General features: G+C 67.5%; 46 protein-coding genes and 1 tRNA gene (1 of these 47 running past the window's edge). 27 read left to right on the top strand and 20 right to left on the bottom strand.

Annotation, left to right across the window (positions count from 1 at the left end):
* On the top strand, positions 1-496 hold the 3' portion of the coding sequence (locus C5B99_RS13425) for a hypothetical protein (protein WP_104242909.1). It extends 158 nt beyond the left edge of the window; the window shows 496 of its 654 coding nt (coding positions 159-654); its start codon lies off the left edge, out of view; the stop codon is at positions 494-496.
* Positions 497-620: 124 nt separating this feature from the next.
* Entirely contained in the window at positions 621-2,927 is a 2,307-nt protein-coding gene (locus C5B99_RS13420) for a 5'-nucleotidase C-terminal domain-containing protein (RefSeq protein ID WP_104242907.1), read from the top strand.
* 130 nt (positions 2,928-3,057) lie between these two features.
* Here C5B99_RS13420 and radA read toward each other — a convergent pair whose 3' ends face one another.
* Positions 3,058-4,386 carry a DNA repair protein RadA gene (gene radA, locus C5B99_RS13415; protein ID WP_104242905.1) on the bottom strand — a complete coding sequence of 443 codons (1,329 nt, stop codon included), beginning with the start codon at positions 4,384-4,386 and terminating at the stop codon, positions 3,058-3,060.
* A 121-nt stretch (positions 4,387-4,507) separates the two neighbouring features.
* Here radA and C5B99_RS13410 point away from each other — a divergent pair, with 121 nt between their 5' ends.
* The 4 genes from C5B99_RS13410 to C5B99_RS13395 all read left to right on the top strand — a co-directional run bounded on the left by C5B99_RS13410 (position 4,508) and on the right by C5B99_RS13395 (position 7,166).
* Entirely contained in the window at positions 4,508-5,464 is a 957-nt protein-coding gene (locus C5B99_RS13410) for a diacylglycerol kinase family protein (protein WP_181065022.1), read from the top strand.
* Positions 5,465-5,616: 152 nt separating this feature from the next.
* On the top strand, positions 5,617-6,075 hold the full coding sequence (locus C5B99_RS13405; protein WP_104342802.1) for a hypothetical protein: 459 nt from the start codon (positions 5,617-5,619) through the stop codon (positions 6,073-6,075).
* 85 nt (positions 6,076-6,160) lie between these two features.
* Positions 6,161-6,250, top strand: a tRNA-Ser gene (locus C5B99_RS13400).
* A 364-nt stretch (positions 6,251-6,614) separates the two neighbouring features.
* Entirely contained in the window at positions 6,615-7,166 is a 552-nt protein-coding gene (locus C5B99_RS13395; RefSeq protein ID WP_308471593.1) for a type IIL restriction-modification enzyme MmeI, read from the top strand.
* Between the two features lie 166 nt (positions 7,167-7,332).
* Here the strand turns inward: C5B99_RS13395 and C5B99_RS13390 are convergent, their stop codons facing one another.
* Entirely contained in the window at positions 7,333-8,448 is a 1,116-nt protein-coding gene (locus C5B99_RS13390) for a hypothetical protein (protein ID WP_146081186.1), read from the bottom strand.
* A 397-nt stretch (positions 8,449-8,845) separates the two neighbouring features.
* Here C5B99_RS13390 and C5B99_RS13385 point away from each other — a divergent pair, with 397 nt between their 5' ends.
* Complete coding sequence (locus tag C5B99_RS13385; protein WP_104242894.1) at positions 8,846-9,871, top strand: helix-turn-helix domain-containing protein; 1,026 nt, start codon at positions 8,846-8,848, stop codon at positions 9,869-9,871.
* 348 nt (positions 9,872-10,219) lie between these two features.
* Positions 10,220-10,849 carry a hypothetical protein gene (locus tag C5B99_RS13380; RefSeq protein WP_104242892.1) on the top strand — a complete coding sequence of 210 codons (630 nt, stop codon included), beginning with the start codon at positions 10,220-10,222 and terminating at the stop codon, positions 10,847-10,849.
* A gap of 119 nt (positions 10,850-10,968) precedes the next feature.
* Here C5B99_RS13380 and C5B99_RS13375 read toward each other — a convergent pair whose 3' ends face one another.
* Positions 10,969-11,625, bottom strand: a complete 657-nt coding sequence (locus C5B99_RS13375; RefSeq protein ID WP_104242890.1) for a hypothetical protein — start codon at positions 11,623-11,625, stop codon at positions 10,969-10,971.
* Between the two features lie 602 nt (positions 11,626-12,227).
* Between C5B99_RS13375 and C5B99_RS13370 the strand changes: the two genes are divergently transcribed.
* Positions 12,228-13,157 (top strand): helix-turn-helix domain-containing protein, encoded by a 930-nt coding sequence (locus C5B99_RS13370; RefSeq protein WP_104242888.1) that lies wholly within the window; start codon positions 12,228-12,230, stop codon positions 13,155-13,157.
* 159 nt (positions 13,158-13,316) lie between these two features.
* On the opposite strand, the gene C5B99_RS13365 is transcribed toward C5B99_RS13370, so the two are convergent.
* A complete protein-coding gene (locus C5B99_RS13365) occupies positions 13,317-14,162 on the bottom strand; it encodes a hypothetical protein (RefSeq protein WP_104342800.1) in 846 nt (281 codons plus the stop codon).
* Positions 14,163-14,656: 494 nt separating this feature from the next.
* On the opposite strand from C5B99_RS13365, the gene C5B99_RS13360 reads away from it, so the two are divergent.
* The gene (locus C5B99_RS13360; protein ID WP_104242884.1) at positions 14,657-15,592 is read left to right on the top strand and encodes a helix-turn-helix domain-containing protein; all 936 of its coding nucleotides are present in this window, start codon (positions 14,657-14,659) and stop codon (positions 15,590-15,592) included.
* 1,760 nt (positions 15,593-17,352) lie between these two features.
* On the opposite strand, the gene C5B99_RS13340 is transcribed toward C5B99_RS13360, so the two are convergent.
* Complete coding sequence (locus C5B99_RS13340; RefSeq protein ID WP_104242878.1) at positions 17,353-18,093, bottom strand: FadR/GntR family transcriptional regulator; 741 nt, start codon at positions 18,091-18,093, stop codon at positions 17,353-17,355.
* 245 nt (positions 18,094-18,338) lie between these two features.
* On the opposite strand from C5B99_RS13340, the gene C5B99_RS13335 reads away from it, so the two are divergent.
* Entirely contained in the window at positions 18,339-19,640 is a 1,302-nt protein-coding gene (locus C5B99_RS13335; RefSeq protein ID WP_104242876.1) for a dicarboxylate/amino acid:cation symporter, read from the top strand.
* Here C5B99_RS13335 and C5B99_RS13330 read toward each other — a convergent pair.
* From C5B99_RS13330 to C5B99_RS13320, 3 genes are all read right to left on the bottom strand, one after another.
* Complete coding sequence (locus tag C5B99_RS13330; RefSeq protein WP_104242874.1) at positions 19,637-21,139, bottom strand: FAD-dependent oxidoreductase; 1,503 nt, start codon at positions 21,137-21,139, stop codon at positions 19,637-19,639. The two genes, C5B99_RS13335 and C5B99_RS13330, sit on opposite strands and share 4 nt — an antisense overlap.
* A 91-nt stretch (positions 21,140-21,230) precedes the next feature.
* Entirely contained in the window at positions 21,231-22,079 is an 849-nt protein-coding gene (locus C5B99_RS13325) for a CPBP family intramembrane glutamic endopeptidase (protein WP_104242872.1), read from the bottom strand.
* 140 nt (positions 22,080-22,219) lie between these two features.
* On the bottom strand, positions 22,220-22,582 hold the full coding sequence (locus C5B99_RS13320) for a hypothetical protein (RefSeq protein WP_258063343.1): 363 nt from the start codon (positions 22,580-22,582) through the stop codon (positions 22,220-22,222).
* 113 nt (positions 22,583-22,695) lie between these two features.
* On the opposite strand from C5B99_RS13320, the gene C5B99_RS13315 reads away from it, so the two are divergent.
* Positions 22,696-23,295: a helix-turn-helix domain-containing protein gene (locus C5B99_RS13315; protein ID WP_104242870.1), complete on the top strand. Its 600-nt coding sequence runs from the start codon at positions 22,696-22,698 to the stop codon at positions 23,293-23,295.
* On the opposite strand, the gene C5B99_RS13310 is transcribed toward C5B99_RS13315, so the two are convergent.
* On the bottom strand, positions 23,292-24,035 hold the full coding sequence (locus C5B99_RS13310; protein WP_104242868.1) for a DUF1028 domain-containing protein: 744 nt from the start codon (positions 24,033-24,035) through the stop codon (positions 23,292-23,294). The two genes, C5B99_RS13315 and C5B99_RS13310, sit on opposite strands and share 4 nt — an antisense overlap.
* 157 nt (positions 24,036-24,192) lie before the next feature.
* Here C5B99_RS13310 and C5B99_RS13305 point away from each other — a divergent pair, with 157 nt between their 5' ends.
* From C5B99_RS13305 to C5B99_RS13285, 5 genes are all read left to right on the top strand, one after another.
* Entirely contained in the window at positions 24,193-25,722 is a 1,530-nt protein-coding gene (locus tag C5B99_RS13305) for an ABC transporter substrate-binding protein (protein ID WP_104242935.1), read from the top strand.
* An 82-nt stretch (positions 25,723-25,804) separates the two neighbouring features.
* Complete coding sequence (locus C5B99_RS13300) at positions 25,805-26,770, top strand: ABC transporter permease (protein WP_104242866.1); 966 nt, start codon at positions 25,805-25,807, stop codon at positions 26,768-26,770.
* On the top strand, positions 26,767-27,690 hold the full coding sequence (locus C5B99_RS13295) for an ABC transporter permease (protein WP_104242864.1): 924 nt from the start codon (positions 26,767-26,769) through the stop codon (positions 27,688-27,690). Before C5B99_RS13300 ends, C5B99_RS13295 begins: the two co-directional genes overlap by 4 nt.
* Positions 27,687-29,303, top strand: coding sequence for an ABC transporter ATP-binding protein (locus tag C5B99_RS13290; protein WP_104242862.1), 1,617 nt, complete (start codon positions 27,687-27,689; stop codon positions 29,301-29,303). The genes C5B99_RS13295 and C5B99_RS13290 overlap by 4 nt, the downstream gene beginning before the upstream one ends.
* Before the next feature lie 77 nt (positions 29,304-29,380).
* A complete protein-coding gene (locus tag C5B99_RS13285; RefSeq protein WP_104242861.1) occupies positions 29,381-30,298 on the top strand; it encodes a DUF808 domain-containing protein in 918 nt (305 codons plus the stop codon).
* A gap of 28 nt (positions 30,299-30,326) precedes the next feature.
* On the opposite strand, the gene C5B99_RS13280 is transcribed toward C5B99_RS13285, so the two are convergent.
* Positions 30,327-31,247 carry a LysR substrate-binding domain-containing protein gene (locus C5B99_RS13280; RefSeq protein ID WP_104242859.1) on the bottom strand — a complete coding sequence of 307 codons (921 nt, stop codon included), beginning with the start codon at positions 31,245-31,247 and terminating at the stop codon, positions 30,327-30,329.
* A 136-nt stretch (positions 31,248-31,383) separates the two neighbouring features.
* On the opposite strand from C5B99_RS13280, the gene putP reads away from it, so the two are divergent.
* Positions 31,384-32,901: a sodium/proline symporter PutP gene (putP, locus tag C5B99_RS13275; RefSeq protein WP_104242857.1), complete on the top strand. Its 1,518-nt coding sequence runs from the start codon at positions 31,384-31,386 to the stop codon at positions 32,899-32,901.
* A 118-nt stretch (positions 32,902-33,019) separates the two neighbouring features.
* On the opposite strand, the gene C5B99_RS13270 is transcribed toward putP, so the two are convergent.
* Together C5B99_RS13270 and C5B99_RS13265 are read right to left on the bottom strand one after the other, a co-directional pair.
* Positions 33,020-34,735: an amidase gene (locus C5B99_RS13270; protein WP_104242855.1), complete on the bottom strand. Its 1,716-nt coding sequence runs from the start codon at positions 34,733-34,735 to the stop codon at positions 33,020-33,022.
* Complete coding sequence (locus C5B99_RS13265) at positions 34,732-35,772, bottom strand: agmatine/peptidylarginine deiminase (RefSeq protein ID WP_104242853.1); 1,041 nt, start codon at positions 35,770-35,772, stop codon at positions 34,732-34,734. The genes C5B99_RS13270 and C5B99_RS13265 overlap by 4 nt, the downstream gene beginning before the upstream one ends.
* Positions 35,773-35,854: 82 nt before the next feature.
* On the opposite strand from C5B99_RS13265, the gene C5B99_RS13260 reads away from it, so the two are divergent.
* Complete coding sequence (locus tag C5B99_RS13260; RefSeq protein WP_104242851.1) at positions 35,855-36,490, top strand: TetR/AcrR family transcriptional regulator; 636 nt, start codon at positions 35,855-35,857, stop codon at positions 36,488-36,490.
* A complete protein-coding gene (locus tag C5B99_RS13255; RefSeq protein ID WP_104242849.1) occupies positions 36,480-38,300 on the top strand; it encodes a DEAD/DEAH box helicase in 1,821 nt (606 codons plus the stop codon). The genes C5B99_RS13260 and C5B99_RS13255 overlap by 11 nt, the downstream gene beginning before the upstream one ends.
* A 183-nt stretch (positions 38,301-38,483) precedes the next feature.
* Here the strand turns inward: C5B99_RS13255 and C5B99_RS13250 are convergent, their stop codons facing one another.
* On the bottom strand, positions 38,484-40,568 hold the full coding sequence (locus tag C5B99_RS13250) for a Cna B-type domain-containing protein (protein ID WP_181065021.1): 2,085 nt from the start codon (positions 40,566-40,568) through the stop codon (positions 38,484-38,486).
* A gap of 268 nt (positions 40,569-40,836) precedes the next feature.
* Here C5B99_RS13250 and C5B99_RS13245 point away from each other — a divergent pair, with 268 nt between their 5' ends.
* Together C5B99_RS13245 and C5B99_RS13240 are read left to right on the top strand one after the other, a co-directional pair.
* Complete coding sequence (locus C5B99_RS13245; protein WP_104242846.1) at positions 40,837-42,273, top strand: GH1 family beta-glucosidase; 1,437 nt, start codon at positions 40,837-40,839, stop codon at positions 42,271-42,273.
* Positions 42,270-42,941, top strand: a complete 672-nt coding sequence (locus tag C5B99_RS13240) for an HAD family phosphatase (protein WP_104242844.1) — start codon at positions 42,270-42,272, stop codon at positions 42,939-42,941. The genes C5B99_RS13245 and C5B99_RS13240 overlap by 4 nt, the downstream gene beginning before the upstream one ends.
* Positions 42,942-43,061: 120 nt before the next feature.
* Here the strand turns inward: C5B99_RS13240 and C5B99_RS13235 are convergent, their stop codons facing one another.
* Genes C5B99_RS13235 through C5B99_RS13225 form a run of 3 tightly spaced genes read right to left on the bottom strand, consistent with a single transcriptional unit; the run spans position 43,062 to position 46,244 of the window.
* Entirely contained in the window at positions 43,062-43,958 is an 897-nt protein-coding gene (locus C5B99_RS13235) for a glycine betaine ABC transporter substrate-binding protein (protein WP_104242842.1), read from the bottom strand.
* Positions 43,959-44,001: 43 nt separating this feature from the next.
* Entirely contained in the window at positions 44,002-44,979 is a 978-nt protein-coding gene (locus C5B99_RS13230) for a proline/glycine betaine ABC transporter permease (protein WP_104242840.1), read from the bottom strand.
* On the bottom strand, positions 44,976-46,244 hold the full coding sequence (locus C5B99_RS13225; protein WP_104242839.1) for a glycine betaine/L-proline ABC transporter ATP-binding protein: 1,269 nt from the start codon (positions 46,242-46,244) through the stop codon (positions 44,976-44,978). The genes C5B99_RS13230 and C5B99_RS13225 overlap by 4 nt, the downstream gene beginning before the upstream one ends.
* Before the next feature lie 461 nt (positions 46,245-46,705).
* On the opposite strand from C5B99_RS13225, the gene C5B99_RS13220 reads away from it, so the two are divergent.
* Both C5B99_RS13220 and C5B99_RS13215 read left to right on the top strand, forming a co-directional pair.
* Positions 46,706-47,548: a CPBP family intramembrane glutamic endopeptidase gene (locus C5B99_RS13220; protein WP_104242837.1), complete on the top strand. Its 843-nt coding sequence runs from the start codon at positions 46,706-46,708 to the stop codon at positions 47,546-47,548.
* 663 nt (positions 47,549-48,211) lie between these two features.
* Positions 48,212-48,613 carry an endonuclease domain-containing protein gene (locus C5B99_RS13215; RefSeq protein WP_181065020.1) on the top strand — a complete coding sequence of 134 codons (402 nt, stop codon included), beginning with the start codon at positions 48,212-48,214 and terminating at the stop codon, positions 48,611-48,613.
* Between the two features lie 152 nt (positions 48,614-48,765).
* On the opposite strand, the gene C5B99_RS13210 is transcribed toward C5B99_RS13215, so the two are convergent.
* The 3 genes from C5B99_RS13210 to C5B99_RS13200 all read right to left on the bottom strand — a co-directional run bounded on the left by C5B99_RS13210 (position 48,766) and on the right by C5B99_RS13200 (position 52,848).
* Entirely contained in the window at positions 48,766-51,267 is a 2,502-nt protein-coding gene (locus C5B99_RS13210; protein ID WP_104242834.1) for a glycoside hydrolase family 65 protein, read from the bottom strand.
* Complete coding sequence (locus C5B99_RS13205) at positions 51,264-52,040, bottom strand: HAD family phosphatase (RefSeq protein ID WP_104242832.1); 777 nt, start codon at positions 52,038-52,040, stop codon at positions 51,264-51,266. The genes C5B99_RS13210 and C5B99_RS13205 overlap by 4 nt, the downstream gene beginning before the upstream one ends.
* A gap of 166 nt (positions 52,041-52,206) precedes the next feature.
* Entirely contained in the window at positions 52,207-52,848 is a 642-nt protein-coding gene (locus tag C5B99_RS13200; RefSeq protein WP_104242830.1) for a helix-turn-helix domain-containing protein, read from the bottom strand.
* 58 nt (positions 52,849-52,906) lie between these two features.
* On the opposite strand from C5B99_RS13200, the gene C5B99_RS13195 reads away from it, so the two are divergent.
* Entirely contained in the window at positions 52,907-53,845 is a 939-nt protein-coding gene (locus tag C5B99_RS13195; RefSeq protein ID WP_104242828.1) for an NAD(P)/FAD-dependent oxidoreductase, read from the top strand.
* Here the strand turns inward: C5B99_RS13195 and C5B99_RS13190 are convergent.
* Positions 53,842-54,507: a GntR family transcriptional regulator gene (locus C5B99_RS13190; protein WP_181059744.1), complete on the bottom strand. Its 666-nt coding sequence runs from the start codon at positions 54,505-54,507 to the stop codon at positions 53,842-53,844. The two genes, C5B99_RS13195 and C5B99_RS13190, sit on opposite strands and share 4 nt — an antisense overlap.
* Positions 54,508-54,848: 341 nt before the next feature.
* On the opposite strand from C5B99_RS13190, the gene C5B99_RS13185 reads away from it, so the two are divergent.
* The gene (locus C5B99_RS13185; protein ID WP_104242824.1) at positions 54,849-55,883 is read left to right on the top strand and encodes an LLM class flavin-dependent oxidoreductase; all 1,035 of its coding nucleotides are present in this window, start codon (positions 54,849-54,851) and stop codon (positions 55,881-55,883) included.
* 153 nt (positions 55,884-56,036) lie between these two features.
* Complete coding sequence (locus C5B99_RS13180; RefSeq protein ID WP_104242822.1) at positions 56,037-57,506, top strand: NAD-dependent succinate-semialdehyde dehydrogenase; 1,470 nt, start codon at positions 56,037-56,039, stop codon at positions 57,504-57,506.
* The last annotated feature ends 165 nt before the right edge of the window (positions 57,507-57,671 follow it).

Raw genomic sequence — 57,671 nt, 5'->3', positions numbered from 1 at the left:
GCCGACGGCGTCATCCGCCGCGACGGCGTCAAGCGACGGTGGTGGGGCGGCCGAGGCGACACCGACGCCCACTCCGACTCCGACTCCGACGGGGCCCGCCGAGTGCGCAGCCCCTGAGCTTGTCGTCTCGGCGATGCTCGACGCGACGAGCTACGCGCCCGACGCGCAGCCTCAGCTGTCGCTCTCGATCGCCAACACGGGCGGCGAAGCGTGTGTCATGAACGTCGGCACGGCCGTGCAGGTCTACACGATCTCGAGCGGCGCCGACGTGATCTGGGTGTCGTCGCACTGCCAGACCGACCCAGCTGACGAGATCGTCACGATCGGTGCCGGGCAGTCGGTGACAGCCCCTCCCATCACCTGGGTGCGCGAGCGTTCCTCGCTCGACACGTGCGGGACCGACCGGGCGGATGCGGTGGCCGGGGGTGCCTACTACCAGCTCGTCGTGAGCGTCAACGGCATCGCGTCGCAGCCGGCGACGTTCGTTCTCGACTGACTCGCGCGGGGTGCCCGGGGGCTTTCGCGAAAATCTCCTGAACGTTAACCTTGAAGACAGTGTGAGCTGAGAGCATCCTCACGTTCCGCACGATTCCGTCCGTTCGTCGATCGCCAGGAGACTCATGACGACGCCCACTCGCAAGCGCGCCACCGCTGCCGCTGCCGTTCTCGGCACGGCAGCTCTTGTGTCTGCCTTCGCGGCACCAGCTCAAGCAGCCGTCCTCTCGCCGAGCTTCATCACGCCCACCGACGGCGCGAAGCAGATCAACCTCATCGGCTTCAACGACTTCCACGGTCGGATCCTCAACGGCGAGAAGTTCGCCGCCTCCGTCTTCGAGGCGCAGAAGGAGTTCGGCGAGGACAGCAGCCTCGTCATCTCCAACGGCGATGCTGTCGGCGCGAGCCTCTTCGAGTCCTCGATCCAGCAGGACCAGCCGACGATCGACCTGCTCAACGCGATCGGCGTGGACGCGTGGACGCAGGGCAACCACGAGTTCGACAAGGGCATCGACGACGCCACCGGGCGGCTCGCCTCGGCGACCAACGGCCCCGATCTCGCCGCGAACGTCACGCTCGCGGACGGCAGCCACCCCTTCGACACGCACGCTATCTTCGACGTCGACGGCGTCAGGGTCGCCGTCATCGGGGCCGTGACGGAGGAGACCTCGGCACTCGTATCGCCCGACGGCATCACGGGCGTCACCTTCGGCGACCCCGTCGAGGCGGTCAACGAGGTGGCTGCCGAGATCACGGCGGCGAAGTCGGCCGACGTCATCATCGCCTCCTACCACGAGGGCGCGCCGAAGTCCGACGCTCCTCTCGATGAGAACCAGGAGAGCAGCACCTTCCGTTCCATCGCCGAGGACACGGCCCCCGAGGTCGACGCCATCTTCAATGCGCACACGCACCAGACCTACGCCTACGACGCCCCGAACGGTGCATCGACCCGTCCCATCGTGCAGGCCGGGCAGTACGCGGAGAACCTCGCGCAGGTCGTGCTCACGGTCGACGCCGCGGGCAACGTGACCGCCTCGGACAGCTCCATCGTGCCCGTCTACGACTCGATTGACCCGGCGACGCTGAAGCCCGACGCTGCCCCGCCGAAGAACCCGGCGCCCATCGAGTACGTCAACGACAAGCGCATCATCGACATCAAGGCGAAGCTCGACGCAGCCATCGCGACGGCCGACGTGCTTGGGGCTGAGGTCATCGGCACCCAGCAGGGTGACATCTCCAGGGCGAAGACGTTCGTCCCCGACTCCATCGAGATGGCCGAGGACGGCTCCACCACCGGTGTGGTCGCCGAGGGCGGACAGGACAACCGTGCGGAGGAGTCGTCGCTGGGTGGCATCGTCGCGCAGTCGATGCTCGAGTCGATCAGTGACACGGGCCGCTTCGACGTCGACGCGGCGATCATCAACCCGGGTGGTCTCCGTGCTGACCTGCTGGACAACGACGGTCAGATCACGTACAAGGAAGCCGCGACGGTTCTTCCCTTCGCGAACAACCTGTCGGTCGTCAGCATCTCCGGCGCCGAGCTGAAGAACGTGCTCGAGGAGCAGTGGCAGCTCACCGCTGGCGGCGAGGTGCCGTCGCGCGACTACCTGCAGCTCGGGCTGAGCGACAACTTCACGTACGCGTTCGACAGCTCGCGGCCTCGCATGGAGCGCATCGTGTCGCTCTCCATCAACGGTGAGCCCGTCTCGAGCGGCCAGGTCTACAACGTGGCGATGCCGACGTTCCTCGCCGCGGGTGGCGACAACTTCCACTCGCTGAACAACGCCGAGAGCGTCAAGGACACGGGCCTCATCGATCTCGACGCGTTCGTCAACTGGGTTCGCGCGAAGACTGCCGCGGGATCGACTGGTGTCGTCCCGGATGTTCAGCGCAACGGCTTCGAGGTCGTCGGCCTGCCCACGGACAACAAGTTCCAGGCAGGTGAGAGCTACTCGCTGAAGGTCGCGAAGTTCAACCTGCAGTCGGTGGGATTCATCCAGAGCTCTTCGGTCACGGTGTGGCTCGGCGATGAGCAGATCGGCATCGGGTCTGTCGACGTCGCTGCTGACGCGAACCTCGTCGATGTGAGCTTCACCGTTCCCGTCGACTCGACGGTGGGGGATGGCACGCTGACGTTCCTCGCGGACCTGTCTGCGGCATCCGTCGCCGTGCCGGTCTCGGTTCAGGCGGCCGCTGAGACGCCGACCGCGACGCCGGGACCGACGGTCTCCGTCACCCCGACCGCGACCGTCGAGCCGACGGCAAGCGCCACGGCTGCGCCGGTTCCGACGGCGGACGCCGGAGACGGTGCCCTCGCCACGACCGGAGCTGACGAGAACGCCATGTTCGCGGCTATCGCGGGCGCGCTTGCGCTCCTCGTCGCCGGTGGCGCCGCGATCCTGCTCCGCCGACGCGCGGGCAGCGACGCGTAGCACGCGCACGCAGCACTGATTCGGCCAGCGGTCGATGAGCAGTAGGCCCGGAGCATCGCTCCGGGCCTACTCGCGTTTCTGGACTCCTCGAGCCTTCGGGTGGCTCGCGTTCCGAGTGAGAGGTCTGCGGTCAGTTGCCGAGCGCGGCCGTGAGGGCGCGGTCGATGCTGCCGATGGAAGGGTCGACGACGTGGGCGAGGCCCATGCGCTTGGCCTCGGCTGCTCGGAGGTTGGCGGATGCGACACGGCGGATCTCTCCGGCGAGGCTCACCTCGCCGAAGACGACGGTGCCGTCGCGCACGGGCCGGTTGCGGATGGAGGAGGCGATGGCGATGGCGATGGCGAGGTCGGCCGCGGGTTCTTGCAGCTTGACCCCGCCGACGGTCGACACGTAGACGTCGTACTCGGAGAGCTTGTGCTTGGTGCGTCGTTCGAGCACGGCGAGCAGCATGGCGACGCGGCTCGTGTCGACGCCGTTGGTGACGCGGCGAGGGTTCGGGGCGTTGGTCTTCTGCACGAGCGCCTGGATCTCGACGGGGAGGGCGCGTCGCCCCTCGAGCGCGACGGTCACGCACGTGCCGCTGACCGGCTCGGGGCGTTCGCTGAGGAAGAGTCCTGAGGGGTCTGGCACCTCCGTCATTCCCTCGCCGGTCATCTCGAAGCAGCCGACCTCGTCCGTGGGGCCGAAGCGGTTCTTGATGGTGCGCACGAAGCGAAGCGCCGTGTGGCGGTCGCCCTCGATGTGGGCGACGACGTCGACCAGGTGCTCGAGCAGTCGGGGCCCCGCGATCGTGCCGTCTTTCGTGACGTGGCCGACGATGATGACGGGCACGCCCCTGGTCTTCGCGACTCGGATGAGGGCGGATGCGACCTCGCGCACCTGGCTGGGCTGGCCGGCGAGCGAGTCGACGGTATCGCTCGCGACGGTCTGCACGGAGTCGACGATGATGAGGCCAGGGTCGAGGCGCTCGATCTGGCCGAGGACGGTCGAGAGGTCGGTCTCGCTCGCGAGGTACAGGGTGTCGTGGAGCGCGTTGGTGCGCTGGGCGCGCATCCGCACCTGGTTCACGGACTCCTCTGCCGATGCGTACAGCACGGTCGTGCCCTTCGCGGCGACGCGTGACGCGAGCTCGAGGAGGATCGTGGACTTGCCAACGCCGGGCTCTCCGCTCAGCAGGATGGCGGCGCCAGGCACCAGTCCACCGCCGAGCACGCGGTCGAACTCGCCGATGCCCGTCGGGCGGTGGGCGACGTTGTCGATAGGCGCCTCGGTGATCGGACGTGCGGCGCGTGACTCGCTGATCGTGGCCGCCTGGATGCGGCCAGCGGTCTGCGATTCAAAGCGGTCGACGAGGGTGCCCCAGGCCTGGCACTCGGGGCATTGCCCGAACCACTTCAGCGACGCTGCGCCGCATTCGGTGCACTTGAACGCTGGTTGCTGCTTGGTCTTGGGAGGCATGTGCCAAGGCTAGGCGGCACCACCGACACTGGCGCGTCAGCGGGCCCGTGGCGGCGCGATTCTCGGGCGCTGAACTGCGGGGTGAGGTCGCGCGGGGACCGGGAGCGTGCAGAATGGGCTCGTGCGAGCGCAGAGAGTCCTGTACGTGGTGAACCCGGCGGCTGGGCTGGGCGCATCCGCGCACCTCGGCAGGCGCCTCGCCGGGGGAGCTGGCGCCGCCTCCTCGCCGGATCTCGAGGTCGTGCTCGTGGCGGCCGACTCGTTCGAGGAGCTGCGACGCCAGGCCGCGGCCGAGCTCGGTGGGGAGCGTCGCCCCGATGCGCTCATCGTGCAGGGCGGGGACGGCATGGTGTCGATGGGGGCCGGCCTCGTCGCGGGCACCGAGGTCCCTCTCGGGGTCGTGCCATCTGGCACAGGCAATGACTTCGCTCGAGCCGCCGGGATCGAACGCGGCGTGCCAGCAGTCGGCATCGAGCGGATGCTCACCGCGCTGCGCACCGGCACCGCGAGCACCCGGAGCGTCGACGCGATGCGACTGGTGCTCGACGGCGCCGAGCATGTGGCCATCAACTCGGTCAACGTCGGCTTCGACGCCGTCGTGAATCGGCGCGCCAACGAGCTGCGGCGTCTGCCGGGAACGGCCCGCTACGTCGCCGCCCTGCTGGAGTCCGTGCGGCACTTCGAGCCGCTCGAGTTCGGTGTTCGGATCGATGGCGGCCCTGCCGAGTCGGTCACCGCCGAGATGCTCACGGTGCTGAACGGCTCGTCGATCGGCGGCGGCATCGCAGTCGCGCCGCACGCGGTCATCGACGACGGGCTCCTCGACCTGTTCGTCGTCGGCGGGCTCCCGAGGATCGGCCTGCTCACGCTCTTCCCACTCGCCATGGCCGGCCTGCACACGCGCCTCCCGGCCGTCACCTTCGAGCGCCTGACGGGCATCCGCGTGCTGGTGCCGAAGGGCGTGCTCGTCTACGCCGACGGCGAGGAGCTCCGCGGCCCGGGCCGGGCCGCCTGCACGCTTGATCTCCGCATCGACGCGGGAGCTGTGCGCCTGATCGAGACCGAAACGCGTCGGTAGATCGGTCGAGGCCGCATACGTTTTGTGACGTCGAAATGCAAGGGGTAACGCGAACCCTCTCGCGCGTGCGATTATCCACCTGGCCGAGCCGATTCCCCATCTGCCGACTCGTCCAGCCCCCTGCGTGCTTCCCCCTCTCGAACAGGATCCTCGTGTCTGCTGACAGCACTTCCCGTCGTACCCTTCTGGCCGGCGCAGCCTGGTCCGTCCCGGCCGTGGCCATCACGGTCGCCGCGCCCATCGCCGTGGCCTCGACGCCCGTTCCTCTCGCGAACACCTGGTACACGGGTGGGTCGACGAGCGTCGTGAGCGGGAACGTCGCCCGGTTCACGCTCACGGGCGATGACGGAGACGGCAACGACTCCGTACTCCCCGACAACTCCAAGGTGGTCATCACGCCGGATGCCGGCGTCACGATCGTGAACACGGCCATCACGGGCGGTGTCCTCACGGACAACGGAGATGGCAGCTTCACCGCCACCGTCGACTCCGGCGTCACCACACTGGTCGCGAACTTCCGGGTCACCGGACCGTCAGGGGCCAACGTCTCCTACGTGTCGACGGTGGCGCTGCCGCCCTTCACCGAGACGTTCCAGATCCCGATCGTCTAAGAGTCCGCTCCGGCTGGCCTCTCGAGAACACGCCTGGGCGGCTCGATTTGCGGCGCACCCCTGGTCTCGGTATAAGATTCCTCACGGTGACGTGTCCGAGCGGCCGAAGGTGCAACACTCGAAATGTTGTGTAGGGGCGACTCTACCGTGGGTTCAAATCCCACCGTCACCGCCATCTGAAAGGCCCTGACTTCCCTGCATCGCAGTGGAGTCGGGGCCTTTCGCTTTGTCGCGAACGGTCGTCCGACAAGAATCTGGCAAGACCTATGTGAGCTCGGTTGGGAGGCGCAGGGGCCGCAAGGAGCTTTGGTTGTGCCTCGTCGGTTTGACGAGAGTAGTGCCGTGATGGCTGTCGAGCGCCGGCGCAGTCTGCGCATGTGCCGCAGGCTTGGCAGTCACTCGCCAGTCCTCGTTGTGACGTCAGGTCGCCGCGAGGGGGCGGTACAGTGCCGCAGATCAAGACATGCCCCAGTGGGTGTTGATGGTTGCTCGCGAGAGCTGGTGTGCCTCAGAGATGAGGAGAGGAGCGAGTCGCCCCGTTGGCTGGCCGGGAAAGCTACGATCGTGAGTTCATGTTCGATCTGCTGCTCGCCTACGGAAGGTCGCAAAGTAGCGTCACGAGGCTTCGCAACGGGTCGCTCAACGTGGCTGTCGATTCGGCTCAGGAGGTTGCGCAGAAGAGCATCGTGTACTTCAAAAAAACCGGCAACGACCCATTGACTCTCATTGAGGATCTCAAGGCCACACCCGCCGTCGTGCGCTTCAGTACTCGCTTCGTCATCGTTACCGACTACGCCGATCTGATCGCGCATGACACGAAGACGAAGGAGACGATCGGCTTCCCGATCCGAGAGATCGACCAGCACTTCACCTTCTTCCTGCCGTGGGCCGGCATGGAGAAGGCCCAGTACGTCGCTGAGTCCCATGCCGTTCTACGATCACCGGCTCCGCGCGCGAACACCGCACGGCGGAGGGTGGCCGATCAAGCTCCTCGATCCGGACCAGCTCTGGGCGCACTACGCTGCGACACCCGACCCCCAAACAGCGGAGTTGGACATGCTCGACGCATTCACCTCCGGGCTACGCGCTGACGTGAGGGCTGCACTGATCGACAGTGCCCTCGCATTGCCGTACGCGAACCTCGGGCGCACGAAGCGCGAGCGAAAGCAGCACGGTATTCGCGGTGCCAAGGAAACTCGCCGCCGGCGCACACGCTGACCGCGCTCGCACGGAGCGAGCGCGCCTCGGGGGCTAGCTTCAGGGCATCTGTGCAACCGCTTCCCAAGCGCGTCGATACGTGAGCAGCATGGCGTGCTTGTTTCCGCCAAGAGTCTGATCGATCCACTCCTGGAACGAGACGTTCGGACCCCAGCCAGAATCGCCGTAGTCCTTGATGAACTCCGCGAACATCACGTTTGCAGCCTCCGTGCGATTCCGGTCGCGGGTTCTCGCCCAGTCGAGGATCGGTTGCAAGTCGACCTCTATCTCGAGCTGCTGCGTGCTGTACGCGTAGCTGATAACCCAATCCAACAGCGCCTTGTGGGCCAGAAAGTTCCGAACGGTCTCGGCGTGGTGGCTGAACGGATGCTCGCGTCGCGCCTTGTCATGGGTGCTCTGGATCTCCGCTCGAGCATCCTCATCGCAGTACGCGCGCAGCGCCTTGGCATGATCGCGCAGCATTGCCAACGAGGTGAACATCGCGAGCGTCGGGCCGTCAAGGTCCTGGCGCAGCTTGGCCCGAGCTCGAGACTGCGCCTCGGCGTCGTCGCCCAGGAGTGCACGACCGTGCGGGGTGTTGGCCGACCAGTCCTCGAGGGCACGGCTCAACGCGTCCGCGCTCGAAAGAAAGACGTTGAGCACTCGTTCGAACTGCACGAACTGCTCCTCCGCCGCGTCCCGTCGCGCTGATGCCCTCGTTCGCCGGACGCGCGATTGCTTCGCCGGCATTTGATTCATCGGCATGATCATTTGCCGGTAGCACTGTCGCGGGTCATCCGGCAGCCCGTATGGAAGTAGGGGCTCATCCTCAGTTCGGTCGGGTTTCCAGCCACGGTCGGTGTTCCATGCGAGTGTCAGGAGGGGTGCTATCGGCGGCCAGCCCACAGATCCCTTGCTCGCTTCCGCTGGTCGATCGCCCCAGGTGTTGTCGGCCACCTGCGCGGTGACATCTATGGACTTACCCGGCGGGACCATGCCGATGTGTGTCTTCGGGACGTGGCTCGGAGGGAAGCCCGAGAACGGGTCAACGCGCGCTTCGCCCAGAATGACGACATCGAACGCAGGCGCATCCCCAACGTTGACGAAGCGATAGCTCATGTCCTTCGTCCACACCGGGTCGGACCATCGGGGCGTCGGCTTCCTTGCGTCAGACATAGCGACACCTTATTGGGCCTGCTCCAGGGGTGTGAGTCTGTGGCTCGGTCTGTGACGCTCTTCAAGGGCGGCCCACTGCGCGGCACGACGTGGATCGTCGCCAGGACGTGCCAGGGGCGTCCCCTGAGCGGCGGATCCATTACCTGCGTCGCCGCCACCTCGTCAAGCGATCTCGGGGATTGTTGGACTGTGTATGTGGCGCTTGAGAAGAACTGTCACAAAATTGAGAAGGACTGGTCGAGTCATGCACGACCAGCCATTTTGCGCCACATCGGACGCACATGTGACGCAAAACAGACCCGCACGTGACGGATTCCGTGTCAGCGCTCGCATTCGGACCCGAAACATGCGTTTTCCGACACTTACGCTTGCCAGAACTTCTCACTGGAGGTGAAAGGTGCACGATGCGAGCCGTCTCGTCCCCCCGACAGGCACCGTCACGCGGGAGCTCATCCTGGACGGGGACGCGGCAATCCAGTGGATCGGGTCCCTCGGGTGGGAGGTTGCGCCGCTGAGTTCGCGCTTCCAGTTGGTCGCCGACCTCATCCGGACGGATACCTTCGCGATCGGAAGGATCTGGCACACTCCGGCTGCCTTCTCCTTCACTGCAACCAGCAGCGCACCGAACTCCATGTTCCACGCTGTGGTGGGTATCGAAGGGACGCAGACGGTGACGTCGGACGCAGCCCAGGTGCAGCTCAGCCCAGGTCAAATGCACGTGCAGTCGTTCAATGAGCCCCTGGGGATCACCGCGCACGAGCCAGCCGCTCGTCTGCTCTTCGTGTCGAAGTGGACGGACCTCCGCGACGCTGAGGGGCACGCACCCCTGCCGAAGTCGGGACTCTTCGGGTCCTCGAATGCCCACAAGGAGATCTTCACCAGTGCGGCGCACTCTGCGTTGAACTCTCTGACGGCCGTGGATGGAGCCGGGTTCCATCGCGTCCGAGCGGGGTTGGATCATCTCTTCGCCGGCGTGCTGGCGGATGATGTCCCGGCTCGCGCCACGCGAAGCCGTCGAGCTGGCTCCTCGGGAACAGGGCGCAGCAGTCCTGGGGTCACGACATCGTTGCTGCGGCGGGCGTCGCAGCGCATCGAAGCCTCCGCTAGCGACGTCACCTTCGACGCTGGCAGGCTCGCACGCGACCTCGGAGTCTCCACGGCGAGTCTGTATCGGGCTTACGAAGACACAAACCTGACGCCGGCCTCTCAGCTTCGACGGGTTCGAACTCGGCTCGCGCGAGACCTGTTGGAGGCACCGGGGGAGTTCGGTGACGTCGACACCCAAGATCTGAAGCGCATCGCTGCGGCTGCCGGTTTCGGCTCGGTGCGTGCCATGCGTCGCGCCCTCGATGGGCTCTCGGACAGCGAGAGCGAAGCCCAGTCGGACATCTCTGCAGGCGAGTCTGGCATCGCTCGGATCTGAGCGCTGACGCTCACATTCCCACTCGCTGAGAAAGACCGACCGGAAAGTCGGTCGTTATCAGAAAGCGAACCGCTCATGTGGTCAGTGCTTCTCAATCTGAGTGCTGATTCTTCTCCCAGATTGAAGCTCGATGACTGGTCGGATAGCTTGCAGGAGGGGTTGCGGTTTCATCAAAAGCAGACCTCGCGCTTGGTGGTAGCGAACTTGCGTTCGTGCCGAGATGCAATGCAGTAATGACCTGGGATCTCCGACCGATGGCAGTTTGCCAATAATCCCTCACGGTCTCGTTCAAGTGGACCGCCGTGGTCTATTCGCGACCTCGTTTCAGCGACAGAGAAAGAGCACACATTGACAAAGAACACCTCTGAGAACCACGGCGCGGCCGGGGACACGACGCGTCGTCGGGTCTTGCAGACGGCGGCCTGGACGGTGCCGGTGATCGCGATGACCACCGCAGCTCCAGCATTCGCGGCATCGCCGCCGCGAACGTTCGAGATCCAGTCCGGCTTCGGCGTGGGTTGGTATCCAGCGACGCAGGGGTCGTCGACCAACGGCGCGCTCCAGTACGACGCGAAGAGCCCGGGGCAGTATCTGCGGGTGGCAGGAACACAGCCCGGAGACGTGCTCTCGAACGTCTACTACGAGGTGCTCATCTCCACCGGGTGGCCAGCCCCGACCTTCGCGCCGATCCCTGGCTCGAACACCGCGTGGTCGACACTCGCCAACACGGGCACGACGACCGTCGTCGGTGGCGTCACCTACCGCGTCTATCGCTCGAGCTACACCGGCACCGTGACCGCGACAGGGGCGACGACCAACATCCCGGTCGACTTCTTCTTCCGCTCACCAAGCCCGTACTACAGCGGTCAGACCGTGATCACGCGCCGCTACGTGACGGTCAACAGCACCCCAGTCCAGGTATTCAGGAACCCAACCCCGATCAACAACACGAACACCACGACGTACCCCACGCCGTAACTCCTGGCGTCAACAGCCAGAGCGCTCGAGCAGATCCCGGACCAGTGAGACCAGAGAGGGGGCCAAGACTGCAGCAGTCTTGGCCCCCTTTCTCGGTTCCCGAGATGCCCGTTGCGAGGCTACGAGCGGCAGCCGGCCGCGGAGATACGGGGGAGTCCGATCCGGATGTCGTCGTTCGTACGGTTGGGGTTGTTGGTCACCCCTGGCACGAGGAAAGCGATCGCGAACGTCACGGCGGCGTTGCTGGGGGCCGTCCAGGTGAATGAGTGGGTCTGCAGGCCGCTGAGGTTGTTCGTCGGGCCGCCGGCGGTCGGCTTCGTGATGCCTGCCCACTGGGTTGTGCTGTTGATGCGCAGGTTCAGGGTCTGCGAGTCGGTCAGCGCGGTGTTCGTGCTCGTGACGAACGTGAAGGTGTAGGCCGTCCCGCTGACCGGGACGAACACCGTCGACCACTGCACGGTCGTGGTGCCGCCCTGCAGGTTCCTGTCCTGCACGGACAGGAACGAGTTCGCGTTGTTCTCGGGCAGCGCGAGGTATGTCCCACCAACTCGGTTGTTGTAGGTCGGATCGGAGTGCACTCGCAACTGACCGGTTGTGCTTGCCGTCCAGCTCGCCGCCGACGCAAACTGCGGGCACGGTGGGGACGCCGCTGCCATCGGGGCTGCGGCCGCGACGGCGATCACGGGGATGGACCAGGCAGCGCCGGCCACGATCGTGCGCCGCTTCATCGATCCTGGCGCGTCGGCCTGGCTCGAGCTGTCGAGAGAATCCGACATGAGTTTCCTTTCGTTGTTGAGCCCCGGCATTCCAACGGGAACTTCCTGCGGATACCGATCACGATGCACGCGAGGTGGCTCTATGAATTGCACGCCGAGAATCAGGCGTCAATCCGAACGGTATCTACTTCACGCGCTCCGCGTGCGCTCAGAGAAAGAACGGCGGAAGAAATGGTACGCGAGCATTCGCGACGGCTCCGCTCGAATTGCACGGGGGTTTGGAGAGGTGCGGGTGCGAGAAATCTCGCGCGATCCTTTTGCGGCGAATTGCGCTCATTTTGCGTCAATCGGGCCTTTGTGAAATGAGAGCAACAATTCGTGCGGCATTCTGACTACCGCCGGTCGGTGGTGTGCTCTGGGGAGCCGCGTCCGCGCGGGGATCTCGGGGGAGATCCGCGCACCACCCATCCGTGCTGGACTCCTGCGGGTCGACGGACCCCTTCGCTGGCCCGCGGGAGTCCCTCTCTCTGACGCAGCCGAGACTCAGGTCAGCTCGAGCCGCGCGTCGCGGCTGAGTCCTGTCGCCATCACTCCCGCGTGAATGCGGGACCAGTGTCACTGACACCGCTGGGACACATCGTTCGAATCGATCTGGAGGACCCATGGAGCGCGTCGCTCGTGCCCACTACAACGAAGCCACCGGCTGGAGTCCCTTTCCTGGATACCGGACGCAGCAGTTCAGAATCCGGGGCCCGCTGCCCCCTGGCGTCGACAAGGAGCTCAAGGCCGGCGTGGACCTGCGTGCGCCCGCGGGCACCGCGACGATCGAGGCCTCGCTGCTGCGCTTCGACCGGTACCTGGTCGTGCGTGGCGAGAGCTCGGCGATCGACCTTGTCTGGAAGCGAGAGCGCGCCTCAGCCCAGGAGCGAGCTCTGGTGCTGTTCCTGGAGCAAGGGTCGCTGGAGGTGGCTTCCGACCAGCGAAGGCTTCGGCTCGAGGCGTCGCAGATCGCGATCGTGCCACCGGGTGCCGGCCCCGTCGTCCTCCACGCCGACGAGAAGATCGCCGGCGTCATCTTCTCCTTCACAGCTGCAGAGCTCGCGCCGCTGCAGACCCGGTGGTACCACTCCGACGGAGGCGTGGTTCGCCAGGGCGTGCTCGCGCTTCTGGATGCAGTCGCGAAAACAACGCCGGTTTCGGACCCGCAAGCCGCGACCTCACTGCGGTCGTTGCTGCGCGCTGCAGCTCACTCGCTGCTGGTCGAATCCACGCATGTCGCCAACCTGCGAGACACCGACACGCTCGCTCTGGTCAGGCTCATCGTCGAGAACCGATTCCAAGTCCCGGGCTTCTCCGTCGACGGCATCGCCCGCGAAGCTGGCCTCACACGCAGAGTCCTCGAGCGCCGCCTCCAGGCAGGTGGCGCGAGCGCCGCCGCGATCCTCCGCGAGCGACGCGTCCAGAACGCCGAAGCCCTGATGCGAGAACAGCCGGGACTACCTGCTCGAGAGGTCGCGCTGCGAAGCGGATTCTCCTCGCCTGTGACCCTGCGGCGAGCGCTCGCTTCGCAGCGCACCAGCCTCGAGTCCTGACCGTTGCTCACCGCCCTGGCGGGATGCGGGGACAGTTGTTCTCAGATGTCGTGCCAGAAGCCCCACACGTACCAAGAGCCGCCCCGACGATGCGTCGGGGCGGCTCTTGCATTACGGCACGGGATACCCGGGGGAGGTGCTCAGCGCTGGAGCCAAGGCTTAGCAGGCGATCTGCGCGGTGAACCTGATCGAGCTGACGGCGATGAAATGCCATCCCTGGTAACCGTTGTACGACGTGTAGTCCATGGTGCTGCCGTTCGGGAACGAGTCGAAGCGGAACTCGTCCTGGTACTGCGCCTGCCCCATCGGGTTGGTGGGGAAGAGCCCGCCGCTTCTCCGGAACGGGTCGGCGAGCGTACCGGTTCCTGCGCCCTGATCGAGCGTCGGCTCCGAAACGATCGACGCAGGCGTGACGCTGAAACCAACTGCGTCCCAGTAAGACGCGCGCCAGATCTGCCCTACAACTGAGGTGATGTCGAAGACGTCGATCGCGACGTTCGTGGCGGAGATTGGCGCACCGGCTGCGTCGAAGAACTCGAAGGTCAACGTCTGGCTGTCCGTGCCCGGGCCGATGGGCGCGGTGGTGCCTTCCTTGCGCTGGTTCAGCACGATCGCGCCGGCCGGGCCGAACCCGGAGTAGGTGTAGTCGCCGCTGCCGTCTTCCGGATTGTCGCCGTTCCAGCCGGAGCCGTTCTGACTGAAGTTGTAGGACTGGCCATTCTGCGTGGTCGTCGTTCCGGGGGCGAGCGTTGACGTGATCCGCACGGTGTACGTGTCAGCTGTGTCGGGGCTCGTCGCGTTCAGCACCTTCACCGACCCAGTGTCCGAGTTCGTCACGAACGCAGCGTCAAAGACGGCTGTCGGGCAGGTTGAGGCTGCTGCGAGCGGCACGGCGGTGGCCACGGCCATCACGGGGATTGACCAGGCGGCTCCGGCGACGAGTGTGCGCCGCCCGACGATGGCCGGGGAGGTGCGTGGTGTCGGGTCTTGGGTGGGGTCTGACATCGGAGTCCTTTCGAGGACGAGAACGAGCGCCGCTTCGGGCGCACTCGCGTGGGATGAGGGAGGGGAGATCGATGCCCGTGCCAGCGTTTGGCGCTGCACGTCGAAATTTAGGTCCGCAATGAATCGTAGGAAGCCAGGAACATGCGAATGGGCTCTTGAGAAGAACTGGCGAGAAGGAAGCGCAGCGCGACTGGGAGAGGCCGTGAGAAGAACTGGTGAGAAGGAAGCGCAGCACGAGTGAATCAGCGAGTGAGAAGCGGACTGGACGCGATGATGCGCCTGACCAGGGAGGATGAGCGCAAGCCATCACGGGTGTTAGGCGCTGTCGATGACGACTCGGCGCGTACGCGCTTGGAACCAGGTCCGCGCTCGGCCGATATCTGTGCAACTCTTCGGCTGAGCACCCGCGAACATTGCCCGCCAAGCGGGGGCGCGAGCATGCTCAGGTGTTGAGCTGTCCCCGTGCGCGGGATTCGATTGTGCCAGGAGAGTCAATGGAGCAGAACGCGAACGTCAAGTACGACGAAGACCGAGGTTGGGGCTCGTTTCCGGGCTATCAGGCACACTCCTTCCGGCACAAAGGACCGCTGCCTCCTTCTATCGACTCGGTGCTCAGAGCGGGCGTTGACCTGTTCGCTCCGACCGGATCCGTCACAACGGAGGTGACGATCCTCCGCTTCGACCAGTACGTTGTCGCGCATTGGAGGTGCTCGCCTGTCGACTTCATTTGGAAGCGTGAGCGTTCCTGGTCCCACGGGCGGGGGTTGGCCGTCTTCCTCGAGCGTGGGTCGCTAGTGATCACCTCCGGAGACCGCAGCATCGAGCTTGAGGCGAAGCAGCTGGCGATCGTGCCGCCCGGCACCGAACGCGTCGTCATGCACGCGGATCGAGGGTTCGAAGTCACGCTCTTCTCGTTCGACGTGAGCGAAGTGGACTCCACGCACTTGAGCTGGCACCACTCCGCTGGCGGCATCGTACGGCAGAGCGTGCTCGGCCTTCTGGAAGCTGCCGCGAAGAGACCACAACCATCGAATCCGCAGTCATCGAGTTCTCTACGCGCCCTCCTCAGGACCGCAGCCACTGCCTTGGTCGTCGAGTCGAGAGACTTTTCCAACCAGGAAGACACAGACACATTCGCTCTCGTTCACCTGATCGTCGAGAACCGGTTCCATGACCCGAGCTTCTCCGTCGACGCAATCGCACGTGAAGCCGGTCTCTCTCGCAGGGCCCTCGAACGCCGACTGCGCGGTTCCGGGGCGACTCCTGGCCGAATGCTTCGTACCCGACGCGTGCAGAAGGCACTGGAGTTGAAGCGCGAGATGCCTGGTCTGCCCTTGAGCGAAGTCGCACTGCGCAGCGGTTTCGCAAGCCCCGTCACCATGAGGCGCGCCATCGCTGCCGAGACCGCCGACCAGGAGACCACGCCATGACAGGGCGCTGAAGCCAGCTGCCTCCCGCGCACGCGCGGTTATCACGAGGACCGTCAGCATGCATCAGATCTCGGCGTCGACGCCAGTCCTGACTCGTCCCGTCGAGAGAACGGCACTCACAAGGATCGTGACGACCAGAGAGAGGGCCAGGAGACAAACAGCGCCGAGCAACCGCAGCCCTCGGTTGGTCTTGCGGACGCACTTCCCTTCACGACGCCATCCACCCGCCCTGTGGGAGCTCATCCCATCGCGCAGTCAGATAGTTGTAGCGCCGAGATCGGTAAGCGACACCATCGACGACGACGCGCATCTCACCCAACCCCCGGACCGGCAAGATCGGGCTCTCGTCCGGATAGCACGGCGGGACTCTCGACCACAGGAGCCATGACGCAGCATCTCGAGGTGCTGTCACGAGCGGCATCCACGTGACCTCGCGGGTCAGCTCTTGGTCATGCATGCCGCGATACCGCACCTCGGCGCATCGCAGGGTGAGTGCCTCGAGGGCCTCGGTGGAGGGAACCAGTTCGGCAACGCTGATCTCGCCGCCTGGGTCGTGTGCTTCGAACATACGTGCAGTGTTGGAGGTATCACCGACATTCCAAGGTGACTCGGCCGTCCGTAGGGCGATGCTCCCATCCGGGTGCAGGCGAGTTCAGCAAATGCACACTCGGCTCACTTTGTGAGCTCCGGGATGCGCTTCAGATGCTCCTTGGTCAGCGCAAACGCAGAGGGCTGCACCAATAGGCTGAGCCGCATGAGGTCGTTCTGGATGCTCTCTTCAGGATGGCTCGGCTTGCTCCCAATCGACGTTAGGCCGCCACGTGACGATGCAGCGAATCTCGCACCGGGCAGGAGTGCTCACTGGCCTTCTCGCGCTGACCGTGGCATTCGTCGGGTGCACGACGGAAACCGTGGTGGATTGGCCGCCCGCTCCGGCAGAGACAGCCTCGAGTACGCCGATCGCTGGGCCGGCGGTCACTCTCGAGCAACTCCTCACCGCCGACGTGCCGAGTCTCTGCGGCCACGAGCCTGACACCCTTGTCGACGGGGTGCTCCCGGGGCTCGAACGTACCCAGCATTTCTCGATGAGGCCATAGGGCAGGCAACCGAGGGTAAGACCGGCGACGCGATCCTCTGGGCCGCCGGTATGGGCGGTTACCTGCGTCCTGGCAACGCTGTGTCCGGCTGGTTCACCAGCGCGGTCAAGCGCATCCGGGCCGAGGACGAGACGGCAGCTGCCGCAGCGAAGGAGGCGAAGAGGCCTGAGCCGTTGATCATGCCAAGGGTGACACCTCACGATCTCCGCCACGCGGCGGCATCACTTGCGATCAGCGCAGGAGCGAACGTGAAGGCGGTGCAGCGCATGCGTGGGGCACGCCAGCGCGGCAATGGCACTCGACCGCTATGCCGACCTGTTTGAGGACGACTTGAACGACGTCGCGGAGGCCTTGGACCGGCAGCGTGCCGAAAGCCTCATCCGACAAGAATCTGACAAAGGTTGAGTTGTTGGCAGGTGTTTCGCACTGCGAATAGCTGTGCGCAGATGTGCCTAATTTGCTGGCAAGTCGGCATCCGAGCCGCCCGCCATTGGGATGCGATAGGGGTTCACATCCCACCGTCACCGCCACTCGAAAGGCCCTGACTTCCCTGCAATCGCAGTGAAGCCGGGGCCTTTCTGCTGTTCAGGGCAGCGTCGCCTCGGCTGGCTCAGCTCTTCGACGGCCTGAGATTGGTTGGACCAACACGGTCCTCGAGGCCCCCTACCGCTGCGGGTGTGTGCTGTGGGCATCCTCGCTCCGAGCCTGCTCGATCACGTCCCGGATCTCCGAGAGGTGGATGCGCATGGCGTACTCGGCCGCTTCCGAGTCGCGAGCGGAGAGGGCGGCGAAGATGCGCGAGTGGCCCTCGTGGGAGACCCTGCGTCCTTCCCCCTCGAGGTGCGAGAGCACGCGTGCCTCGACGGTCCAGGACGCCGTGAGCTCGCCGAGCGTCGCGAGCAGGGGGTTCGCTGTGGCCTGGGCGATGGCCGTGTGGAAGGCGATGTCCAGTCTGGCGGAGAGGTCGGCATCGGTCTCGTCGGCCGAGTGCGCGAGCAGCTCTCCGAGCGTCGTCAGCTGCTCCCGGTCGATGCGCTCGGCCGCGAGCCGCGCGATGCGCGGTTCCACGAGGGCTCGGAACTCCGCCGAATGGTCGTAGTCCGCCTGCACCGCCTGGAGCCTGCCGGCAAGCGTGGCGGTGAGGGGGATGGCGCGGCTGACGCGATTGGCGCTCCCGTGGCGGCGCTCGAGGAGGCCCAGGCCCTCGAGTCGCGTCAGGGCTTCCCTGAGTGCGTTGCGCGAGACGCCGAGCTCGAGCGCCAGAGTGCGCTCCGGGGGCAGGGGGGCTCCTGGCTCGAGGTCGCCCCCGACGATGAGGCGTTCCAGGTGGAGCACGATGTCGTCCGCGATGAGAGCCCGCGTGCGCGGAAGCGGACCGAGGGTTCGGTCGGTCGTGTCAGTCACGGGGCCACCTGTTCTCGCGTGAGCGGTGTGGCGACCGTCACCACATCCTCAGTGTGGCACGCACTAGAGGCCCATTCGCGGCGGGAGGCGGCCGCTCCTGTAAAGAGCGTGTTACGGCCTGAGGCGCCACGTGAACAGCGTGTAACGGTCCTACCAATTCGCTGAGATGCGGCTTCTGGCGGCCCTAGCTTGGGTCGCACCGACGCAGCTCTGCGCCGCGCACCGTCAGTCGCCCGGAGGACACCGTGAAGAGAACTCTGAAGAACCCCGCCCTCCAGATCGGGTCTGCTGCCATCCTCGGCGTCGTGTTCGGTCTGCTCGTGGGCGAGTGGGCGGCGAACCTCAAGTTCGTCGGCGACCTCTTCATCCGGCTCATCCAGATGGCCATCGTGCCGCTCGTCATGACCTCGGTCATCGTCGCGACCGGGGCCATGAGCGGCTCGGGCATGGGTCGGATGGCCGCCCGCACCTTCACGTGGATGATCGGCTTCTCCGTCGTCGCCGCGATCCTCGCCTGGTGCATCAGCGCCGTGCTCCAGCCCGGAGCCGGCATCGACTTCTCCGCCGCGGTCGACCCAGCGCTGCAGGAGTCCGCGGCCGAGGCCACGGGCTGGCAGGAGACGGTCGTGAACTTCGTCTCCACGAACATCTTCGCGGCCATGTCGACGGCCACGATGGTGCCGATCATCATCTTCTCGCTGCTGTTCGGCGTCGCGCTCAACGCCTTCATCGCCAAGACCGGCAACCGCCTCGTGCTGGACTTCTTCGACCAGATCCAGCAGATCGTCCTCACGATGATCCGCTTCGTCATGATCATCGCGCCGATCGGCGTCTTCTGCCTCCTCGCGAACCTCGCGGGCACCGTCGGGTTCGCCGTCGTGACGAGCGGACTCAAGTACCTGGGCTCGACCCTCATCGGGGTGCTCATCCTGCTCGTGCTCTTCGTGGTCGTCGTGTGGCTGCGAACGGGGCTCAACCCCGCGCGGCTTCCCGCCAAGCTCAGCGACCAGACGATGATCGCCATCACGACGACCAGCTCGGCCGTCACCTACCCGACGGTGCTGAAGACGGCGATCGAGAAGGTCGGCGTCAGCCAGCCCGTCGCCAACTTCACGCTCTCCGTCGGCCTCACGATGGGGTCATACGGCGCGGTGCTCAACTACATGATCGTCGTCATGTTCCTCGCGCAGTCGGGCGGGATCACCCTCGACTTCGGGACGATCGTGCTCGGCATGGCCCTCGCCATCCTCCTGAACATGGGCACCATCACCGTGCCGGGCGGCTTCCCCGTCGTCGCCATGTTCCTGGCCACCTCGCTCGGCCTCCCGTTCGAGGCCGTCGGCCTCCTCATCGCCGTCGACTGGTTCGCGGGCATCTTCCGCACGTTCCTCAACGTCAACGGCGACACGTTCGTCGCCATGCTCGTCGCCAACGCCACCAACGAGATCGACCGGGACGTCTACGACGACAAGAAGCAGGTCGCCACGGACGCTCTGGACCTCGAAGGGCTCAAGGGGCAGTTCCAGAAGGCCGACGCCGTCGACTAGGGAACACGGGCCAGGCCCGTCGTGGCCGGGCCCTCGATTCGCGTCCCGTCCGCCTCGAAGCGTGAAGCATGCAGGGGGCAGTCCCACGAGCAGGACTCGTCGTTCCACACGACGACGCCTCCCAGGTGCGGGCACACGGCAGAGACCGTGCGCGTCGTCCCGCCGAGGGTGCTCGTCGCGACCGGATGCACTCCGTCCCGACCGACGCGTCCCTCGCCCTCCGCGGGTGCCGCGTCGTCGGCGTGGCTCAGCGCTTTGCCCCATTCGCTCGTGAGCCTGGCCGCGGTGTGCGCGCCGCGCTCTGCGAGCCCCAGGGCGCCCTTCGCGCTGGGGGCACGATCGAAGAGGGTCTTCATCCACTCGGCCCGCCCGCCGAGGATGCGGGCAGCGAGGTCGTGGGCGGCCGCGACGCCGTTGGTCATGCCCCACTTCGCGAACCCGGTCATAGCGAGGATGCGGTCGTCGCGCGGGTCGATGGGGCCGGACAGCGGCGTCGCGTCGACGTTCGTGTAGTCCTGGGCGGCCCACCGGTGGGTCTCGCTGAGGCCGGGGAAGCGCTCGTGCGCCTGGGCGATGAGGGCGTCGACGAGTGCTCGTGACGAGATGGAAGCCCCCACCTGGTGTCCGGCCCCGCCGACGAGCAGGTAGTCATCACCGCCGCGACGGAACTGTCGGTACGAGTGGCCGCCCGAGTCCATCGACAGGTACATGCCCGTCGGCACCTCGCGTTCCGATCTGAACGACACGAGGTGCGAGCGGTGGGCGGTGAGGCGCGTGAAGTGCAGGCCGCGGTCGAGCGCGGGGAAGCCGGTGGCGAGGATGAGGTGCGACGCGGAGAACGAGACGAGGTCGGCGTTCGGAGCCCTCGTCGCCTGCACCTCGACGTGCGCCTTGTGCTGGGACGCGGCGGTGACGGTCAGACCCTCCACGACCTTCGCGCCTGCCCGGCGAGCCCGGGCGACGAGCGCGATCGACAGCTCGTACGGGTCGAGCTGCCCGTTGCCGGGAACCGCGAAGAAGTTCTCGACCGTGAAGGGCAGCCCGTGGTGTCCGCCGGTCTCGACGGGCAGCCCGAGCTCGTCGGCGACCGCACGCTCCTCGTCCACCTTTCTCGCCCCGGCCCTCGTCGTGGCGAAGTTCACGGCCGGCCTCGTCTGCCATCCCACGCCCTCCTTCGCACAGAACGCTGCGGCCCAGTCGAGTCCGAGGCGGTTCGCCTCGACGTAGGCCGCCGCGATCTCATGGCCGCGCTTCTGTCGCACGCTCGAGAGCTGCGATCCCTGCAGCAGCGAGAACTTCGCGGTGGTGTTCCCCGTCGCGAGCGCTGCGATGGTGCGCGCCTCGACGAGGGTGACCTTCAGCCCGGCCTCACTGAGGAGAACCGCCGCGGTCAGTCCCGCGATGCCAGCACCCGCGACGATGACGTCGCTTCTGCTCGGCAACCCGTCGGAGGGGTCCGTGCTGGGGCGAGCGGTGGTGTCGTGCCAGATCGAGGTCATGTGGGCTCCCGGTGTGATCCGGTTGAGCGTCGCAGGTGCCCCTGGAGTATCCAGACCCCTTGACTTCAGCTCGCGACGAGGGTGCGCGCCGTCAGTCGCGTGGCGCGCCTTCAGGCAGTCCCGGAACCGCGGGCGGAGTGACTCGTCCGCGGATGAAGATGATCGCCACGAGGCCGAAGAGGATGACCGGGATGTTCCCGAATCCGGCGAACGTCGCAAGGGGTCCGTCCCCCGGGTGCGTGGTCAGCAGGAAGATGCTCGGGTCGGTGCTCGCGTGCAGGAGGATCGGCCAGATGAGGTGGCCCGTGACCCGCAGCGTGAGGTACATGCAGATGCCGAACGCGAACGTGTAGACGACCTGGATGCCCGTTGCCAGGAGGCTCTGCCCGCCGAGCAGGTTCCCCGAGTGCAGTCCGGCGAACAGCGCGGCCGAGACGAGCGCGGTCGCGAGCTCCGAGTGGCCGGCCTTGCGCATGAGATTCACGACGTAGCCGCGTGTCAGCACCTCCTCGGCGAAGCCGATGCAGAGGCCGGCGACCAGCCAGGCCGCGACGACATCGAGCCCGGCCGCCGCGTAGTCGAGCGACGCGAAGCGGAGCACGTTGAAGACCAGGACGACGGCGACGCCGATCCACATCCACCCCCTGCCGTTGATCGGCTGCCGCGCGAACAGCTCGCGCAGCCAGCCCAGCGAGAGCGCGAAGGCGACGAGCAGCGCACCGCCGAACGCGATCGGCAGGATGTAGTCGAAGAGCAGCGCGGAGGCGGAACCGGGTGCCGGGTCGCCCCTGAAGGGCACGAAGAGGAAGCCCCCGAGCTGGTAGAGCGCGTAATAGACGACGACGAGCAGGGTCGCCTTCCACCAGCCGCCGCGCTCCCAGAAGCGCTTCCAGGGGGAGATCGACGTCGACGTTGAGGGGTCTTCGCTTCGGCCGCTCATGGGCGCGCTCCAAGTCATCGGGGATCAGGGGAGTCGGGGCGGGGCCGCCTCTGGGTGTTGCTCGGCCCGTCACGAGATCCTAGCCAGTCGGTGGGTCCGCGATGGAGGCGAGGGGACTGCGCGCCCGCACCGTGCGAGGCTCACCAGCCGTGTGTGTTCATCCACTCTCGGCGTCGGTCGGCCTCTTCGCGTGACTCATCGCCGCGCCACGAGTCGTGTGCCGACAGGGCACCGTCGTCGAGCGTGACGAATGCGAAGCAGACGCCGCACAGAGCTCGGCCGTTGGGGTAGCCGTCCGGGAGTCTCGGCGCCGGAACCGCGGCCGACCCACTCGCCGGGCACCGGGGTGCGTCCGCGTCGATATCGCTCCAGAGGATGCTCGACCCCGTCCGGTTGTGGAGGCCGGCGTGGCCCGCGCGACGCGTGCAGAGCTCGCCGCTGCGGCGGCTGAGGCAGAGCATCCGGGCGGCACCTGGCAGCTGGGCGATGGGGCGGTTGCTCACGATGCTCCGATGAGGTTCAGCTGCGTCGCATCGAAGTGCCTCGAGGGGAGATTGGGAACCGCACGATCACGCATGCACCCAGCCTAGGCAAGCTGCGTCGGTAGACTCGCGGCATGGCAGACCCGCGAGGATCCGAGGACGAAGAGCAGTTCGCGGTCACCTCGCTCGGGCTCGCGGTCCGTGCCGGCCGCAAGCGCCTCGACCTCTCCGTGCACGCGCTCGCGAAGCAGGCGGGGGTGAGCCTCGGGCTCATCAGCCAGCTCGAGCGCGGCATCGGCAATCCGTCGCTCGGCTCGATCCAGCGACTGGCGACCGCGCTCGGCGTGCCCATCACGCAGCTCCTGGAACCGCCGGCACCCGACTTCGCCGTGGTCACCCACGACCGACGGCTGCGATTGCCGACTCCCACCGATGTCCCGGAGGACGAGCGCGCGGTCCGTGAGCTGCTGACGCCCCGCAGCGAGTCGACGCTGCAGCTCATCCGGTCCGTGCTGCCGCCGCGCTTCACGAACGCGGGCCGCCCGTTCCGGCATATCGGAACGGAGAGCGTCACCGTGCTCTCGGGTCGCCTCATGGTGGTGCACGGCGAGGAGCGGGTTGTCCTCGAGGCGGGGGACACCGCGACCTACGCATGCTCGACCGCCCACTGGTGGTCGAACGAGCACGACGGCGAGACGGTCGTGATCGGAGCCGTGAGCCCCTTCGAGCGCTAGGCCTGCGTCGAGCCCTCGCCCCTGCGGGAGCTCTCCGGCTCGGCGTCGACGGACGAGCTCGAGACCAGCGCCTCATGAAGGTCGTGGATGCGCAGCTCGAGCAGGCGGTCGAGCTCGTCGACCGGGTGGGTGTGGTCGTCGACGCGCAGGTCGACCGCGAGCTCCGGCGGGTGGATGCGACGTTCCTGCCTGGTGGCGACGAGGATCGCGGCGCTCTGCCGGCCTCGCGCGTCCCCGCCTGCGCTCTGGCCGGCGTGCAGCGCGACGAGCAGTCGTCTCGCGAACACGGCGATCGCGGTCGTCTGCTCGTGTTCGGGGGACCCGGGTTCCGGGGCGCTGCGCTCGAAGGAGTCGGCGATGGCGTCGAGCACTTCTGGCCCGGTGAGCAGGTTGCCGACGGTCACGTAGCCTGCGCCGTGGCGCTGCCCCGTCCAGGGGCTCGTGAGGTCGCCCACCCACGCGCCCGTGCGTCCGCTCAGGTCGAGTGCCGCCGTCTGTCGGTATTGGGGAGCCTCGTCCCATTCGGCGATGCGGCCGACGACGGCGTCGGGCGATTCGCCGGCCGCCAGGGCGTCGAGCATGCGGCCGCGCAGGGCTCTGTTGGTCCACGCCTGGCTGGCGACGACCCCCACGGTCGGATCGATGGCGAGCACGGCGTTGCCCACCGCGAGGGATCGGCTTGCGGTCACGGCGCCGAGGAGGCCCGCCGTGCGATCGCGTGCCAGCAGTGTGAAGGTCATGCTCGTCCTCGTCTCAGCAGCGCGCCTCGAGGGGGAACCCCGGGCACTGGAATCGTTTGTGACGATCCTGTTTCGGCCGCCCTGCGGCCTTGTACCTCGCCCAAGCGTGCCACATACTGATGAAACATTCACGAAAATGAACGAAGTGGAGTGCATCATGCAACGACGAAGTGCAGGGATCGGAGCCGCGGCCATCGGCGCGCTCCTCGTCTTGAGCGGATGCTCGGCCGGCGAGAGCGTCGACCTCGGTGGCGGAGACGCCGTCGAAGGCGAAGTGCTCCACGCGGCCATCGGCGGGGAACCCGACCAGCTCGACCCCCACAAGACGTCCTCCTACTTCTCGTTCCAGGTGCTCGAGAACGTCTACGACACCCTCGTCGAACCCGACGAGAACCTCGAGATGCAGCCCGCGCTCGCGGAGTCCTGGGAGACCAGCGACGACCAGCTGACCTGGACCTTCACGCTGCGCGACGGCGTCACCTTCCACGACGGCTCCGACTTCACGAGCGAGGACGTCGTCTACTCGTACAACCGCATCATCGACGAAGAGCTCGCCAACGCGTGGAAGTTCGACGCCGTCACGAACGTCGAGGCGCCCGACGACTCGACGGTCGTCATCACCGTCTCGCAGCCGACCCCGAACCTGCTTTCCAACCTCGGTGGGTTCAAGGGCATGGCGATCGTCGAGCAGTCCAACGTCGAATCCGGCGAGATCGCGAACGCGCCTGTCGGCACCGGCCCCTTCTCGCTCGCGAGCTACACGAGCGGCGACCGCATCGAACTCGCCGCCAACCCCGACTACTGGGACGGCGCCCCGAGCATCGGCGGCGTCGAGTTCCAGTTCATCTCGGAGCCCTCGACGGCGCTCGCGGCGCTCAAGAGCGGTGAGATCCAGTGGACCGACGTCGTCCCCGCCCAGCAGGTCGAGGAACTCAGCGGCGACGAGTCCATCGAGCTGGGGCAGAACCCGTCGAGCGACTACTGGTACCTGGCACTCAACGAGGGCAAGGAGCAGTGGCAGGACCCACGCGTGCGCCAGGCCATCGCCTACGCCATCGACCGCGACGCCATCGTGCAGGCGGTCAGCTACGGCACCGCCGAGGCCAACCAGCTCGCCATCCCGCAGGACAGCATCTGGTACACGGAATACGACAAGTACTCGACCGACATCGAGGAGTCGAAGCGGCTCCTCAGCGAGGCCGGCTTCACCGGCGGAACGCTCGACCTGCTCGCGACGAGCGAGTACCCCGAGACCGTCACGGCCGCGCAGATCATCGCATCCAACCTCGAGCCGCTCGGCATCACCGTCGAGATCAGGCAGCCCGACTTCTCGACCTGGCTCGACGAGCAGAACTCCGGCAACTTCGACATGCTCATGATGGGCTGGCTCGGCAACATCGACCCGGACGACTTCTACTACTCGCAGCACCACAGCGACGGCGGCAGCAACGCCCAGAAGTACTCCAACCCGGAGGTCGACGCGCTGCTCGACTCGGCCCGCACGGAGACCGACCAGGCTGCGCGCAAGGAGCTGTACGCGCAGGCCGCGACGATCATCGCCGACGACGCCAGCTACATCTACCTGTACAACCCGTCGGTGATCCAGGTGTGGAGCCCGAGCCTCGGCGACTACGAGGCGCGCGCTGACCGGGCGACGCGGTTCCGCGACGCCACGCTGACCCCGTAGCCAGCCCCGCCCAGCAACCGGGCGAGACGGCAACACAGCAAGACAACAACCCAGGACACAGGGTCCACGAGGGGAAAACCCAATGAGAATGTCGTTCGGCTCCATCGCCGCGTTCCTCGGCTGGCGCCTGCTCTACTCGGCGATCGTGCTGCTCGGAGTGCTCGTCGTCGTCTTCTCCCTCGTGCACTTCGTGCCGGGCGACCCAGTTCGGCTGGCGCTCGGCACGAGGTACACGCAGGAGGCGTACGACGCGCTCCGGGCGGCGTCCGGCCTCGACCGGCCCATCCTCGAGCAGTTCTTCTCCTACGTCGGCAACGCGCTCACGGGCAACCTCGGCGTGAGCTTCCGCAACGGCGACGCCGTGACGACGACCCTGCTCGAGCGCCTGCCGGCGACGCTCTCGCTGGCCGGCGTCGGGCTCGTGATCGCGCTCCTCATCTCCGTGCCCGCCGGCATCTGGTCGGCGCTGCGGGAAGGGCGCGTGAGCGACGGCGTCATCCGCGTCACGAGCCAGTTCGGCGTCTCGATTCCGGACTTCTGGATGGGCATGCTGCTCATCGGGCTGTTCTCGTCGACGCTCGGCTGGCTCCCCTCGAGCGGCTACTCGTCGATCAGCGATGACCCTGGCGATTGGGCCAGGCACGTGCTCCTGCCCGGCCTCACCGTCGGCCTCGTCGCTGGCGCCATCATGACCCGCTACATCCGCTCGGCCGTGCTCGAGGTGGCGTCCATGGGGTACGTCCGCACCGCGAAGTCCAAGGGACTCTCGGCGTGGACGGTGACGATGCGCCACATCGTCCGGAACGCGCTCGTGCCCGTCCTCACGATCGCCGGCATCCAGCTCGCCACGATCCTCGGCGGCGTCATCGTCGTCGAGGTCGTCTTCGCCTGGCCAGGGCTCGGACGCCTCGTCTACGACGCCGTCTCCTCCCGCGACTACCCGCTCATCCAGGGCTCCGTGTTGCTCATCGCCGTGATGTTCCTCGCCGTGAACTTCATCGTGGATGTGCTCTACGCGCTCGTCGACCCGAGGATCCGGCTCTCATGACCGCACAGAACCCAGAAGCCACGCGGCAGGCGGAAACCGGCCCGCCCGCACCGGAGGAACGCACCCGCGTCGCCGCCTGGCGCCTCCTCCTCAGCAACCCCGTGACGGTCGTCAGCGCGGTGCTCCTCTTCATCGTCGTGTTCGTCGCCCTGCTCGGCCCCTGGATCGCGCCATACGGCGTCAACGACGTCGACGTCGCGAACCAGCTCCAGCCGCCGAGCGCCGCGCACTGGTTCGGCACCGACGACCTCGGACGGGACGTGCTGAGCCGCGTGATGATCGCATCTGGCGTCTCCCTGCAGGTGGCGTTCGTGTCCGTCGCGTTCGCGTTCGTCGTCGGCGTGCTGGTCGGCGTCATCTCCGGCTACGCGGGCGGACTCCTCGACACGGTGCTCATGCGCCTCGTCGACGTCATGTTCGCGTTCCCCGTGCTGCTGCTCGCGCTCGCCATCGTCGCGATCCTCGCGCCAGGCCTCGCGACGACCATGCTCGCGATCGGCATCGTCTACACGCCCATCTTCGCGAGGGTCGCCCGAGCGAGCACGCTCTCGGTCCGCGTCGAGCCGTACGTCCAGGTCTCCCGCACGATGGGCACGCCATGGGCGAGCATCCTCGGCCGCCACGTGCTGCCCAACATCACCGGCCCGATCATCGTGCAGACCTCGCTCTCCCTGGCCTTCGCGATCCTCGCCGAATCGGCCCTCTCCTTCCTCGGCCTCGGCATCCAGCCGCCGGCCCCCTCCTGGGGTGGCATGCTCTTCGCCGCGCAGGGCTTCATCAGCCAGGCCTGGTGGATGAGCCTCTTCCCCGGCGTCGCGATCTTCATCACGGCGCTCTCCTTCAACCTGCTCGGCGACGGGATGCGCGACGTCCTCGACCCCAAGCAGCGCACCCTCATCGAGTCAAGGAGGAAGCGATGACCGCTCCAGCGCTCCGCGTCGCCGAGCTGCGGGTCTCCATCGGCCGCAAGGACATCGTCCGCGGGATCGACTTCTCGATCGAGCCGGGCGGAACGCTCGGCATCGTGGGGGAGTCCGGATCGGGGAAGTCGATGACCGTCCTCGCCGCCACCGGACTCCTCGACGCGCCAGGCGCCCGCGTCACGGGCACCAGCACGCTCAACGACCAGAAGCTCGGGCAGGTCGAGCTGATCGGCGCATCCGCTCGAACCCTGCGGAGCGTGCACGGCAACGGGATCGGCTTCGTCTTCCAGGACCCGAGCACCTCGCTCAACCCGCTGCTCACCCTCGGCCGGCAGCTGACCGAGTCGCTCGAGACGCACCGACGCCTCTCGCGCCGCGCCGCGCGCACGAAGGCCATCGAGCTCCTCGAATCCGTCGGCATCCCAGAGCCCGAAGCTCGCTTCGACGCCTACCCGCACGAGCTCTCCGGCGGGCAGCGGCAGCGCGTCATGATCGCCATCGCGCTCTCCTGCGACCCCGGCCTGCTCGTCGCCGACGAGCCGACCACCGCCCTCGACGTGACCACGCAGGCGCAGATCATCGATCTCGTCCGCACGCTCCAGCATGAGCACGGCACCGCCGTCATCTGGATCAGCCACGACATGGGCGTCATCTCGCAGGTCGCGGACGAGGTGCTCGTGATGCGTCACGGCGAGGCCGTCGAACGGCGCAGCGCCATCGACCTCGTCACGGCGCCACGGCATCCGTACACCAGGGAGCTGCTCGCAGCGAGGCCCCGGCTCGGCAAGGCGAAGCCCACCCCAGCGAGGCCGGACGCGACGACGATCCTCCGGGTCTCCGAGCTCGACGTGCGCTTCCCCATCCAGACCCCCAAGGGCCGCAGCCACGTGCACGCCGTCGACGGCGTCTCGTTCGAGCTGCGCCAGGGGACGACGCTCGGCATCGTCGGCGAGTCTGGCTCCGGGAAGTCGACCATCGCGAACGCGCTCACCGGCCTCGTCAAGCCGACGGGCGGCACAGCGACGCTCGAGGGCCTCGATGTGCTCAAGGCCGACAACCAGCTGCGGCGCCGCATCGCGATGGTCTTCCAGGACCCGTTCTCCTCGCTCGACCCCCGCATGTCCGTCGGCCAGTCGGTCGCCGAGCCGCTGCGCGTCCACCGCCTCCCCGCTGGCGGTTCGCGTTCCGCGCGCATCGACGAGCTCTTCGACCTCGTCGAGCTGCCCCGGGACTTCATCGGCCGGTATCCGCACGAGCTCTCCGGCGGGCAGCGGCAGCGGGTCTCGATCGCCAGGGCACTCGCGCTCGAGCCCGACATCGTCATCCTCGACGAGTCGACGGCGTCTCTGGATGTGTCCATCCAGTCCCGCGTCCTCGAGCTGCTGCGCAGGCTGCAGGACGAGCTCTCGCTCAGCTACCTCTTCATCGCGCACGACCTCGCGATCGTCGAGGAGATGAGCCACGATGTGCTCGTCATGCAGCGCGGGCGAATCGTCGAGCATGCCCCGGCCGACGAGATCTTCGGCGCCCCGAAGGAGGAGTACACGAAGCAGCTCCTCGCGGCGATCCCGCCGGAGCTCCCGAGAAGCCTGAACGCGCATCCGTCCTGACCTCCCTGCTCTCGCACACCGCGGGTAAGCTCTGTCTGCCGCGTTCCGCGCTGCACCAGAACACCAAGGAGAACACCGTGCCCGTTGGACTGCTCGCCGTCGTCGACGACATCCTCACCGCTGCGCTGAAGGCCTCGGCGAAGTCGGCGGGAGTCGTCATCGACGACGCCGCCGTCACGCCGCAGTACGTGCAGGGCATCACGCCAGCACGGGAGCTGCCGGTGGTGTGGAACATCGCCAAGGGCAGCCTCTTCAACAAGTTCGTGATCATCATCCCGATCGCCCTGCTGCTGACGGCCTTCGCGCCCTGGGTGCTGCCCTACCTCCTCATCGTCGGCGGCGTGTACCTGTGCTTCGAGGGCGCGGAGAAGGTCACCGAGTGGTTCGGCCACCATCACGCGCTCGACGAGGACCATCCGCGTGACGAGAAGAAGCTCGTCTCGGGAGCGGTGCGCACCGACCTGATCCTCTCGACCGAGATCATGCTCATCTCGCTGTCGAACCTCGACCCCGAGCTGGGGTTCTGGATGCGCTTGGCGGCCCTCGTCGTCATCGCGCTCGCCATGACGGCCCTCGTCTACGGCGCCGTGGCGCTGCTCGTCAAGATCGACGACGTCGGCCTGCACATGGCGACCCGCCGCGACCGCCGCACCCGCCACCTCGGCGTGCGCATCGTGCGCTCCATGCCCGCCGTCTTCCGGGTCATCAGCATCGTCGGAACCGTCGCGATGCTCTGGGTGGGCGGCCACCTCGTCATCATCAACGTCGGCGAGGTCGGCTGGCACGCGCCTGCAGACCTGCTGCACGAGATCGAGCATGCCCTCATGAACGCCGGTGCCGTCGTCGTCTGGCTCGTCGACACGCTCATCTCCGCCATCGTCGGGCTCGTCGTCGGCCTGGTCGTCGTCGGCATCACGCTGCTCGTCGGACGCATCCTGCCGAAGAAGCCCAAGGCGGCCGCGACCGCAGAAGCTCCTGGCGTCGAGAAGCACTAACGCCGCATTGCGGGGCCGGATGGTCGGCTCAGTCCGGCACGCCGGGTTCCGTCGCGGCGCCTGCCGCGACGAGCTCCGAGAACGCGGTGCCAAGCGCATCCCTGACGAGACGCACGCTGTCCCGATCGCGGAGCGCGCCACGCGTCGCCGTGAAGATGTCCCGGTGCGGTCGCCCCGGGAGGTCCAGGAAGCGCAGCCCGCCGCCAGATGCGGCACCCACGAGCTCGGAGACGAGGCCAACCGCGTGACCCGCGGCGATGAGGCGCAGGTGCGTGTGCAGGTCACTGGCCACGTACCGCACTTCCGGTTCGAACCCCGCCGCCCTGCACTGCTGCTCCGCCCAGTCACGCGCGGCGGTGCCCGGGGGCTCCATCACCCAGGGGCTACCGCGGAAGTCGGCGATCGAGGTGGCTCCAGACGTTCCGGCGGTCGCGAGCGAGATCGCGTCGAACCCGAGGACCTCACGCTCGATGCCCTCCGCGTGGGGCCTGGTGTGGCCTGGATACTCCTCGGCGACCACGAGGTCGTACCGGTGCGCCTCGAGTTCGAAGAGCCCCTCCTCAGGTGAGACGGCGTCCACTTCGACCCGGATGTCCGGACGGGTCTGCTCCAGGAGCGTCAGGGCCCGGGGGAGCAGCGCGCGGACGACGGATTCCAGTGCGGCCACCCGCACCCGCTCGGTGCCCGTGCGCATCGCTGCGAGCTCATCGCGAGCGCGGGTCTCCAGGTCGAGCACACGCGCGGCGTGCTCGGCGAGTGTCACCCCCTGCGGCGTCAGCCGCACGCGCCTGCCATCCTGCACGAGCAGGGGAACGCCCACCTCGCGCTGCAGCTGTGCCAGCTGGTGCGAGACGGTCGACGCGCTGAAGTTGAGCGAGGCCGCGACGGCGGTGATGGTGCCACGCAGCTGCAGCTCACGCAGCAGGCGGAGGCGGCGGAGGTCCCACATCTTGCACCACCTTTCGATTTCATCGATGAGTTCGTTTCGACTATCTTCGCTATTCGTCCGCAATCACGCCAGCAACACTGGAAAGGACGCGTATCCACCGGGGTCGACGCGTCGCTTCCAGAAGGAGTCAATGCCGATGTCCGATCTGACCTTCCAGCTCATCGCCCTCGCGATCTACTTCGCGGCGATGGTGGGCATTGGGCTCTACGCGTTCCGCCAGACCAAGGACCACGAGGATTACATGCTCGGCGGCCGCAACCTCAGCCCGGGCACCGCGGCGCTCAGCGCCGGGGCCTCCGACATGTCCGGCTGGCTCATGATGGGACTCCCCGGAGCCATCTACATCTCCGGACTCATCGAGGCCTGGATCGCCATCGGCCTCACGATCGGCGCCTACCTCAACTGGCGCTTCGTCGCCCCGCGCCTCCGCGCCTACACGGAGGTGGCGAAGAACTCCATCACCATCCCGAGCTTCTTCGAGAACCGCCTGCGCGACCGCTCGCGCCTCCTCCGCATCGTCAGCGGCGTCGTGATCCTCATCTTCTTCACCTTCTACATCTCGTCCGGCATGGTCGCCGGCGGCGTGTTCTTCGAGGGATCATTCGGCGGCGACTACCTGGTCGGGATGCTCCTCGTCACGGGCGTCACGCTGCTCTACACCCTCTTCGGCGGGTTCCTCGGGGCGTCGTTCACCGACGTCGTGCAGGGGCTCATGATGATGCTCGCGCTTGTCCTGATCCCCGTCGTCGCCATCTTCACTCTCGGGGGCTTCGGCGGCGTCTCCGAGGCCATCGTCGCGTCCGGCATCGAGCACACGGGGCTCATCCCCGGCGACGGACTCGACTGGGTGACCACGCTCGCCATCGTCTCGGCACTCGCCTGGGGCCTCGGCTACTTCGGCCAGCCGCACATCATCGTCCGGTTCATGGCGATGCGCGACCCGGGCTCGGCCAAGGCGGGACGCCGAATCGGCATGTCCTGGATGACGCTCTCCATGGTCGGAGCCGTCACGGCAGGAATCGTGGGCGTCGCCTACATCCAGCGCAACGGCATCGAGCTGAGCGACCCCGAGGCGGTCACGCTGGTCATGGCGCAGGTCATGTTCCACCCCATCGTGAGCGGCTTCATCCTCGCCGCTGTCCTCGCCGCCATCATGAGCACGATGTCGAGCCAGCTCATCGTGTGCTCGTCGGCGCTCGTCGAGGACCTGTACATGGTCATCGCGAAGAGGCAGCCCTCCGCTCGGAAGCTCGTGATCCTCGGTCGCACGTGCGTGTTCGCCGTCGCGGTCGTCGCGGGCGTCCTGGCCTTCGACCGGACCGGCACCATCCTCAGCCTCGTCGGCTTCGCCTGGGCCGGCTTCGGCGCGGCCTTCGGCCCCGCCGTCATCCTCAGCCTCTACTGGCGCAAGCTCACCAACTGGGGAGCGCTCGCGGGTATGGTCGCGGGCACGATCACCGTGTTCGCCTGGTCCGCCCTCGGGACCGACCTCTACGAGATCGTTCCTGGCGTCGTCGTCAGCCTCATCGCCTCGGTCGTCGTCAGCCTCCTCACGTACAAGCGCGACCCCGAGATCGATGCCGAGTTCGATCAGGCCAAGACGCTGGTCGTGAAGAAGGCCGACGCCGTCGAGGACGAGAAGGTCGAGGCGTAGCGAGCGCGAGCCGCGCCCTGCCGCCACCCAGTCGCACGAAGTTGTGGCCCGGTGCGCCTCCCGGATTCGGGAGGAGCACCGGGGCACAACTCTGTCGGGACCGAGGCGCGGCGAGACGTCAGAGCCGCGGCGTGCGCGGCGGCTCCGTGCGGCGCTCGCCCGTCGCCTCGAAGGCCGCGGCGAGGCGGAGGAGCGCCGTGTCGTCGTAGGCCCTCCCCGCGAAGGTGAGCCCCACGGGCATCCCGATGTCCGCCATCGTGCCCATCGGCACGGTCACGGTGGGGATGCCCAGGTGGCGGATGGCGAGGTTCCCGTTCGCGACCCACACGCCGTTGCGCCAGCCCAGGTCGGCCGAGGCCACGTCGACGTCCATGTCGGCTGGGCCCACGTCGGCCACCGCCGGGAAGGCTACAGCGTCGAGGCGCTGGGCGAGCATCCACTCCTCGAGGTCGACCCGCCGAGTCTCCTCGAGGCCGCGCACGCCGGCGGCGAGCTCCGGGATGTCGGCGAACGAGGCGACCGGATGCTCGCGCACGTGGTCCGGGTAGGTGGCGATGTCGTCGTCGAAGCCCGTGTAGCGGTCAGGGAGTGCCCCCTCGGGGTGCGGGAAGATGCGCGAGCCGTCGACCTGGGTCAGGGAGTTGAGCTGCGGGTCGGCGTTCGCCGCGAGGAAGTCCTCCCATCCCCATGCCGACAGGTCGACGATCTCGCGCTTGAGGTACTCGGGGGAGACGAGCCCGCGCGTGTGGATCTTCGGAGCTCCCGGCCGGTCGCCCTCGTAGTTCGACACGACAGGGAAGTCGACCTCGACGACGGTTGCGCCCGCCGCCTCGAGGTCGGCCCGCGCCGCCTCCCAGAGCTCGACGATGGATCGACGCGTGTCGATCTTCTGGCCGGTCGGACCGCCGATACCCGGCTCGAACGACGTTCCCGCGTCCGGGTCGGCGTTGATGTACATGCGGGGCACGCCGATGCGGGTGCTCGCGAGGCCGGCACGCGCATCCGCCTGGTTCGACGGGAGGAGGGCGACGTACGAGGCGGGACGCACCTCCGAGACGGGAGGGATGCGCACCCACGGCTGCGCCCGCCAGAAGTCGCCTCGCGTCTGCGCATCGTCGGCCACCACCACGTCGAGCACCTCGAGCAGGTCGGCCATGGAGCGGGCGTGGGGGACGACGACGTCCATCGTCGGGACGAGCGGCCAGTTGCCGCGCACCGAGATCACGCCCCGTGATGGCGTGTACGCGCAGAGCGCGTTGTTCGAAGCCGGGGCCCGACCGCTCGACCACGTCTCCTCGCCGAGACCGAACGCCGCGAAGCTCGCCGCCGTCGCGGTTCCCGAGCCGTTCGAGGAGCCGGAGCCGAACGCGCTCGTCAGGAACGCGGCGTTGTACGGGCTCTCGGCGCGGCCGTACACGCCGCGCTGCATGCCGCCATTCGCCATCGGCGGCATGTTCGTGAGCCCGAGGCAGATCGCACCTCCGGCGCGGAGGCGCTCGATCGTGAACGCGTCGCGCTGCGCGACGAGGCCCGCGAAGGCGGGGCTCCCGGACGCCGCGGTCAGGCCCTCGACGAGGTAGCTGTCCTTCGCCGTGTAGGGGATGCCGTCGAGCGGGCCGAGCAGGCGCCCCGCCGCGCGGCGCCGGTCCGAGGCGCGAGCCTCCTCGAGCGCATCCGGGTTCTGGACGACGACCGCGTTGAGCTTCGGACCGCTCGCGTCGTAGGCCGCGATCCTCGCCAGGTAGGCCTCGACCAGGCCGGCGCTCGTCGCGCGCCCGTCCTCGAGCGCGGCCCGCAGCTGCGCGATCGGCGCCTCGACCACGTCGAAGCTCACCGTGCACCCCCGAGCGTGGGCTGCTGCTGGGTGATGCAGTGGATGCCGCCCCCGCGCGCGAACAGCTCACGGGCATCCACCGACACGACCGTGCGGCCGGGGTAGACCGACTCGAGCACCTCGCGCGCCCGCGCATCCGCCGCCTCGTCGTCGAAGCCGCACGCGACGACGCCATCGTTCGTGACGAGGTGGTTGACGTAGCTCCAGTCGACGAAGCCCTCCTCATCGCGGAGCGTGCTCGGCGCCGGGATGCCGACGATCTCGAGTTCGCGCCCCGCGGCATCCCGCTGGCCCGCGAGGTGCTCGCGCAGGCCGGCGACCACCTCGTGGTCAGGATGCTCGGGGTCGAGCTGCTCGTGCAGGAGGAGCGTGCCAGGTGCGGTGAAGGTCGCGACGATGTCGACGTGCCCGTTCGTGCCGAAATCGTCGTAGTCGCGGGTGAGCCCCCGCGGCAGCCAGATGGTGTGCGTCGCGCCGAGCGTCCTCGCGAACTCGGCTTCGACGCGCGACTTGTCGGCGAGCGGGTTGCGTCGCGGATCGAGCTGCACGGTCTCCGTCGCGAGCAGCGTGCCCTCGCCGTCGACATGGATGCCGCCGCCCTCGTTGACGAGCAGCGAGCTCACGAGCTCAGCACCGCTAGCCTCTGCGACGAAGCGGCCGATCCCCGCCGACTTCTGCCACTCGGCCCACGCCGGCGCGCCCCAGCCGTTGAAGATCCAGTCGACGGCGCCGAGGACGCCGGGCCGTTCGTCGTCGGTGACGAAGGTCGGGCCGATGTCGCGCATCCAGAACTCGTCGAGGGGTGCCTCGAGGATCTCGATCTCCTCGCCGAGCATCCGGCGGGCGCGATGCAGCTCGCTGGGATCGACGACCATCGTGACGGGTTCGAAGCGCGCCACGGCGTGCGCAACCGCGGTCCAGGCCGCGTAGCCGTCCTCGCGCTGCGCGGCCGTGTCGCCGAGCGTGATCCCCTCGCGGGGGAAGGCCATCCACGTGCGATCGTGCGGTGCCGTCTCGGCGGGCATCTTCCAGGCCATATCCGGTCCTCCAGAACTCGAAGCGAGTATTGTTGATCATGTGATCAACAAGTGCTCGAAGAGTACGTAGACTCGGGACATCGTGTCAAGAGCCATCAGGAAGCCAGCAGCAGAGCGCCGCGCCGACATCACCGCGGCCGCGATCGACCTCGCCCTCGAAGAGGGGCTCGCCGGTATCACCATGCGCGCCGTCGCCACGCGAATCGGCGTCGCCCCAGCCCTCGTCGCCCACTACGAGCCCAACATGGACGAGCTCGTCACCTCCACGTTCAGGGCCATCGTGGGAGGTGAGCTCGACGAGCTCGAAGTGCAGCTCGCGCCCGTCTCGTCGGCATCCAAGAAGCTGGACCTGCTCGTGGGCACCCTCCTCGACGGCAGCCGCGATGCCGTGACGCACGTGTGGGTCGACGGATGGTCGCTCGGGCGGCGCAACGAGATCCTCGCCGAGGGGGTGCGTGCCGAGATGGACAGATGGCACGCCGCCATCACGCGCATCCTCGTCGACGGAAGCGCGACGGGGGAGTTCCGGGTGCGCGAGGCGGACGCCGTCGCCTGGCAGATCCTCGGCATGATCGACGGCCTCAACGCCCACGCGCTCGTGCGCTGGGGGCGCGATGCAGACCGCGCTGATCTGCTTCGCTCAGTGCTTGATGCGATACTCAGAACTGAAACTGCCCAAATTCCTACAGAAACGACTAGTCTAAAGCGTGACTTCTAGCAATTCTTCCGTTCAGACCGAGGCCGAGGCTCCCTCCGAAGAGGCCCAGGCCCTGCCTACATTCGCCGATCTCGGTCTTGACGGGCCCGTACTCAAGGTCCTCAGCGACGTCGGGTACGAGACCCCCTCCGCCATTCAGGCCGCGACCATCCCCACCCTCCTCGAAGGCCGCGACGTCGTCGGCCTCGCGCAGACGGGAACCGGCAAGACGGCCGCGTTCGCGCTGCCCATCCTCTCCCAGCTCGACGTCGACCAGAAGACGCCTCAGGCGCTCGTGCTGGCACCGACCCGCGAACTCGCACTCCAGGTGTGCGAGGCGTTCGAGAAGTACGCGGCCCGCATGCGCGGCGTCCACGTGCTGCCCATCTACGGCGGCCAGGGCTACGGCGTCCAGCTCTCCGCGCTGCGTCGCGGCGTGCACATCGTCGTCGGCACCCCGGGTCGCATCATGGACCACCTCTCGAAGGGCACGCTCGACCTCAGCGAGCTCAAGTTCCTCGTCCTCGACGAGGCCGACGAGATGCTCAAGATGGGCTTCGCGGAAGACGTCGAGACGATCCTCGCCGACACCCCGGACACCAAGCAGGTCGCGCTGTTCTCGGCGACCATGCCGTCGCAGATCCGCCGCATCTCGAAGAAGTACCTCAACGACCCCGCCGAGATCACGGTCAAGACGAAGACCACCACCTCGTCGACCATCACGCAGCGCTACCTCATCGTGAGCTACGCGCAGAAGGTCGACGCGCTCACGCGCATCCTCGAGGTCGAGAACTTCGAAGGCATGATTATCTTCGTTCGCACGAAGAACGAGACGGAGGGCCTCGCCGAGAAGCTCCGCGCACGCGGCTACTCGGCAGCCGCCATCAACGGCGACGTAGCTCAGGTGCAGCGCGAGCGCACCGTCAACCAGCTGAAGTCGGGCAAGCTCGACATCCTCGTCGCGACCGACGTCGCGGCCCGCGGTCTCGACGTGGAGCGCATCAGCCACGTCGTGAACTTCGACATCCCGACCGACACCGAGTCGTACGTGCACCGCATCGGCCGCACGGGCCGTGCCGGCCGCACCGGTGACGCGATCAGCTTCATCACGCCGCGCGAGCGCTACCTGCTCGGCCAGATCGAGAAGGCGACCAAGCAGGAGCTCACGCAGATGCAGCTCCCCAGCGTCGACGACGTCAACACGACGCGCCTCACGCGCTTCGATGACGCCATCAGCGAGGCGCTCACGCAGTCCGACCGTGTCGAGAAGTTCCGCGACATCATCGAGCACTACGTGCGCCACCACGACGTGCCGGAAGCCGACGTCGCTGCTGCCCTCGCGATCGTGGCCCAGGGCGAGACGCCTCTGCTCCTCGACGCGGAAGCAGAGCGCAAGGAGCGCTTCGAGCGCAACCAGCGCGAGCAGGCGGAGCGCAAGGAGCGCCGCGACCGCGAAGGCGGCGGCGACAGCCGTGGCTCGCGCGGGGGCGACCGTCGTGAGAGCGGCGGAGAGCGTGCACCCCGCCGCCCGCGCTCGAACGGCAAGCCCATGGCCATGTACCGCCTCGCCGTCGGCAAGCGCCACAAGGTCGAGCCCCGCCAGATCGTTGGCGCGCTCGCGAACGAGGGCGGCCTGAGCCGCGACGACTTCGGTGCGATCGACATCCGCCCCGGCTTCTCGCTCGTCGAGCTGCCCGCCGACCTGTCGAACGACGTGCTCGACAAGCTGACCGGCACGCGCATCTCGGGCAAGCTCATCGAGCTGACCCCAGACCGCGGACCGTCGCGCGACTCGGGCGACCGCCCCTACAAGAAGCGCTACGACAGCTGAGTCGCGACTCCGTGAGATGCCCCTCGCCCATGCGGCGAGGGGCATCTCTGCTTCGTCCACGTTGTCGCTCGCTCGTATCGAGGTGTTTGCTTCCCCTCTGGCGGTCCCTGTCTCTGTGCAGGCGAAAAGGCGGGCCACTCGTGAGAGTGACCCGCCTTTCCTGCTTGGACTCCTCAGCGGAGACTAGTCGCGCGCGGTGCGCCGCCGCTTCAGCAGGAAGAGCGCGCCGCCGGACAGGGTGACGAGGGCCGCAGCCGGAATCAGCCAGGTCGGCATCTCTCCTCCCGTCGTGGCGAGGCTTCCGCCGCTCTGCGGCGTAGGTGGCGCGGACTTGCCCGGCTGCGTCGTCGGCGTGTCTGGGGTCGTCGGCGGCTGGGCAGGAACTGCGGGCTCAGTCGCGGTGGGCGTGGGTGTCGGTGTCGCGGTCGGTTCAGGCGTCGGGGTCGGCGCAGGCGTTCCGGTCGGCGTGGGCTTCGGAGTCGGCGTTGGCGTTGGCGTGGGCGTGGGCGTGGGCGTCGGTGTTGGTGTCGAGGTGGGCCCTGGCGTCGCGGTTGGCGTCGGCGTCGGCGTTGGTTCCGGTGTTGCGGTCGGCTCGGGCGTCGATGTCGGCGTAGCTGTGGGCTCGGGCGTCACGGTTGGCGTTGGCGTCGGTTCTAGTGTTGCGGTCGGCGTCGGTTCCGGCGTTGCGGTCGGCGTCGGTTCCGGTGTTGAGGTCGGCGTTGGCGTGTTCGTGACCGTGATCACTCCGCAGGCGTTCGACTTCGTGAGGTCGACCGAATACGGCCCGGATACAACCGATGTGTAACCGGCGACGGCTTCCTCTTCGATCGTGTACGTGACAGGCTCGCCCGGGGTGAGCTGCGTCGGCAGATTCCGCCACACGTAGTGCTGAGTACCGGGCTCCAGAGTCACCGTCTGGTCCGCTAGGAGAGCACCGTCGAGGCCGACGGCGGGTGCGCCGTTCGCTAGGAGCTTGAATGTCGCGGCAGGCACGTCGAGCGGGCCCGCGGGCGGCGCCGCAGGGCAGGTTCCTGTTCCGGCGCTCACGCCGGCCTCGGACTTGCCCGCCCACTCCTTCTTGAGCATGAGAGAGGTCGTGGGCTGCTCGGCGAACTCGGTCTCGCCCCAACCTGAGGCGTTCACGAACTTGAACCAACCGCCGTCGACGACCTCGCCCTCGATCTCGGTGGAAGTGATGCTCGCGGAGTTCTTGATCTCGGCGTTCATCTTCGGGAGCACCGTGCGGTAGGAGAGCGCATACTGGGCCTTGTCGCTCGGCTTCACACCCTGCGACGCGAGGTAGTCGCTGATGCGCAGCTCGAGTGTCGTCGAACCGTCCGGGTCAGCGGCGAAGGTGAGGAACTCACTGTCGGCAAGGCCGGAGAACGACTGCGTTGTGCCGCCGTCGCGGACGTTGAGCGTGAGGAAGTCCTTCAGGTACGGGCCAGCGAGCAGGCCGTCGAGCTCGGCCGCGGTGAGCGTCCGTCGTCCGTCGTCCGGGTCCTGCTTGATCTCGGGCGCGAAGCCACCGAGGTTCTGCAGCTTGTCTTTCAGGATGATGTTCTGGCCCAGGGCCGTGGGCTCGCCAGACTGCCAGTTGTTCAGCTCCACGAACCACTGCGCGAAGATCTGGCCGCTGTTCGCCGGCTGGATCCACGCAAAGTCGTACGCGAAGGAATCGAGCTTCAGCTTCTGCTGGAGGTTGACCGAGTCGCTGCTGTTCCCCGACCACTTGGTGATCATCATGGGGTTCTCGCCGGGAGCGGCTCCGAACTTGACGACGGGGAAGTACACCGTCTCGCCACCGATGATGACCTGGTTGTCGACGGGGGTGCCCTCATCTGGGATCTTCACGTAGGTGATGACGTACTCGAAGCCACCCGAGAGGCTGGCGGCACCGGCAGCGTCGTCGGTGAAGGTCACCGTGACCTTTCCGGTGCCGTTCGGGACAGCAGTGGCGATCTGGCCGAGCGCCACGCTTTCGGTCGATGCCACGGCGAAGCCGTCTGGCAGCGTCACATCGAACGAATCGCCCGGTTCGACGCCGGTTGGCATGTTGAAGCTGAAGCCCAGTTTGTAGGGCTGGTTCGGCGAAACCGTGTCGACGGCCTCGCCAGCTGCGTTGGTCAACGTGACGCCGCTTGTCGTCGGCTGCACGGTTGCTGCCGCCGCGCTCTGTGCTGCGAACGTCAGGCCTGCGACTGCGAGTGCTCCGACGAGCAGTGTCTTGAGAGCCGCCCCCGCGGTGTCTCGGAATGTGCGTTTCACTTCTCGTCTTTCCCCCGTCTGCTGGCCCCTTGGCGCAGCACGAAGAACCAGACTATAGCCCGGTCCAATCTGCCGACGGATTGAGATCATGTAAACAAGCATTCCCTGCCGTTGACTGCTCGTTCTGTCGATTGCAGACATCTCACCGTCGCTTGGGGGTGGTCTCCTCCGTGAACAGCGGGCAGTGGTGAACGCCACGGCCGCCGTCCACCGCTTCGCTAGAGTTGGCGTGCGCGACGACGCGCGTCCCACTCAGCCAAGGAGTATCGTGCCTGAACCAACCGCGGCATCTTCCCCTCGAGTCTTCTCGGACGATTTCGTCTGGGGCTCTGCGACCGCCTCCTACCAGATCGAAGGCGGTGCGGCAGAAGGCGGGAGGACCCCGTCGATCTGGGACACGTTCTCGCACACGCCTGGCAAGGTCGAGGGCGGCGACACCGGCGACGTGGCCATCGACCACTTCCACCGGTGGCGCGACGACGTCGAGACCATCAGGGAGATGGGACTGGATGCGTACCGCTTCTCGATCTCCTGGTCGCGAGTGCAGCCCGGCGGCTCCGGCGAGTTCAATGAGGAGGGCATCCGCTTCTACTCCGAGCTCCTTGACGCGCTCGTGGCGGCCGGTGTGAAGCCCGTGGCGACCCTCTACCACTGGGACCTGCCGCAGGAGCTCGAAGACGAGGGCGGATGGGCGAACCGCAACACCGCGTACGCCTTCGCGGAGTACGCGGCCCGCATGGCGGCCGAGTTCGGCGACCGCGTGCACACGTGGTCCACCCTCAACGAGCCGTTCTGCACGGCCTACCTCGGCTACGCCTCCGGTGTCCACGCACCTGGGCGCACCGAGCCAGCCGCGGCGCTCGCAGCCTGCCACCACCTCAACCTCGCGCACGGCCTCGCCACACGGGCCATTCGCGCGGCGGTCGGCGAAGACGCCGTGGTCTCGGTCACCCTGAACTTCCACGTCATCCGCCCAGACGACCCCGAGTCCGCCGCCGACCGAGACGCCGTCCGCCAGATCGACGCACTTGCGAACCGAGTGTTCCTCGGCCCCATGCTCTCGGGGCACTACGACGAGGACCTCATCCACGACACCCGCCACGTGACCGACTGGGCGTTCGTGCTGCCGGGCGACACCCAGCTCATCCACCAGCGCATCGACGTGCTCGGCGTGAACTACTACACGACGTTCCGCGTCAAGAAGTACCTGGGCACGGGGGAGCGCTCGCGCAACGACGGCCACGGAGAGTCCGCGGCGAGCCCCTGGGTGGGGGTCACCGACATCGACTTCGTCGACCAGGGGGCGCCGTACACGTCGATGGGGTGGAGCATCTTCCCTGACGGCCTCACCGAGCTCCTCATGTCGCTCAGCGAGCGCTACCCGGGGCAGGCGCTCATGGTCACCGAGAACGGCGCGGCCTTCCCCGACGTCGTCAGCGAGGACGGGCTCGTGCACGACCCGGAGCGTGTCGCCTACTACCGTGACCACATCGCCGCCATCGCGGACGCCATCGACGCCGGGGCGGACGTCCGCGGCTACTTCGCCTGGTCGCTGTTCGACAACTTCGAGTGGGCGTTCGGCTACAACATGCGCTTCGGCATCCTCCGCGTCGACTACGACACGCTCGAGCGCACCTGGAAGGACTCGGGGCGCTGGTACCAGCAGCTCATCGCCACGCGCACCCTCCCAGGGGCAGGTGCATGAGCCCGGTCGAACTCGTCATCTTCGACTGCGACGGGGTGCTCGTCGACAGTGAGGTGCTCGCGGTGCGGATCGAGCGGGAGATGCTCGCCGAGCTCGGCTGGCAGCTCACACAGGATGAGCACGTCGCCCGATTCCTCGGCACGTCGCAGGCGACCTTCGAGCGGAAGCTGCAGGAAGGGCTGGGGCGCCCCGTGCCGGAGGGGTGGTTCGCGCTGCAGCGCGAGACGCTCTTCCGTGCCTTCGATACCGAGCTGACGGCGGTCGACGGCCTGCCGGAGGCGCTTGCCGTCATCCAGGATGAGCTGGGGCTCGCGAGCTGCGTCGCCTCGAGCGGAGACCACGCGAAGCTCAGCAAGACGCTGGGGCACACCGGGCTTCACCCGCGCTTCGAGGGGCGCATCTACAGCGCCACCGAAGTCGAGAACGGGAAGCCGGCACCCGACCTGTTCCTCCACGCCGCCGACCGCATGGGCGTCGACCCCGCCACGTGCGTCGTCGTCGAGGACAGCGCGTACGGTGTGCAGGCAGCGGTGGCAGCCGGGATGCACGCCTACGGCTTCGCGGGCGGCCTCACGCCGCGAGCGTGGCTCGAAGATGCCGGTGCCCAGACGTTCGAGCGCATGGCCGAGCTCCCGGCGCTCATCCGGGACCGCCAGCAGCGCCCGTGAAGGGTGCTGGCTCCGCTTCGAGCCAGCATCCTGCATATCGCCGAGAACGCAGACGAGCCCACCCCGACAGATCGGGGTGGGCTCGTGTGGTTCGCGGGCTCCGCGAGACCGGAGTGCGGGCTACGCCGTGAGCGAGTCCACGTACTCCTGGTTCTCGGAGATCCACTGCTCGACGATCGGCGCGTAGTCGTCCGTCTCGTTCTCGTTGAACATCAGGTTCTCGAGCGAGTAGAGCTGCTCGGAGTCCATCTTGAAGTTCTGGATCCAAGCAGCCGCGGTCGGGTGCGTCTCCACGATGTCGGCCTTGCCGTACGAGTGGATGCCCTCGGCGTCGCCCAGGAGACCCTTCGGGTCCTCGAGGTCACGCACGGGGAACGCGTCGTAGGCCCAGTGCGGGCGCCACAGCGTGACGACGATGTTCTCGCCGTTGTTCGTCGCCGTCTGCAGCTCGGTGAGCATCGCAGCGGTGGACGAGGTCTGGTAGTTCATCCCCTCGAGGCCGTAGCCGGGAATGACGTCCTCCTGCGTGACGCGCGTGAGGCCAGCACCCGGCTCGATGCCGATGATGGTGTTGCCGAACTGGTCGGCCGAGCCGGCGAGCTCCTCCAGCGAGGTGATCGGGGAGTCCTCGTTGACCGCGATGGTCAGCGACGCCTCGTCGTTCCACGCGCCCAGGTCGACGATGTCGTCGCCGTACTCGGCGACGTAGTCGGAGTGCGTGACCGGCAGCCACGTGTCGAGGGTCAGGTCGTAGTCGCCCGTGGAGAGGCCGGAGTAGACCGGAGCCGGGTCCGCGTACTCGAGCTCGACGTCGTAGCCCTGCTCGGTGAGGATCGCCTTCCACAGCTCGGACGCGGCGATGCCCTCGTCCCAGCCGTTGAACACGGCGATCGTGATGTCCTTCTGGTCGCCGTTCTCGAGCGTCTCAGCGGCGGTGTCGCCGGAGCATGCGGTGAGGGCGAGCGCCGCGGCGGAAGCCGCCGCGATCCCGGTGATGATTCGTTTCTTGGTACGCATGCGCGTCCTTTCGTTTCTGGTTGGGGGAGTTGAGGTCTGTGGGTCAGGCAGTGCCGGCCGCGACCGGCGCCTGAGTCGGGGTGGAGCTCGTGTCGACCTGCTCGAGATCTCCGGCCGCCTCGCGCTTCTGGGTGCGCTTGGAGCGGAGGAACGACGGCACACGACGCTTCTGCCCGGCGAATGCGGCGGTCACCCGGTCGAGGAACATCGCGAGGATGACGACGGAGATGCCCGCCTCGAAGCCGAGGGCCACGTCGATCCGGTTGAGGCTCTGCACGACCTGCGCGCCGAGACCGCCAGCGCCGACCATTCCGGCGATGACGACCATCGACAGGGCGAGCATGATGACCTGGTTGACGCCGGCCATGATGGACGGCATCGCGAGCGGCAGCTGGATCTGACGCAGGATGCGGCCAGGGGTCGCGCCGAACGCGCGGCCGGCCTCGACCACTTCCTTGTCGACTCCGCGGATGCCCAGCTCGGTCATGCGCACGCCGGGTGCCATGGCGAAGATGATCGTCGCCACGATGCCGGGGACGACGCCAACGCGGAACAGGATGAGCGCGGGAATCAGGTACACGAAGGCTGGCATGGTCTGCATGAAGTCGAGCACCGGCTTGATGGCGCTCGATGCAGCATCCGACTTCGCAGCCCAGATGCCGAGCGGGATGCTGAAGAGGATCGCGAGCGCACTTGCGACGAGCACGAGCGCGAGCGTCGCCATGGCGTTCTCCCACTGGTTGACGCCGACGATGACGAGGAAGCCGAGCAGGCTGCCGACAGCGAGCTTCCAGCCCTTCGCGAAGTACGCGATCGCGACGACCAGGATGAGGATCGCCCAGAACGGCGGCGTCTCGAGTACCCAGTAGACGCCCTCGTACATGCCCTGGAAGAGCGAGCGGATGACGGTGAAGACCCCGGAGAGTGCGTTCGTCAGCCAGTCGACGACCGCCTCCGCCCCGTCACCGAGAGGAAGCCGGAACGTGGCCGGCAGGGTCGTGAGTGCGGTGGCCGCGATCATGCGTGGCTCCCTTCGAGAGTCTCTGCGATGTCCGCCGGGCTGACGCTCGTGACGGGGTCGATGATCGGGAGCAGGCCCGTGGTGCTCGGCACGTTGGCGAGCGAGGCGAGGATCGTGACGCGGGGAACCACACCGAGGAGGCGCTGGTTCTCGTCGACGACCGCGATCGGCAGGGTCGAGTCGACCGACAGCTCGAATAGGTCGGAGAGCGGCGTCTCGGGGGAGACCATCGCAATGTCGCGCTTGATGGCGCTCGCGAGGTCGGGCTGGCCGTCCTTCACGAGGCGCATGACGTGGCGGTCGATGACGGCGCCCTCGAGCTTGCGGCCCGTTGACGTGATGAACGCTCCGCCGGTCTGCGTGTCGCGCATGACGCGAAGCGCACCGCGTGGTCCCGCGCTCTGCGGGACGACGGCGCGCGCGGGTTCCATGACGCTGCCAGCCGTGAGCACACGAGCCCGGTCCACATCCTGGACGAACTGCGCGACGTAGTCGTTGGCCGGGTCCGTGAGGATCTCCTCCGGCGTCCCGATCTGCACGATCGCGCCGTCCCGCATGACTGCGATCCGGTCGCCGAGGAACATGGCCTCGTTGAGGTCGTGCGTGATGAAGATGATGGTCTTGCCGAGCTCGGCCTGCAGCTCGACGAGCTCTTCCTGCATTTCGCGACGGATGAGCGGGTCGAGGGCGCTGAACGCCTCGTCCATGAGCAGGATGTCGGTCTCGGCCGTCAGAGCGCGGGCGATGCCGACGCGCTGCTGCATTCCGCCGGACAGCTCGGACGGCAGCGAGTCGGCCCACTGCCCGAGGCTCACGCGCTCGAGCACCTTGCGGGCTCGCTCGTTCCGCTCTGCGCGGGGGACACCCTGGACCTCGAGGCCGAAGGCGGCGTTCTCGAGCACCGTGCGGTGCGGGAAGAGCGCGAAGTGCTGGAACACCATGGAGACGTGGTTCTGTCGCACGCTGCGGACCTCGGCGGCGTCGGCCGTCGCGAGGTCGGTGCCGTGGATCACGATGCTGCCGGCGGTGGGCTCCAGCAGGCCGTTGAGGGTCCGGATGAGGGTGGACTTGCCCGAGCCGGAGAGGCCCATGACGACGAAGATCTCGCCTTGCTTGACGTCGAAGGTGGCGTCGATGACTGCCGCGGTGACTCCAGGGCCGAGTTCAGATCTCGGCGTTCCGGAGCTCAGTCGCTTCGCGGCTTCCTTGGGCTTGCGCCCGAAGACCTTGGTGAGGCCTTTCACAGACACAGCTGTGTCGTTCACGCGTTCTCCCTGCGGTAGATGGATCGGACGCGAAAGCTCGCAGCACTTCTCGACGGTGCCTCGATGGGGGAGGTCGTCGCGGTGGCGGCGGAGTACCAGGCGGATCAGCGCCAGAATGTCGATTGGGCGCGGATGTCGCCCCAGGCGCGCGCTGCCGATCAAAATTGCCTAACTGAGGCAGCGGATAAAGCGCTCTGGGTTGGTCTTTCGCGGGGAATCGCGGCGCCGAACCGGTGTGGCGGCGATTGCTCCGAGAGTCAACGGTAGCAAGGTGGGTTCCCCGGGTATCGCCTGAGAGGCCTGATTTTCCGCCAAAGTCGGTGCATTCGCCGGGTGTCAATCTGGCGTCTCGCCTACGCTCATGCGGATCGCGGCGCGAACCGGGATAGTTACCGGAGCGTTACATCGTTGGGCCCATCTGGGCCAATCATCCGCCCAAGTTGGCCTGCGAGGATGGGTGGATGAGCGAACGAGCGCAGGATCCGCCCGTCACTGGCACCCCCGAACAAGCGCCCCCGCGCACCCGACTCCTGCACCTCGTCGCCGCCCTGCTGGTGGTCTGCAGCGCAACCGTCCTCTTCGCCCTGGAGAACGACCTCGGCTACCTTCCGCTCGCCGCAGGGGTGGCCCTTGGGTTCGTCGCGGACCGGAGCCTCGGGCGCGATCTGCTGCTCGTCGGAATCGGCATGGGCATCATCAGCCTCCACTCGATGAAGGCCGACATCTCGTGGGGCAACATCTTCGTCATGGGCACCGTGCTGTCGCTCGCCGTCGCAGTCCCCTACGCGATCTCGAGGTGGGTCTACAAGGACCACGCCGTGCGGTTCCCGCTGCGGCGAGGGACTCCGTGGTCGCGACCAGAGAAGATCTGGCTCTGCCTCGTGCTAGTCCTGGGCTGGCTCATCCTGCCGTTCTACTTCATCACCTCCGGCGTGTACCAGAACTGGCCAGCCGTCACGACGGCATCCGAGATCGGGCGGCTCTTCGTCGGCGTCGGGTTCGTCGGCATCTGGGACGAGCTCTTCTTCATCTGCACGGTCTTCACGCTCCTGCTCCGCCACTTCCCGTTCTGGGTCGCCAACGCGCTGCAGTCGATCGTGTTCGTGTCGTTCCTGTGGGAGCTCGGCTACCAGTCGTGGGGGCCGCTCCTGACGCTGCCGTTCGCGCTCATCCAGGGCTGGATCTTCACGAAGACGAAGTCGCTCACGTACGTCATCTGCGTGCACCTGCTCTTCGACCTCGTCGTGTTCCTCGTGATCGTCCACGCCCATCACCCCGCCTGGCTCCCGATCTTCCTGTACTAGCCTCCGCCCCTCCCGTTCATCGCTGCCCGGCGTTTCGCCTTCTGCGGGTGCGCGGTGGACGGCTCCACCGACTCCCGAGGCGGCGGGGTTGTGGAGAGACGCTCGTCCACAGTCGGAGACGCAGCTGACGGTCGGAGCGCCGTGCGCTTCTATCTTCTCGGCATGCCGTTGCCTTGCCCGTTGCCCGTTGCCCGTTGCCCGTTGCCCGTTGCCCGATGACCTCACGAGGGATGAGGGGGTCTCCGTATCAGCCGCGATGGCGCTCACTGTGCCGAGGAAACGGCTCGAAGCCAGCGACCTCGTCGCCACGCACCACGGCGTCCGGGTATCGGCTCGGACCCTCGCGCCACGTGACCTCGATCTGCGCTTCTTTCGAGCGCGCCTCGTGCCCGGCCAAGTGCTTGCCGAAGCCTCGGGTGCTCGCTGCTGGGGGCTTCCGCTGCCCTGGAAGCTGATTCGCGGATATCGCCTGGACCCAAAGCGGTTCGTGCTGGCAGGCCCGTCGGGCATCCCGACCTCGCGCCCGCGACCCTCCTGGCGCAGCTTGCCGCGCGCCTCACCCTCAGGCAGGCGGTGGTGTTCGCGGATGCACTCCGCACGTCGTTCGAGCACTACCCGGGTCGAACCCAGATCGTCCCGATGCACACGCTCGAGGAGCTCACCATGACCGCGCGACAGTGGAAGGGCCGCCCCGGGGCGGCGACTCTCCGCTCCGCGCTCGAGCTTTCGAGGTCGGGATCGGAGTCCCCGAAGGAGACGCAGCTCCGGCTGCTCATCATCGGCGGTGGGTTCTCCGAGCCGGTCATGCAGCACAGGCTCGTCGTGCCGGGATACGGGAAAGCTCGCCTCGATCTCGCCGACGTGCGCGAGAGGAACGCCATCGAGTTCGAGGGTGAGGGGCACTTCACGGACGCGGCCTCAGCGCGAATGGATCTGGCGCGCACGGAGGCACTGCAGCGGGCCGGATGGCGCGTCATCAGGGTGACGGAAACCGACCTGAAGTCGCCTCGACGCCTGCTCGAGAGCATCCGCCTCGCCCTCGCGGAGCGAGGTCTTCGCCCATGATCGCTGCCAGCCGAATCCCCCTCTGGAGGACCCACTGGAGGGCGAAACGCCGGGCGGCGATCGGCGAGGCGCGGGGGCGCGGGCCGCTGAGAGAACGACGACGCCGCCTGCAGGAGCAGACGGCGTCGTCGTTCGTGGATGCGCGGCTCGCGTCAGTCGAGACCGGCGTCGAGCACTGCGTGGTCGACGGAGATCGTCGGGATCGAGGCTGTGATGACGGACCCGTCCTCGCGGATCGAGCCCTCGATGTCGCTCAGCGTCGGGTAGCCGGCGAGCTCCTCAACGGCACCCAGCTTGACGGTCGTCGGTTCACCCGGGGCGACCGCGACGCGGCGTCCGCGCACGAACACCTCGGCGCCCGAGCCGGTCTCCGCCGTGAACGTCATGGAGTCCTGCTCGAGATCGACGCGGATGCGCGAATCCCGCAGGGTGATGCGGAACTCGAGGTGCGGCCAGTCGGCGGGGAGGCGCGGGTCGAAGGTGATCTTGCCCCCGTGGTCGCGCATGCCGCCGAAGCCGTAGACGAGCGCGCTCCAGATGCCGCCCGTTGACGCGATGTGGATGCCGTCGCTCGTGTTGTGGTGCAGGTTCGCGATGTCGACGAACAGCGCCGTCGAGAAGTAGTGCTCGGCGAGGTCCGCGTACCCGACCTCGGCCGCGATGATCGACTGGACGACCGCGGAGAGCGACGAGTCTCCCGTGGTGAGGGCGTCGTAGTACTCGAAGTCCTTGCGCTTCTGCTCCGGCGTGAACTCGTTGCCCTGCAGGAGCAGCGCCAGCACCACGTCGGCCTGCTTGAGGACCTGGAAGCGGTAGATGACGAGCGGGTGGAAGTGCAGCAGCAGCGGGCGCTGCGATGAGGGCGTGTTCTCGAGGTCCCACAGCTCCTTCTCGAGGAACTGCGCGTCCTGCGGGTGGATGCCGAGCTTCTCGTCGAAGGGGAGGAACATCGCCTCGGCGGCGGCAGCCCACTCGACGAGCTCCTCCTCTGCAAGGTGGAGGCGCATCGTGAGGCGCTCGAACGAGGCGGGGTCCGTCTCGCGGAGGCGCTCGCACGCGTCGTACGCCGCCCGCAGGTTCGCCTTGGCCATGACGTTCGTGTACAGGTTGTCGTTGACGACGGTCGTGTACTCGTCTGGGCCGGTGACGCCGTGGATGTGGAAGTGGTCGTCGCCTCCCGTGCGCCAGAAGCCGAGGTCGGCCCAGAGCCGCGCGGTCTCGACGAGGATGTCGATGGCACCCTGCGCGAGCAGCTCGTCGTCACCGGTGGCCGCCACGTACTGCACGAGCGCGTGGGAGATGTCGGCGTCGATGTGGTACTGCGCCGTGCCTGCGGCGTAGTAGGCGGAGGACTCCTGGCCGTTGATGGTGCGCCACGGGAAGAGGGCGCCCTTCTGGTTCATCTCGTGCGCGCGCTGGCGTGCCGCGTCGAGCATCTGGTGACGGAAGCGGAGCGCGTTGCGGGCGACGTTCGGCGCCGTGTAGCTGAGGAACGGGAGGACGTAGACCTCGGTGTCCCAGAAGTAGTGCCCGCCGTATCCGGAGCCCGAGACGCCCTTCGCTGCGACACCGCCGCCGTCGGTGCGGGCCGTTGCCTGGGCGAGCTGGAACAGGTTCCAGCGCGTCGCCTGCTGGTACACGGGGTGGCCGTGGATGACGATGTCGCTGCGGTCCCAGAAGTCGTCGAGCCATTCGCGCTGCCAGCGGTACACGTCCTCGACGGGGACTTCGCGCATGCGGTCGAGGGTGCGGTCGGCGCGGTCCGCGAGTTCGCGAGTGGGGACGCTCTTGGACGTGTGGTAGGCCACGTGCTTGATGATGCGCACGGGGACACCGGGCTCGGCGCGAACGCGGAAGGCGGTCTCGGCGAAGTCGGCGTCGACGCGCGTGGTGGCGTCCCACTCGTTGTCGGTGATGATGTCGTGGTCGGCCGCGACGGCGATCGTCATGCCCGAATGGGTGGTGCGGTAGGCGAGCATCGAGCGCAGGCCCTCTTCGCGCGCGATGCGGGACTGGAGCACCCGGTCGGTGAACGACTCCGCCTTGCGCGGGTCGAAGGCGACCTCGGTCTCCTTCTTGCCGCGCTGGAACTCGTCGCCGCCGTCCTGGCGGTTGATGATCTGGCTCGAGAGGAGGATGGATGCGCCGCGGTCGACCATCTCGACCTCGTAGTCGAGGAGGACGTAGTGGCGGTCCGTGAAGGAGACGAGGCGGTGCGAGCGGATGCGCACGTGCTTGCCGGAGGGCGTGCGCCAGTCGAGCTCGCGCGTCAGGATGCCGTCCTTGAAGCTGAGGACGCGCGCGTAGGAGAGCAGGTCTGCCTCGCTGATGACGAGGGGCTCGTCGTCGACGAAGAGGCGGATGATCTTCGCGTCCGGCACGTTGACGATCGTCTGGCCGACCTGGGCGAACCCGAACGCGTCCTCCGCGTGGCGGATGGGCCACGTCTCGTGGAAGCCGTTGATGAAGGTCCCGTACATGTAGCCGTCGCGGCTCTCCTCGAGGTTGCCGCGGAGGCCGAGGTAGCCGTTGCCGGTCGCGAAGAGCGTCTCGACGAGGCCCTGCGAGTTGGCGTCGAATTCGTGCTCGACCAGCGCCCACTCGTCGAGCGGGAACCGGTGGCGGTCCAGGGGATCTTCCGTGGAGAGGTTCATGCGTGATCTTCCTTGAGGTCTGAGTGCGGGAACACCGGCACGAGTTCGGCGAGGTCGTCGACGACGGTGTCCGCGCCTGAGGACATGAGCTCTTCGTGGCTCGCTTCTCGGGAGACGCCGATGACGAGGCCGAAGTCGCCGTCGCGGCCGGCTTGGACGCCGGAGTGGGCGTCTTCGACGACCACGCATTCGGCGGCGGTGAGTCCGAGGAGCTGCGCTGCGTACAGGTAGGTGTCTGGGGCCGGCTTGCCGGCGATGCCGTTCTCGGCGGCGACGAGGCCGTCGACGACGGTCTCGAAGCGGTCGAGCAGCCCGGCCGCGGTGAGCACGGGGACGGCGTTGCGGGAGCTGGAGACGACGGCGACGCGGAGGCCGTGCCGGACGGCGGCGTCGAGGAACTCGAGCGACCCCGGGTAGGCCTGCACGCCGGTCTCGGCGAGTTCCGCGTTGAAGGTGTCGTTCTTGCGGTTTCCGAGGCCGCAGACGGTCTCGAGCTCCGGGGAGTCCTCGGGCGTGCCGTCCTCGAGCGTGATGCCGCGGGAGGCGAGGAACGAGCGGACTCCGTCGTAGCGGGGCTTGCCGTCGACGTAGCGGAGGTAGTCGTCGTCGGTGTAGGCGGGACCGGCGCCCTTGGCTGCGAGGTAGTCGGTGAAGAGCCGCGCCCATGCGCGCATGTGCACCTCGGCGGTTGGCGTTATGACGCCGTCGAGGTCGAAGAGTATGGCCTTTGAACTGGTGAGCTGTGTCACGTCTCGGAGACGAGGAGCGATCATTGCATCCAACCTTGCATCGTTGGGTGGCGCCGTGACGCCGTTCTATGGTGCACGGCGGAATTCCCCGGTGCGCTCCGCCCTCGATACGCACCGCAGAGCCCCACCGCGATGTTCAATATCGTAGGGGTTCCCGGGTATTCGGTGCGCCGATATTCGGACGATCCGTTCAGCCGGTTTCGTGGATGTGGCTGCGCTCGGCCTGCCGGCTGAAGAGCGAGAGGATCTCGAGCGTCGTGTCGCCGTCGTTGGTCATGGAGTGGGGGCGCGTCGTGTCGAATTCCGCGGCTTCGCCTGGTTCGAGGATCGTGACGTCGTCGTCGAGCTGCAGGCGCAGTCTTCCGGCGAGGACGTAGCACCATTCGGTGCCTTCGTGCACGCGCAGGGTGACCGGCTTGTCTCGTTCTGAGGGCTTCTGCGGCGCGACGAGCACCTTGAAGGCCTGCATGCCGTCCGTGGCGCGGGAGAGCGCGAGGTAGACGCGATCGCCGCGCTTCACGGGCTTGGGGTGGATGCGCGGGTCGCCGGTCGAGGGTGCGCCCACGAGGTCGTCGAGCGGCACGCGGTAGCAGCGCGCGAGCGGCAGGAGCACGTCGAGGGAGGGGCGTCTGCCGCCTGATTCGAGCCGCGAGAGGGTGCTGACGCTGAGGCTCGTCTCCTCGGCGACTTCGCTGAGCGTCATGCCGCGGGCCTGTCTGATCTCTCGGAGTCGGGGCGCGACGCGGCTGAGCGCCTCGGTGATTCCGGTGGTCGGGTCGTCGAGGCTGTCTGGATCGCTTGTCGCTGCATCCGTCGTCGCTGCATCCGTCATGTTGCGAAACTAGCAAACTCGGTTGCGAAACACGAGAGTCCCGCCGGAGACTCGACCCATGACACAACTGGATGTGCCGCAGCACGCGGCAGAGAACGAGAACCTGCTCTGGGACACGATCGTGATCGGTGCCGGCCCCGCCGGTCTGAGCGCCGCGCTCATGCTCACGCGGGGGCGCAGGCGGGTGCTCGTGCTGGACCACGGCGTTCCTCGCAATCGATTCACCGACCACATGCACGGCGTCCTCGGCCACGAGGGTCTCGCGCCCGGTGAGCTGCGGCGGTTGGGTCGCGCCGAGGTCGAAGCCCACGAGGGTGTCTTCGCCGAGGCTGAAGTGGCGAGCGTCGCCTCTGTCGCCGGCGAGGATGGCGCACGCGTGCAGGTGATGACCAAGGATGGACGGGGCTTCCGGGCACGAGCGGTCGTCGTGGCGACGGGCCTCCGTGACGAGCTGCCCAACGTGCCGGGACTCCGCGCCCTCTGGGGGCGAGGCGTCTACGCCTGCCCCTTCTGCGACGGCTACGAGCACCGCGATCGACCCATCGCCGTTCTTGCCAACGGCGAGCACTCGGATCTGAAGGCGCACATGCTTCGGCAGTGGAGCGGCGACCTCGTGCTCCTCGTGAACGGCTCCTTCGCGCTCGGTGAGGCGGAGGCGCGCTCACTCGTCGCCCGGGGAGTGAGGATCGAGCGCTCCGGGGTCGACGAGGTGCTCGCAGGTGTCGACGGACGGCTTCGCGGAGTCCGTCTCGCTGACGGCAGAGAGCTCGAGCTCGAGGCGATCTTCACGAACCCGAGCTTCGTGCCGCTGACCGGGATGCTCGACGGTGTGGATGTCCGCGGCCCAGAGCATCCCGAGTCCAGGGTCTGGGTCGTCGGCAACGCGGGGGACCCTCGCGCCAACGTGCCGGTCTCGATTGGCCAGGGTGCAGCGGCCGGCGGTGACATCGCCCTCGCGCTGCTCATGGACGAGATCGCAGGAGCAGGCAGGGTCTAGGCCGTCTCGGGCACCTCGCTCGTGTGAGCTCGCGACGTCCCCCGGTGGTGGTCGCGGACCGCCTGCTCGATCACGCTGCTTGGCGCCCCGATCTCGAGGAGGGAGAGGAGGTGGTCGTGCTCGGCGATCGTGGCGGGCGTGATGCGGATGTCGGATTCCGGCGCCGAGGATCTCAGGCGGTCGAGGTGTCGCCAGGTTCGCTCGACGAGGTCCACGAGATACGTGTTCGGGCTCCGTCGGAAGAGGAGGTGGTGGAATCTCGAATGCAGCCACGTCGGGTCGTCGGGATCGACGAGCATCCGACCCATCTCGGCGTTCGCGCTGCGGGCCTCGCTGAGCACGTCCTCCGTGAGGTGACGGGCGGCGCTCGCGGTCGCGTAGCCGTCGAGGATGGCAAGTGATTCCAGAGCCTGCCAGTAGCGCTCCGGCTCGAGTCCGGTCACGTGCGCGCCGACGTAGCGCTCGTAGGTGACTGCGCCTTCCGCCTCCAGCATTCGGAGAGCCTCGCGCACAGGGAGCGTGCTGACGCCGATCTTGCCTGCGATCGCGCCGAGGACAAGTCGGTGGCCCGGGGCGAAGGTGCCGTCCGAGATCCGCTGCTCGATGAACTCGTAGGCCAATTGGGTCTTGCCGGAGGGGCTCGGGTCAAGGGTCTCCGCCACGCCTGTCATGCTCGGCCTCTCGGTGTCTCGGGTGGGCTATTCGGGTGGGGGATACGGGCGACGATATACGGTTTCGCGTGCATCTGCTGGCCACCGACAAGTGAACCGCGAAACGTGATCATTCTGCGCGGGGAGGGGTGCCTGAGTTGACGCGCCATGGCATTTTTGGCACGATCATCGAACTTCATTCGATTGCATGGAACGCCGCCCCTGGCCCCGCGTTGCCCGCCGTTGCACTCGACCACAAGCTGCGCCGCCTCGGGGATGCCGTGTTCCCCCGGGGCGGCGCTTTTTCTTGCGACTAGAGTTCATGTAAACGCATTGAAATGGATGGAGCTGCCATGACCGGCACGATCGAGTTCGGCCTCAACACCTTCGGAGACGCGACCAACGACCTCGACGGCACCCCGCGCTCGCACGCGCAGGTCATCCGCGACGTCGTCGAGGAAGGCGTCCTGGCTGAACAGGTCGGCATCGACGCCTTCGCCGTCGGCGAGCACCACCGAGACGACTTCGCGATCTCCACGCCAGAGACCGTGCTCGCCGCGATCGCGGCCCGCACCGAGCGCATCCGTCTTGGCAGCGCGGTCACGGTCCTCAGCTCCGATGACCCCGTGCGGGTCTTCCAGCGGTTCTCCACCGTCGACGCCATCTCGAGCGGGCGTGCAGAGGTCATGCTCGGGCGGGGCTCGTTCACCGAGTCGTTCCCGCTCTTCGGGCTGAACCTCCAGGACTACGAGGTGCTCTTCGACGAGAAGCTCGACCTCTTCATGAAGATCGCGGCGGGTGGGCCCGTCAGCTGGAGCGGAACCGTCCGGGGTGCGCTCAATGACGTCACCGTGCATCCGCAGCTCGAGGAGGGCCGCCTGCGCACGTGGGCCGCCGTCGGGGGCACGCCCCAGTCCGTCGTGCGGGCCGCTCAGTACTCGATGCCGCTCATGCTCGCGATCATCGGCGGCGAATCAGCGCGCTTCGCGCCGTTCGCGAAGCTCTACCGGCAGGCCAACGAGCAGTTCGGCCACCCGAACGGCCCGATCGGCGCGCACTCGCCTGGCCACATCGCGGACACCGACGAGCAGGCGCGTGAAGAGCACTGGCTGAACTACCGCACCATGATGATGCGCATCGGCAAGGAGCGCGGCTGGTCGCCCATGCAGTACGCGCAGTACGAGCAGGAAGCCGGCGAGCGCGGGGCGCTCTACGTCGGCTCGCCAGAGACCGTCGCGCGCAAGATCGCCGCCACGGTCAAGGTGCTCGGCCTGCAGCGCTTCGACCTCAAGTACAGCGCAGGCACGCTGCCTCACGAGCACAGCATGAAGGCGATCGAGCTGTACGGCACGAAGGTCATCCCGATGGTCAGGGACCTGCTGGCCTGATTGTGCGGATGCACTACCTCGGCTCCCCGGGCTGGGCGAAATGCTCGTGAAGCGCCCAGCCCGCCCGAGTAGCGTTGGAGCATCCATCGCCACCGCGCCCGAGACTCGGGGCCCGGGAAGCGCGAGCTCGCCAACAACCGAGGAGTTTGCACAATGACGTACCCCAACGAAGCGGAACTGCTTGCGAAGGTCCCCGGCCAGCTGTTCATCGGCGGCGAGTGGGTCGACGGCGCGGATGAGCCGTTCGCGGTCAACGACCCGTCGACGGGCAAGCCGCTCAAGCACATCGCCAACGCGAACCCAGAGCAGGGCATCCAGGCGCTCGACGCCGCCGTCGCCGCGCAGGAGGACTTCGCCCGGATGGCACCGCGCGAGCGCGGGGAGATCCTCCGACGCGCGTTCGACATCCTGCAGGAGCGCCGCGACGAGATGGCGCTCATCATGACCCTCGAGATGGGCAAGCCCCTTGCTGAGGCGCAGGGCGAGGTCACCTACGGCGGCGAGTTCCTGCGCTGGTTCAGCGAGGAAGCCGTCCGTGTGCACGGCCGCTACGGCACGCAGCCAGAGGGAACGGGACGCATGATCGTCTCGAAGCACCCCGTCGGTCCCGCGTTCCTCATCACGCCGTGGAACTTCCCCCTCGCCATGGCGACTCGCAAGATCGCGCCCGCGATCGCCGCAGGCTGCACCTCGGTCGTGAAGCCGGCGTCGCTCACGCCGCTCACGACCCTCTACTTCGTGAAGATCCTCGAAGAGGCTGGCCTGCCCAAGGGCGTCGTCAACGTCATCACGACCCGCAGCACCGCCGCGGTCTCCTCCCCGATCATCGCCGACTCGCGCCTGCGCAAGATCTCGTTCACCGGGTCGACCGGCGTCGGCCAGGGCCTCATGAAGGAGGCCACGAAGAACGTGCTCCGCACATCCATGGAGCTCGGCGGAAACGCCCCGTTCGTCGTGTTCGAGGACGCTGACCTCGACAAGGCCGTCGAGGGTGTCATCGCGGCGAAGTTCCGCAACATCGGACAGGCCTGCACGGCTGCGAACCGCATCCTCGTGCACACGGATGTCGCGGACGAGTTCGCGCGTCGGGTCACCGAGAAGGTCGCCGCGTTCAAGATCGGCCGCGGCACCGAAGACGGCGTCATCATCGGCCCACTGGTCGAGGACAAGGCCGTCGACAAGGTCGCCTCGCTGGTCGACTCCGCAGTGGCGGCGGGGGCTGAGCTCCTGCACGGAGGCAAGCGCGTGGAGGGCGACGGCTCCTTCTACGAGCCGACCGTGCTCAACCGCACCCCATCGTCGAGCGACATCTTCCGCGAGGAGATCTTCGGACCGGTGCTCTCCATCACGACGTTCGCCGACGAGGAGGAGGCGATCCGCCTCGCCAACGACACCGAGTACGGCCTCGTCTCCTACGTCTTCACGGAGGACCTCAAGCGCGGCCAGCGCCTCATCGACCGCATCGAGACGGGCATGATGGGCCTCAACATCGGCGTGCTCTCCAACGCGGCGGCGCCGTTCGGCGGCGTGAAGATGTCCGGCATCGGACGCGAGGGCGGCTTCGAGGGCATCGAGGAGTACCTGTACACGAAGTACACGCTCACGCCGAACCCCTACGCGTAAGCAGCACGCAGCAAGCAGCACGCAGCACGCAGATCCCGTCGCCAGCCCAGAGCTGGCGGCGGGATCTTCGTCTGCGCTCCCTCCCCTCCGCCGTCTGCTCCACGCCCTCGCCCTGCCCTCTGCCCTCCGCCCCGCCCGCGCCGTTCGCCCCGCGCCTCGCGACGC

The sequence above is a fragment of the Pseudoclavibacter sp. Z016 genome (assembly GCF_002931215.1).
Lineage (GTDB): Bacteria > Actinomycetota > Actinomycetes > Actinomycetales > Microbacteriaceae > Pseudoclavibacter.
The sequence above is the reverse complement of the archived record's forward strand: the minus strand, read 5'-3'. Positions and strand labels throughout refer to the sequence as shown.

Bases quoted from the DNA above. Each gene is read 5' to 3' on its own strand.
- C5B99_RS13330 (WP_104242874.1), bottom strand. From the start codon at position 21,139: ATGACCTCGATCTGGCACGACACCACCGCTCGCCCCAGCACGGACCCC.
- C5B99_RS13315 (WP_104242870.1), top strand. From the start codon at position 22,696: ATGGCAGACCCGCGAGGATCCGAGGACGAAGAGCAGTTCGCGGTCACC.
- C5B99_RS13240 (WP_104242844.1), top strand. From the start codon at position 42,270: ATGAGCCCGGTCGAACTCGTCATCTTCGACTGCGACGGGGTGCTCGTC.
- C5B99_RS13280 (WP_104242859.1), bottom strand. From the start codon at position 31,247: ATGTGGGACCTCCGCCGCCTCCGCCTGCTGCGTGAGCTGCAGCTGCGT.
- C5B99_RS13220 (WP_104242837.1), top strand. From the start codon at position 46,706: ATGAGCGAACGAGCGCAGGATCCGCCCGTCACTGGCACCCCCGAACAA.
- C5B99_RS13420 (WP_104242907.1), top strand. From the start codon at position 621: ATGACGACGCCCACTCGCAAGCGCGCCACCGCTGCCGCTGCCGTTCTC.
- C5B99_RS13195 (WP_104242828.1), top strand. From the start codon at position 52,907: ATGACACAACTGGATGTGCCGCAGCACGCGGCAGAGAACGAGAACCTG.
- radA (WP_104242905.1), bottom strand. From the start codon at position 4,386: ATGCCTCCCAAGACCAAGCAGCAACCAGCGTTCAAGTGCACCGAATGC.
- C5B99_RS13300 (WP_104242866.1), top strand. From the start codon at position 25,805: ATGAGAATGTCGTTCGGCTCCATCGCCGCGTTCCTCGGCTGGCGCCTG.
- C5B99_RS13290 (WP_104242862.1), top strand. From the start codon at position 27,687: ATGACCGCTCCAGCGCTCCGCGTCGCCGAGCTGCGGGTCTCCATCGGC.
- C5B99_RS13200 (WP_104242830.1), bottom strand. From the start codon at position 52,848: ATGACGGATGCAGCGACGACGGATGCAGCGACAAGCGATCCAGACAGC.
- C5B99_RS13180 (WP_104242822.1), top strand. From the start codon at position 56,037: ATGACGTACCCCAACGAAGCGGAACTGCTTGCGAAGGTCCCCGGCCAG.
- C5B99_RS13305 (WP_104242935.1), top strand. From the start codon at position 24,193: ATGCAACGACGAAGTGCAGGGATCGGAGCCGCGGCCATCGGCGCGCTC.
- C5B99_RS13375 (WP_104242890.1), bottom strand. From the start codon at position 11,625: ATGTCGGATTCTCTCGACAGCTCGAGCCAGGCCGACGCGCCAGGATCG.
- C5B99_RS13230 (WP_104242840.1), bottom strand. From the start codon at position 44,979: ATGATCGCGGCCACCGCACTCACGACCCTGCCGGCCACGTTCCGGCTT.
- C5B99_RS13265 (WP_104242853.1), bottom strand. From the start codon at position 35,772: ATGGCCTGGAAGATGCCCGCCGAGACGGCACCGCACGATCGCACGTGG.
- C5B99_RS13185 (WP_104242824.1), top strand. From the start codon at position 54,849: ATGACCGGCACGATCGAGTTCGGCCTCAACACCTTCGGAGACGCGACC.
- C5B99_RS13205 (WP_104242832.1), bottom strand. From the start codon at position 52,040: ATGATCGCTCCTCGTCTCCGAGACGTGACACAGCTCACCAGTTCAAAG.
- C5B99_RS13365 (WP_104342800.1), bottom strand. From the start codon at position 14,162: ATGTCAGACCCCACCCAAGACCCGACACCACGCACCTCCCCGGCCATC.
- C5B99_RS13215 (WP_181065020.1), top strand. From the start codon at position 48,212: ATGACCGCGCGACAGTGGAAGGGCCGCCCCGGGGCGGCGACTCTCCGC.
- putP (WP_104242857.1), top strand. From the start codon at position 31,384: ATGTCCGATCTGACCTTCCAGCTCATCGCCCTCGCGATCTACTTCGCG.
- C5B99_RS13295 (WP_104242864.1), top strand. From the start codon at position 26,767: ATGACCGCACAGAACCCAGAAGCCACGCGGCAGGCGGAAACCGGCCCG.
- C5B99_RS13370 (WP_104242888.1), top strand. From the start codon at position 12,228: ATGGAGCGCGTCGCTCGTGCCCACTACAACGAAGCCACCGGCTGGAGT.
- C5B99_RS13235 (WP_104242842.1), bottom strand. From the start codon at position 43,958: ATGCGTACCAAGAAACGAATCATCACCGGGATCGCGGCGGCTTCCGCC.
- C5B99_RS13390 (WP_146081186.1), bottom strand. From the start codon at position 8,448: ATGTCTGACGCAAGGAAGCCGACGCCCCGATGGTCCGACCCGGTGTGG.
- C5B99_RS13360 (WP_104242884.1), top strand. From the start codon at position 14,657: ATGGAGCAGAACGCGAACGTCAAGTACGACGAAGACCGAGGTTGGGGC.
- C5B99_RS13325 (WP_104242872.1), bottom strand. From the start codon at position 22,079: ATGAGCGGCCGAAGCGAAGACCCCTCAACGTCGACGTCGATCTCCCCC.
- C5B99_RS13210 (WP_104242834.1), bottom strand. From the start codon at position 51,267: ATGAACCTCTCCACGGAAGATCCCCTGGACCGCCACCGGTTCCCGCTC.
- C5B99_RS13310 (WP_104242868.1), bottom strand. From the start codon at position 24,035: ATGACCTTCACACTGCTGGCACGCGATCGCACGGCGGGCCTCCTCGGC.